Below are 56600 nucleotides of genomic sequence, written 5' to 3'. Positions count from 1 at the left end.
TGGTTCGCCGCCGAGCACACGGCGTACGGCATCCCGTTCCCGGCCGAGAAGTTTCCGCGCCTTGAGGAGCAGCTGGCCATCGTGACGGGCCTGTTCGGCACGCCGGAGGGCGAGACGTTCTCCTACGACGGCACCTACTACCAGCTGGCGGACTCGCCCGCGCTGCCGAAGCCGGCGCAGGAGAAGCTGCCGATCCTGGTGGGCGGCATGGGCAAGCAGCGCACCCCGGCGTTGGCCGCCCGTTACGCGGACGAGTTCAACATCCCGTTCGCCTCGGTCGAGGACAGCGCAGCGCAGTTCGAGCGGGTGCGGCGGGCCGCCGAGGAGGCCGGGCGCAAGCCGGACGACCTCGTCTACTCGAACGCCCTGGTGGCGTGCGTGGGCAAGGACGACGTCGAGGTAGCGCGCCGTGCCGCCGCGATCGGCCGGGAGGTGGACGAGCTCAAGCGCAACGGTCTGGCCGGCACCCCGGCCGAGGTGGTGGACAAGATCGGCCGCTACGCCGAGACGGGCGCCAGCCGGTTCTACTTCCAGATCCTCGACCTGTCCGACCTGGACCACCTGGACGTGATCGCCTCGCAGGTCGCGCCCCAGCTGGGCTGACGTGTCCGCGCCGCCGCTCACCGGTCGTCCCCTGGTGCTGGACGGCGGGCTCTCCAACGAGCTCGTCGCCCAGGGCCACGCCGTGGCCGGTGAGCTGTGGACGGCCCGCCTGCTGGTGGAGGACCAGGCGGCGGTCCGCGCGGCGCACGCGGCGTATGTCCACGCCGGCGCCGAGGTGTTGATCTCGGCCAGTTACCAGGCCTCGTTCGAGGGCTTCGCCCGGCACGGCGTCGACCGGGCCGCCGCCGAGCGGCTGTTCGGGGACAGCGTGCGGCTGGCCAGGGCGGCGGCCGGCGGGCGGCGCGTGTGGGTCGCCGGTTCGGTGGGGCCCTACGGAGCCGTGTCGGCGGACGGCGGCGAGTACCGCGGCCATTACGGGTTGAGCGTCGGCGAGCTCGTCCGGTTCCACCGGCCGCGGATCGCGGCGCTGGCCGCCGCGGGCCCGGACGTGCTGGCGCTGGAGACGGTGCCGGACGTCGTGGAGGCGGAGGCGCTGCTGCGGGCGGCCGAGGGGTGCGGGGTGCCGGTGTGGCTGTCGTACACCGTCGAGGGTGGGCGGACCCGCGCCGGGCAGTCGCTGGAGGAGGCCTTCGCGCTGGCCGCCGGCGACGACCGGGTGGTGGCGGTCGGCGTCAACTGCTGTGCGCCGGAGGAGGTCCTGCCCGCGGTCGAGGTGGCGGCGGCGACCACGGGCAAGCCGGTGGTCGCCTACCCCAACAGTGGCGAGGAGTGGGACGTGGCGGGGCGTCGCTGGCGGGGGAGGGGGCGGTCGCCGGCCGCGTACGCGGCCGCCTGGCGGGACGCGGGGGCCAGGCTGATCGGTGGCTGCTGCCGGGTCGGTCCGGCGGGGATCGCGGAGTTGGCGGCCCGGCTGGCGCCGTTCCGGTGAGGTTGGCGCGACCTCGCGAATTCCGGCCGTGTTGGGGGTGGCTTCAGGCGCCCCGGAGGTGACGCCGGTCGGTGGGCGTGCGCGGTGCCTGGGCGGTGCCTGGGCGTTTCCGAGGGGCCGATCCCCTGCTGACCGCTGGTAGTGGACATGCCACTCCTCGCGACCGAATCCCGCCGCTGCCCCATGGCGTTTCCCGGCGATTCCGGCACACTCGCCAGCAGTGGGCGAGACCTCAGCGGTGCAGGGCAGAGGTCTCGCCCCCGCCTGGGTCAGGCCTGGGTTAGGCTGATCACATGATGTGACGCCTGCCCGTCCTGCCGCGGGCACCCCCGACTCCTTCCGACGCCAGACGCACGCAGTAAGCCAGCACCGTCAGCGAAGGAAGGACCACCGCACCGTGACCACTCTGACCGTCGCCCTGCTCCAACTCGACCGTCCCGAGCCTGATCTGACCGTCACCCGGGAGGCGGGCGAGGCCGCCTGCCGGCGGGCCGCGGCGCTGGGTGCCGACATCGCGCTCTTCCCCGAGATGTGGAGCAACGGCTACCACTGGGCGGAGCCGATCGGGACCGTCTACCGGCACCCGGAGCTCTGGGCCGGCCGCACGCCCGTCGCCAGGGCCGAGGGCGAGCCCGCCTGGCGCGGCGAGCCGATCACCGCCGACTCCGACTACGTGGCGCACTTCCGCGCGCTGGCGGCCGAGTTGGGGATCGCCATCGCCCTCACCTGCCTGGAGCGGTGGGAGGGCGCGCCGCGCAACACCCTGTTCCTGATGGACCGGCACGGGCGTCTCGTGCTGACCCACGCCAAGGTCCACACCTGTGCGTTCGCCCTTCCGGAGGTCGAGCTCACCCCGGGCGGCTCCTTCGACGTGGCCACCCTGGACACCGCCGCCGGCGAGGTGCGGGTGGGCGCGATGATCTGCTACGACCGGGAGTTCCCGGAGAGCGCCAGGTCGTTGATGCTGGCCGGCGCCGAGCTGGTGCTGACGCCCAACGCCTGCGACCTGGAGGTCAACAGGCTGTCCCAGTTCCGCGCCCGTTCCTTCGAGAACATGCTGGCGGTGGCGATGGCCAACTACGCGGGCCCCGGCGGGGGGCACTCGATCGCCTTCGACGGCATGGCGTTCGGTCCGACCGGGTCGCGGGACATGCTGGTGATCGAGGCGGGCGAGGCGGCCGGCGTCTACCCGGCGGTCTTCGACCTCGCGGCGCTGCGCGCCTACCGTCGCCGCGAGACCTGGGGCAACGCCTTCCGCAGGCCCGGGAGTTACGCCGCGCTGACGGCCGGCGAGGTGGCCGAGCCGTTCCTCAGGTCGACGCACGACGGCGTGCCGTTCCGGCGCTGAGCGGGCGCCACGTCAGGCGGGTGAACCCGGCTCGGCCTCGTCCTCGGGGCCGAGCGCCGGCGGCCGGCCGGCGCGGATGGCCTCGGCGTTGGCATTGGCGAGCCTGAGCTGCCCCATGGCCACCATCACCCGGGCGGCGGCCGTGCCGAGCGCCGTGATCAGCGCGGCGACGGCGCCGATGGCGGCGGCCGAGCCGAGGTGGTCAAGCGGCCCGCCGTCGAAGGACTGTTGGGCCGCCGGAGCGTCGGACTCGGGCGGCGACGTGGGCTCAGCGGTGGGCACGGGTGGCGGGGGCGCGCTGGCGTCCGCGGTGCCCGTGGGGTTGGGCGGCGGGGTGTAGGAGACGTCGTCGCCACCGAGGTGTGCGATCAGCAGCACGGCCGCCGTCACCACGGCGAACACCAGCGGCGTGAGCCAGGCCACCGTGCGCAGCGCCCGACGCAACGCAGCGGAGACCGGCCGTTGTTGCTCACGGTCGTCCCCCATGCTCCCACCGTACCGCCCGTCGACGACATGGCGCCGCCCCTCGGCGACGGGGGGGAAAGCCGAGGGGCGGCGGTCGGTGGGCGGCGGCTACGCCACCGGTGTGCGGTCGCGGCGCGGCAGCGCCTTCCGCAGCAGCGGCCAGAGCAGGATCACGCCGACCACGGCGTAGACCGTCACGGCGAACGGCGAGTTGACCAGACCGGTCAGGCTGCCGTCGCTGATCTGCAGGGCGCGGCGCAGCTGGAGCTCGGCGGAGGGGCCGAGGATCACGCCGAGGACGGCGGGCAGCACAGGCAGCCCGAACCGCCGCATCAACAGTCCGACCAGGCCGATGATCAGCAGGATCACCAGGTCGAGCGGCTGCGAGCTCACCGCGTACGCGCCGACGGCGGCGAAGAACAGGATGCCGGCGTAGAGGTACTGGCGGGGGATCCGCAGCAGCTTGGCCCACAGGGGCGCCAGCGGCAGGTTGAGCGCGAGCAGCATCACCAGCCCGACGAAGAGCGAGGCGATGAGCGCCCACACCAGGCTGGACTCGCGCTCGAACAGCAGCGGTCCCGGCTGGATGCCGTAGGTCTGGAAGGCGGCCAGCATCACGGCCGTGGTGGCGGTGGTCGGCAGGCCGAGCGTCAGCATGGCGCTGATGGTGCCCGAGGCGGAGGCGGAGGCCGTGGACTCGGGGCCGGCGACGCCCTCGATGGCGCCCTTGCCGAACTCGTCCTTGTGCTTGGAGAGCCGCTTCTCCGTCACATAGGAGAGGAAGGTGGGGATCTCCGCGCCGCCGGCCGGGACGGCGCCGAACGGGAAGCCGATCAGCGGGCCGCGCAGCCACGGCTTCCAGGTGCGGCGCAGGTCGTCCCTGCCCAGCCAGGGCCGGCCGACCGGGATGGGCTTCTGGGTGCCCTGCCGCAGGTGCAGCGCCACGTAGAGGGCCTCGCCGATGGCGAACAGGCCGACCGCGACGATCACCACGTCGATGCCGTCGGCGAGCTCCAGGGTGCCGAACGTCAGCCGCTGCTGGCCGGTGAGGCGGTCGAGGCCGACCAGGCCGATGGTGAGGCCGATCAGCAGGGAGGCGAAGCCGCGGATGCGGGAGCTGCCGAGCACCGAGGTGACGGCGATGAACGCCAGCACCATGATCGCGAAGTAGTCGGGCGCGCCGATGTCGACGGCCAGTTCGGCGACGAACGGGGCGAGCAGCACCAGCAGGACGGTGCCGATCAGGCCGCCGGTGAAGTGGCCGATGGCGGCGGCCGCCAGGGCCTGGGCACCGCGGCCCGAGCGGGCCATCGGGTGGCCCTCGATGGCGGCCACCACGGCCGCGGTCTCGCCCGGGGTGTTGAGCAGGATCGAGGTGGTCGAGCCGCCGAACATGCCGCCGTAGTAGATGCTGGCGAACATGATGAACGCGGCGGTGGGGTCGAGCGCGTAGGTGACGGGCAGCAGCAGCGCCAGGGCCATGGCCGGGCCGATGCCGGGCAGCACGCCGATGGCGGTGCCGAGCAGCACGCCGACCGCGGCCCACAGCAGGTGGGTGGGGGTGAGGGCGGTACCGAAGCCCTCGATGAGCGAGTTGAGTGAGTCCATGGGGCTACAGCACTTCCATCAGCGGGCCGCCGGGCAGCGGGGTGCCGAGCAGGGTGTCGAAGACGAAGAAGGTGACGACGGACAGGCCGGCCGCGATGAGCGGATCGCGGTGGTAGGCCCGGCTGCCGAGGGCGAAGGCCGAGCCCCAGAACAGCAGGGCCCCTGAGATGGGGAAGCCGAGCGGCTGGATCAGCACGGCGTTGCCGAGGAAGACACCGACCAGCAGCGCGACCGTCCGCCAGTCGCCGGGGCGGTCGAGGTCGACGTCCTCGCCGCCCTCGGCCTGGCCGCGGCCGCCGCGCAGCACGTCGATCGCGAGCAGCACGGCGACCACCAGCAGCGCCACGCCGACCACCGTGGGCACGGTCTTGGGGCCGACCGGGCCGCGCTGGGTGAAGTCGGTGTTCATGGTGATGACGTCGCCGAGCACCAGCAGGCCCAGCGCGAGCAGCAGGGCGCTGACGCCCAGTTCTGACCGGCCCCGCAGGCGCTCACGCAGCCCCGTCCCGGAAGCGGTCGATTCGGAGGTACTCACAGCCCAAGCTCCCTCAGGATTCCGTCCACGCGCTCGTCCTCGGCGACCAGGAAGTCGCCGAACTCGTCGCCGGTGATGAAGGCGTCGGTCCAGCCGTTGGTCTCCAGCGCTTCCTGCCACTCGGCCGAGTCGTGCAGCTCGGTGACGAGGTTGGTCAGCCGTTCGCGCTCCGCGTCGGTCAGGCCGGGCGGCGCGACGATGCCGCGCCAGTTGGTGAAGGTGACGTCGACGCCGGCCTCGGTGAGGGTCGGCGCGTCCAGGCCCTCGACACGTTCGCCGCTGGTCACGGCGAGCACGCGGAGCTCGCCGGCCTCGATCTGGTCCAGGTACTCGCCGACGCCGGAGACGCCGAAGGCGACCTGGCCGCCGAGCACGGAGGCCAGCAGCTCGCCGCCGCCGTCGTAGGAGATGTAGTTGACGCCGCGCGGGTCGATGCCGGCGGCCTCGGCCATCAGCATGGGCGCCAGGTGGTCGGGGCCGCCGGGCGACGAGCCGCCGCCCACGGGCAGCGAGCCGGGGTCGGCCTGCCAGTCGGCGAGCAGGTCCTCGAAGCTCTGGTACGGGGAGTCGGCGGGGACGACCACGATGTCCGGCTCCTGGGTGAGGCGGGCGATCGGGGTGGTGTCCGCCAGGGTGGAGCTCGTGTGGTTGGTGTGCACGGCGCCCACCACGCCGAGGCCCATCGACATCGCGAGCCGGCCGTTGCCGTGGTCGGCGACGAGGCTGCTCAGGCCGACGGTGCCGCCGGCGCCCGGCAGGTTGAAGACCTCTATGCCGCTGCTGAGCCCCGCGTCCTCGGCGGCCCTCGCCGCGGTGCGGGCGGTGATGTCGTAGCCGCCGCCCGGCGTGTTGGGCACCATGAAGCGCAGGCCCGGGATGTTGGTGCCGGTGCCGGCGGAGCTTTCGTCGCTGAGGAGCGGAGGCACCACCAGCACGATCAGCGTCGCCGACAGCAGCGACAGGAGTACACGCAGGCGCACGGGACGCCGCCTTTCGTCGAACATCTGGTCGGGAGTTGAGGGCGCCACATGTTGCCTACGTGTTAAGCGGCGTGTCCATGCCCTGCTCGGTTGCGGAACTAAGTCGCCTTTCGGTCATTGAGTTCATGACGAAAGTGAGGCGTGCGGGGACCGAGGTTCCGACTTTGGATGACTGTCGCGGAGGGTGACCGAGGACATAGCGTCGAGCCGTCTCCGCCCGGACCGTGCCCGGGCGGAGACGAGAGGACGAGGAGCGCGCGATGCCCACCGAGGCCAAGGAACCCACCACCCGGCTGTGGCTGCCCCTGGCGGACCGGCTGGTCCTGCTCATCGGCGCCCCCGCGCTGGGGGCCGGGCTCGGCCTCCTGCTGCCGCCCGTCTCGGACTGGGTGATGGGCGTGCCGTGGATGCCGATGCGCGGCCCCTTCGAGCTGGTGGCCTCGTTCGAGAGCCGCTGGGTGGGGGCCGTGCTCGCCGCGCTCGGGCTGCTGGCCGGGCTGGTCCTGGTGGTGATCGCCTTCGCCACCAGCCTCAAGGTCACGCTCAGCGACTCGCGGGTCCGCGTCGAGATCAACGACACCACCCGGGTCATCGAGCGGGCCGCCGTCGACGCGGTGTTCCTGGACGGGAAGAAGCTGGTGATCCTGGACCACGAGTCCCGGCAACTGCTGCGGGACACGAGCGAGGAGCGGCCGGCGGACGTCGCGCGGGCCTTCGCCGCCCACGGCTACCCGTGGGCCGAGGCCGACCCCTACGCCGACCTCTACCGGCGTTGGGTGCCCGACACCCCCGAGGTTCCTTCGGCGGTCAACGCGCTGCTGAAGGCGAGGGAGGTGGCGCTGCGGAAGAAGGCCGCCGAGGACATAGCGGAGCTGCGGCTCGAGGTGGAGAAGCTGGGGTACGCGGTGCGGGACGAGGCCGTCCGGCAGTACTGGCGCCCGCTGGTGCGGTCATGAGGTCGGCGGCGCGCTCCCGCCGGCGTGACCTGGTGGTCGACGTCACCTGCGTCACCCTGTCGCTGCTGCTCGTGCTGCTGCTCTTCGCCGACTCGTGGGGCGATCCCAGGTTCTCTGAGCCCTACCTGGGCACGGCCCTTGCCCTGGGGGTGGCGGGCTCGCTGCTGCTCGCCAGGCGCCGGCAGCGGCCGGTGCTGGTGTCCGTGCTGGTGCTGGGGGCGGGCCTGTTCACCGAACTGGTGGCCGGCGCCGTGCTGGTGTCGTTGTTCACGGTCGCGGTGCGCAGGTCGTGGCGGATCGCGGCGGCCCTCACCCTGGCGCACGCCGTGGGCAGCATCCCCTTCGCGGTGGTCCACCCGGACCCCGACCTGGTCGAGGCCGGCTACACCGACGTGGGGCTCGCGGTCTTCTCGGCCGTGCTGTCGCTCGTCGTCATCACGCCCTTCGTGGCCTGGGGCATGGTGGTGCGGGCCAGGCGCGAGCTGGTGGACTCGCTGCGCGAGCGCGCCGAGCGGGCGGAGGCGGAGGCCGCGCTGCGGGCGGACCAGATCCGCGGCCGGGAGCGCGAACACATCGCCCGCGAGATGCACGACGTGCTGGCGCACCGCATCACCCTGGTCAGCCTGCACGCCGGGGCCCTGGAGATCCGGCCCGACATGGGCTCCGCCGAGGTGGCCGAGGTCGCCGGCACCATCAGGTCCAGCGCCCACCAGGCGCTGGAGGACCTGCGGGAGATCCTGGGCGTGCTGCGCTCGGTCCCCGCCGCCGACGTGCCGTCGGCGGGCGCGACCCGGCCGCAGCCCGGAGTGGCCGACATAGCGGAGCTGGTGGGGGAGTCCCGGGCGGCGGGCGCCGTGGTCGCGCTGGACAACCGGCTGCCGGCGGCGACCGGTTCGCTGCCGGCCTCCGTCGGTCGCACCGCCTACCGGGTGGTGCAGGAGGGGCTGACCAACGCCCGCAAGCACGCCCCAGGACACCGCGCCAGGGTGCTGCTCGACCGCACCGGGCAGGGGGAGCTGCACGTCAGGATCGCCAACCCGCTGGCGGTCGCCTCGGCCGAGCCCGCCCTGCCCGGCGCGCGGTCCGGCCTGGTGGGGCTGAGCGAGCGGGTGTCCCTGGCGGGCGGGCGCATCGACTACGGTGCGCGGCGAGGGGAGGGCGGCATGATCGATTTCTGTCTGGAGGCGTGGCTGCCGTGGCCGACGTGATCCGGGTCCTGATCGCCGACGACGACGGCCTGGTGCGGGCCGGGATCGCGCTGATACTGGGCGCCGACCCCGGGATCGAGGTGGTCGGCGAGGCGGCGGACGGTGCCGAGGCCGTCGAGCTGGCGCGCCGGCTGCGGCCCGACGTGGTGCTGATGGACATCCGGATGCCCAGGACGGACGGGCTCGCCGCCACGGAGGAGCTCCGCTCCGGCGCGCTCGGCGAGGGCCCGGCGATCATCGTGCTGACCACCTTCAACACCGACGAGTACGTGCTGCGGGCGCTGCGCGCCGGGGCCAACGGCTTCCTGCTGAAGGACGTGCCCCCGACCGACTTCCTCCGGGCGGTACGGGGCGCGGCCGCGGGCGAGTCCATGCTCTCGCCGGCCGTCACCACCCGGCTGATCGACCATGTGGTGCGCCGCGACGCGGACGAGGAACGCCGCCACAAGGCCGCCCGTGCCCGGGCCTCGCTCGCCGCCCTCAGCGGGCGCGAACGCGAGGTGGCCCGCGCCATCGGCGAGGGCAAGTCCAACGCGGAGATCGGCGGCGAGCTGTTCATGAGCGTGGCCACGGTGAAGACGTACGTCTCGCGCATCCTGAACAAGCTGGAGTGCGGAAACCGGGTCCAGGTCGCGATCCTGGTCCACGAGTCGGAGGGGTGACGGGCCGTGTCCGTGGGGGGCACCGCGGCCTACGCGGGCGTCGAGGGCCTGCCCGAGCAGGTGGTGCGGGCGGTCCGGCTGGCCACCGGGCGCGGCTTCGCCCACTCGTGCCGGCCCGAGCAGGGCCGGCTGCTGGCGGCCCTGGCCGGCGGAGCGGCGGGGGTGATCGGGGAGACCGGCACGGGCTGTGGGGTGGGCCTCGCCTGGCTGGCCTCGGCCGCCCCGCCGGGCACGCGGCTGGTGAGCGTCGAGCGTGACCCGGACCTGGCCTCCGCGGTGGGCCGGCTCTTCGCCGCCGACGACCGCGTCACCGTGGTGTGCGGGGACTGGCGGGAGATCGCCGGCCACGCCCCGTTCGACCTGTTGGTGCTGGACGGCGGCGGCTCGGGCAAGGCGCCGGGCGACGAGCCCGCCGATCCGGAGGCGCTCCTCGCCCCGGGCGGCACGGTGGTGGTCGACGACTTCACGCCGGGCCGCCCGGGACCGGACCCGGCGCGTGAGAACTGGCTCGGCCATCCGGCGCTGCGCGCCGTGGAGCTTCGGCTGGCGGCCGATCTCAGCAGTGTCGTCGGCGTCAGGACGTCACGCGTCGGCCAGGGTGGCGACCAGTAGGGCCTTGATGGTGTGCATCCGGTTCTCGGCCTGGTCGAAGACCACCGAGTGGGGCGACTCGAAGACCTCGTCGGTGACCTCCAGGGAGTCCAGGCCATGGCGGGCGTGGACGTCGCGGGCGACCTCGGTGCCCAGGTCGTGGAAGGCGGGCAGGCAGTGCAGGAAGCGGACGGACCGGTTGCCGGTGGCCCTGAGCACGTCCATCGTCACCGCGTAGGGCCGCAGCAGCGCGATCCGCTCGTCCCAGGCCTCCTTCGGTTCGCCGAGCGACACCCACACGTCGGTGGCGACGAAGTCGGCTCCCCGGACGCCCTCCGGCACGTCCTCGGTGAGGGTGATCCGCGCGCCGGTCCGCTTCGCGAGGGCGGCCGCCTCGGCCCGCACCCGCTCGGTCGGCCACAGCCCGCGGGGGGCCACGACGCGCACGTCCATACCGAGCAGGGCGCCGGTCACCAGATAGGAGTTGCCCATGTTGTTCCGCGCGTCGCCGAGGTAGGCGAAGGCGAGCTCGGCCAGCGGCCGGCCGCCGGCGTGCTCGGTCATGGTCAGCGCGTCGGCGAGCATCTGGGTCGGGTGCCAGTCGTCGGTCAGCCCGTTGTAGACCGGGACGCCCGCGTGCTCGGCCAGCTCCTCCACGGTCCGCTGGGCGCTGCCCCGGTACTGGATCGCGTCGAACATCCGCCCGAGCACCCGGGCGGTGTCCTTGGCCGACTCCTTGTAGCCGATGTGCGAGCCGCTCGGGTCGAGGTAGGTGGTGTGCGCGCCCTGGTCGGTGGCGGCCACCTCGAAGGCGCAGCGGGTGCGGGTGGAGCTCTTCTCGAAGATCAGCGCGATCTGGCGCCCGGTGAGCCGCCGCCGCTCGGTACCCTCCCGCCTCGCGGCCTTGAGCTCCGCCGCGAGGTCGAGCAGGCCCCGGAACTCGGCCGGGGTGAGGTCCAGCTCGCGCAGCAGGTGGCGGCCCTTGAGGTCTGTCGCCATGGGATGACTCCATCGGTCGTCGGAATCGCGTTCGAGAAGTTGGAAGTATATACGCGTCTTTTCATGATTATGCGATACCTGCGGGGTGGTCACCCGAGGCGGCGGGCCAGCACCGCCGCCCGGGCCCGGGCGACGCTCAGGACACCGGGTCGCGCTCCACGGGACAGCTCATGCAGCGCGGTCCGCCCCGGCCACGGCCGAGTTCGCCGCCCGGGATCTCCAGCACCTCGAACCCCTGCCGGCGCAGGTGCGTGTTGGCGGTCACCGTCCGGTCGTAGGCCACCACCACGCCCGGCTCGACCGCCAGCACGTTGCAGCCGTCGTCCCACTGCTCGCGCTCCGCCGAGTGCACGTCCTGGGTCGGCGTCAGCACCCGGATCCCGCCCAGGCCAAGCGCGGCGGCGATCGCCCGGTGCATGTGCTCCGGCGGATGGTCCGTCACCTTCAGCTCCCGCTCCCCCGAGCCGGGTTCTATGGTGTACGAGCGCAGCATCCCCAGGCCCGCGTACTGGGTGAACGTCTCCCCGTCCACCATGGTCAGCACCGTGTCCAGGTGCATGAACGCCCGCCGCTTGGGCATGTCGAGCGCCACGATGGTGCGGGCCGAGCCGGCCGCGAACAGCCGCCGCGCCAGCAACTCGACGGCCTGCGGCGTGGTCCGCTCGCTCATCCCCACCAGCACCGCGCCGTTGCCGATCACCAGCACGTCCCCGCCCTCGATGGTCGAGGGGTGCGCGCCCTGCCCCTCCGACCACAGGTGGAAGCGCCCGGACCGCTCGCCGGCGAACAGCGGGTGGTAGCCGTAGATCGCCTCGAAGTGCACGCTCTCCCGCTGCCGCGCCGGCCAGCGCATGGCGTTGATCGCCACCCCGTCGTAGACCCAGGCCGAGGTGTCCCGGGTGAACAGGTGGTTGGGCAAGGGGTGCAGCAGGAAGTCGTCCGGGTCCATCACGTGGAAGCGGACCGAGGTCGGCTCCGGGTGCCGCTCCAGGAACTCGCGCTTGGTGATGCCGCCGATCAGCACCTCGGCGAGCTCGGGCCCCGGCAGCTCGTCGAACGCCGCGCGCAGCCGGTCGGTGGCCAGCGGACCGTACTCCCGCTCGTCGAACACCCGGTCAAGGATCAGGGCCCTGGCCGCCGGCACGGCCAGGCTCTCGGCCAGCAGGTCGCCGAACAGGTGCACGGCGACCCCGCGGTAGCGGAGCAGGCCGGCGAAGATGTCGTGCTCCTGCTGGGCGCGCCGCACCCACAGCACGTCGTCGAACAGCAGCTCGTCCTTGTTGGTGGGGGTCAGCCGCTTCAGCTCGAGCCCGGGGCGGTGCAGGATCACGCGCCGCAGTCGTCCGGTCTCCGAGTCGACATGGAAGGTCATGGCTCCATTCTGCGGGCACCCGCTTGCGCGAGCCCGGCCGCCGTGGCCCTCAGCCGTCGAGCAGCGCGTTCAGCCGCCCGAAGCTCCAGTCGCCGCTGTCGAGTCCGACGTAGGTGCCGGCGTCGAGCAGTTCCCTGGTGGCCCGGTCGACCGCCGCGTAGGCCGCCTGGGCCAGGCCCGAGCCGACGCTGATCCGGGCCGCGCCCGCGGCGGCGAGATCGGCCACCGAGGGGGCCCCGGGGCCGGTCAGCACGTTGAGCGGGGCGGCGAGCCCGTCGGCCAGCGCGGTCACCGTCTCCAGGTCGGTGACGCCCGGCACGAAGACGCCGTCGGCGCCCGCCGCCAGGTAGGCCCGACCCCGGTCCAGGGTCTCCCGCAGCAGCTCCTCGCGCGGTCGGCCGGCGTCGGCCCGCAGGAAGACGTCGACCCGGGCGTTGACGAAGACCGGCACGCCGGTCGCCTCACCCGCCGCGCGGGCGGCGGCCAGGCGGGCGGCCTGCTCGCCGACCGGGCGCAGCGGCGCCGGGCCACCGTGGTGGCTGTCCTCGATGTTGACCCCGGCCGCGCCCGCCTCGATCACCAGCCTGACCGTCTCCTCCACGCCGTCGGCGTCCGCGCCGAAGCCGGCCTCGATGTCGGCGGTGACCGGCGACGTGACGGCGCCGGCGACCCGGGCGACGAGTTCGACGGCGAGGCGCCGGTCGAGCCGGTCGCCGTCCGGGGCGCCGAGGGACCAGGCGACGCCCGAGCTGGTGGTGGCCACGGCCGCGGCGCCGGCCGCCGCGACCACCCGGGCACTGGCCACGTCCCAGGCGTTGGGCAGCACCAGCGGGGTGGTCCCGTGGTGCAGGGCGTGCAGGAGTCGGGCTCGGGCGACGAGTTCGTTCGTGCTGTTCATGGTCGGAGTCCATCACGCGCCCACGGCTCCGACTGGCGGCATTCGGACATCACCGTGGCGGGCGCGCGCGGCGGCCGAAAAGAATCGTTCGCGGGTTCGTATTGGCGGGCGATCCGTTGGGCATATTCCCCGTCGTGGCAAAGACGCAACCGGGGGCCGCGGCCCAACTACCGAAAGCACGTTGGCGGTTGATCGGCCCCGGCCTGGTGGTCGCGGCCACCGGGGTCGGCGCGGGCGACCTGGTCGCGACGGCCGTCGCCGGCAGCAGATACGGCTACACGCTGCTGTGGGCGGCGGTGCTCGGCTGCCTGATCAAGATCTCACTGGCCGAGGCGACCGGCCGCTGGCATCTGGCCACCGACACCACCATCTTCGACGGCTGGCGCTCGCTCGGCCGGTGGACCACGGTCTACTTCGGCGGCTACATCGTCATCTGGGGCTTCATCTACGGCGCCACCGCCATGTCGGCCAGCGGGCTGCCGTTGGTCGCGCTCTTCCCCGACGGACCCGACCTGCGCACCTGGGGCATCCTCTCCGGGCTGCTCGGCCTCGCCTGCGTCTGGTTCAACCGCTACGCGGTGGTCGAGAAGCTGATGATGGTCTTCGTCGGCGTGATGTTCGTGGTGGTCGTCGGCATCGCCATCCGCGTCGCGCCCGACACCGGCGCCATGGTCGCCGGCCTCTGGCCCACCCTGCCGGACGGCTCCGTGCTCTACACGCTCGGCCTGATCGGCGGCGTCGGCGGCACCATCACGCTGGCCGCCTACGGCTACTGGGTGACGGCCAAGGGCTGGCGGGGCCCGGCCTGGATGCCGATGATGCGGCTCGACAACCGGGTGGCCTACGCCACCACCGGCCTCTTCGTCGTCGCGATGCTCGTCATCGGCGCGGAACTGCTGCACGCCGCCGAGGTCTCGCTGACCCAGGGCGACCGGGGACTGCTCGACGTGGGCGCGGTCCTCGAGGACCGCTTCGGGAGCCTCACCGCCAACCTGTTCCTGATCGGCTTCTTCGCCGCGTCCTTCAGCTCGGTCATCGGCGTCTGGCACGGCGTGAGCCTGCTGTTCACCGACTTCGTCAGCCGCCTCCGCCCCGCCGCCGTCCCGGCCGGCGACCCCGAGCGCTCCTGGCCGTTCCGCGCCTACCTGGTGTGGCTCACCTTCCCGCCGATGGCCCTGCTCTGGCTCGACCAGCCGATCGGCCTGATCATCACCTACGGCGTGCTCGGCGCGTTCTTCATGCCGTTCCTCGCCCTGACCCTGCTCTGGCTGCTCAACACCGACCGCGTCCCCCGCGAATGGCGCAACGGCCCGATCAGCAACGTGATGCTCTTCGGCGCCGGCGTGATGTTCCTGATCCTCTGCGTCCAGCAGGTCCGCGACCTGCCGTGGTGACGGTCATCCCATCCGGCTGGTGTCCAACTCCAGGTCGAACGGCGCGGGCAGCGGCATCGGGACGCCGAACGGCAACGGCCCGTGTGCGTGCGCATACCCCGACCCGCCGGGCCGGCTGAAGAGGGTGCAGGCCCGTACCTCCAGGTCCACCAGGAGGTACAGCGGCGCACCGTACTCCGCGTAGCGCCGTCGTTTGACGGCGCGCGCGGCCTCGCCGCCGAACTTCGACGCGACTTCGGCGATCAGTGAGGTCTGGCTCGGAAGCAGTGTTCCCGCCGTCTCCGCGAGGTGTTGTGGCACGACCGCCATCCGAGGCACGAACAAGTTGAGCGAGCCGGGCAGGTCGAGATCGCCGGAGCCCGCCAGCCACCCGGTTCGTTCCAACACCGACAGCAGCTGCTTCTTGATCCGGCCGACGGCCAGCTCGCCCGCCCAACATCTGTGCACCGGCTCGATCAGCCCCCTCCACGAGTTCGACGGCATCGAACCGGACGTGCTTGAGGGCGTACTTCAGGGCCGCCTCCGGATCGGGGGCGACGTATCGCTCCCCCGGCGCTGTCTGATCGCTGATGGTTCCTCCCACATGAGCGGTCCGTCGCGTCGCGTGCTCGTCACCTGCTTACGCCGAGTCGCTCCCGTCTCGCCCCGCGCGCCGACATTTCTTACCCGAACGAGCACCCAGCCCCGCGCCTCGTTGACAGATAATCGGTACGCGTCCGGCACGGTCGCCGTCAGGATGGCCGCATGACCTGGACGCTCACCGAAGACCTCGACGCCTTTCTCGGCACGGCCGGCCCCTTCCTGCACGCCAGGCCCGCCGAGAACACCGTGTTCCTGACCGTCACCGACACCCTCCGGGCCGCCGGGCTCGACATGTACGGGGACCTGCCGCCCCGGTTCGGGTGGTGGCGGGACGGCGCGGGGGAGGTGGCGGCGGTGTGGTTGCGGACGCCGCCGTGGCCGGTCAACGTCAGCCGGGCGCCCGACGAGGCGGTCGAGGCGCTGGCCGCACTGCTGGCGGTGGAGGGCGACGCGGCGCCGACCGAGGTGTTCCTGCCGCGCCCGGAGGACGAGGCGTTCGCGCGGGCCTGGCAGTCGCACGCCGGTCGGCGGCCCACCGTCCGTCACGAGACCCGGCTGTACCGGCTGGCCGAGTTGAGCCCGCCGCAGGCGCCGCCGGCCGGCCGGAGCCGGACCGCAACCGCGGCCGACCGGGCGCTGCTGATCGACTGGACCCGCGGCTTCCTGCGCGACGTCGGCGACGACGTCCCCGGCGACCGGGCGGTCGTCGCGCTCGTCGACGACCGGCTCTCGCACCGGGGCATCGAGGTCTGGGAGGAGGCGGACGGCACGCCCGTCGCCATGGCGCAGCTCACCCGGCTGGTCGCCGGCCAGGCCAGGGTCGCCAACGTCTACACCCCGCCGGCGCACCGCGGCCGCGGCTACGCCTCGGTGCTGACCGCCGCGGTCAGCGGGCGCGCCCGGCAGGCCGGGGCCCGGGAGGTGGTGCTCTTCACCGACCTCGCCAACCCCACCAGCAACGCCATCTACCAGCGCATCGGCTACCGCCCCGTGCTCGACCGGGTCACCCTGGCGCTGTAGCGCGACCCGGCGCCGTGGTTACCGCGGTCGGCGCCGGGCAACCCCTACAGTCGGGCCATGGCACGCACCCGGCTCTACCGCGGTGGCTCCCTGGTGCGGGAGGACTTCCCGGTAGGTGACATCCCCGAGTACCTGGCCGAGGCCGGCTCGGTGGTCTGGCTGGACCTCTACCGGCCGGAGCCGGAGGTGCTCGACCGGGTCGGGCGCGAGTTCGGCATCCACGAGCTGGCCCTGGAGGACGCCGGCAAGGAGGGGCAGCGGCCGAAGATCGACCGGTACCGGGCGCACGAGTTCCTGAGCGCCTACGGCGTCACCATGGACCAGCGGAGCGGCGAGCTGGTGATGAGCGAGCTGGCCGTCTTCGTCACCCCCCAGGCCCTCATCACCGTCCGCAAGGACGACGGCATCCACATCGACGACGTGCTGTCCCGCTGGGACGACGCCCCGGAACTCACGGCGCAGGGCGTCGGATTCCTGCTCCACGGCCTGCTCGACCATCTGGTCGACGGCTACTTCGTCGCCGTCCAGCGGCTCGACGACAGCATCGAGGACCTGGAGGACCAGCTCTTCGCCGAGGGGGCCACGGTGGTGCGGCAGGTCCAGCGGCGCGCCTACGAGCTACGGAAGTCGCTCGTCGAGTTCCGCCGCGTGGTGCTGCCCATGCGCGAGGTGGTGAACACGCTGATGCGCCCCACCCTGCACGTCGTCTCGGAACCGTTGGTCCCCTACTACCAGGACGTCTACGACCACGTGCTGCGGGCCACCGAGTGGACCGAGTCGCTCAGGGACCTGGTCGGCTCCGTGATGGAGACCAACCTGTCCATCCAGGCCAACCGGATGAACGAGATCATGAAGCAGGTGACGAGCTGGGCGGCGATCATCGCCGTGCCCACCGCCATCACCGGCTTCTACGGCCAGAACCTGCCGTTCCCCGGCTTCGGCGACCACGTCGGACTGCTGTCCTCCTCCGCCCTCATCGTGGTCGCCACCGTCCTGTTGTTCTTCGCCTTCAGACGGCAGGACTGGCTGTGATCCGGGCGATACCGGCGGGTCAGGAGACGAAGGGCGCGGCGGCCAGGTAGGGCAGGCTGCCGGCCAGCACGCCGGCGAAGACGACGGTGGCCGTCATCGTGCCGGTGCCGTCCCTGAGGCGGGCGACAAGGCCGGTGGCCACCAGGCCGAGCGCGCCGATGAACAGCTCGTAGATGGCGAAGAGGGGCGAGGCGAGCACGGCGAGCACCAGTGTGGTGGTGAAGAGCACCAGCGTCCGCCGCGAGGTCCTGCTGTCCAGCCTGTTGTCCAGCGCCTGGTCCATGACGGAACTCCTCTGCACAGCCGGGGTGTTGACCGGTTCTGCGATCACTGTCCCCCGGATTGGGCCGTCTCATGCCGTCTGTCGAAGATGAGCGAACTGGCAAGAGAAGGTGATCGCCTCGTGTCCTTCCCTGGCAACTTCCTGTCATGCGTGGGAAGGGAGACGAATATTCGCCCACTGGCGTGTCCATGTCATATCAGCGAGGATGGTCTCGCTCGATCGCTCAATGTCATGTACGAGTCATCAGTCAGTGTTCCCCGAAGGGAGTCCACCCATGGCCTGTTCGAGCACCGCTCTCTGGGCCGGAGAGACCACCTGGTTCTGTTGCGGCGCCTCCTGGGGCCCCTGCGGTTCCGCCGGCGGCGGCGCCTGCGGCAACTGTCAGTCCAGCGGCAACCAGGGCGCCTGGCCCAACGCCTCCCAGGCGTGCTGGGACATCACCCGACCCGACCTGTGCGGCGAGAGCGGCATCGCGCGCCGCGGCTGCGGCTCCGTGATGAACGTCAGACACCAGTGCACCGGCGCCACCGTCTGCATCACCATCACCGACTGCGGCCCTCGCACCCGCAGCTTCTGCGGCGAGCAGGTGTGCTGCGGCGGCACCTGCCGGATCAACCGGGTCCTCGACCTCACCCCGGCCGCGTTCTCGGCCATCGGCAGCCTCAGCTCGGGCGTGCTGCCCGTCGTCATCACCGAGTAGGGAGAAGGGACGCCCGATGTCATCGTCACCACGCGGCACGTCATCGCACGGCACCCCCTCGCCCCGCCGACTCGGCCGGCGCGGCTTCCTCGGCTCCGCGGCGATCGGCGGCGCCACCATCGTGGGCGCCTCGGCGCTCGGCGCGCTCGACGCCGACGCGGCCTTCGCCGCGCCGGGCCCCTCGCTCGATCCGGCGGTCACCGGCGTCTTCGCCGAGGGCCGGATCGGCGCCATCCGCGGTGGCATGCTGCACGTCGCGGGATCGCTCGGCGAGACGCACCGGATCCAGCTCACCAACGCCACCAGCGTCTGGAAGGTGCGCCCCACTGTCGTGGACGCCATCGAGGTCGGCGACGGTCTCTACGCGCGTGGCGTGCGCATGCCCGACGGCTCGATCGCCGCCGACGCCGTCTGGGTCAACATCGTCAACCTCTACACCGAGATTCGTGGCCTGACGAAAGACCGGATCCACCTCAGCCACCACGACCACGAACTCGTCGGCCGGGTCGTCCCCGAGACCGCCGCCTCCTACGCGGGCGGCGCGCTCACCGCCGACCTGACGAGGCTGCGCATCGGGCAGCCGGCCCAGGTGCTCGGCGCCTGGCGGCCGAGCGACGGCTCGGTCGACGTGGTCCGCGTCACCGTCGGCCACTGAGGGAAGGAACGGGTCATGCCCCTGAGTTCCCTCGCGGCCGCGCTGTGCGCGCCGCTGCTCGGCGCCCTGCTCGCCTGGACCGGCGCGGCCAAGCTGTCCAGCCGCCGGCTGCCGGCCCAGGCGGCCGGAACCGCCCTGCCCCGACTGGTCCGTGGCCCGCGCCGGGCGACCGCCGTGCTGCGGGCCACCGGCGCCGCCGAGGTCGCGCTCGCGGCCGGGCTGCTCCTCGCGCCCACGCACCCGCTGCCGGGCGTCGGCACCGCCCTGCTGGGCGCTGGCTTCGTCGGTTACCTGGCGCTGGCGAAGCGGGTGGCGCCGGAGTCGTCCTGCGGCTGCGCGGCCACCGACCAGGCGCCATCTCCTGGCACTCCTTCGCCAGGGCCGGCGCCGTGGCGCTGGGCGGCGTCGGCGCCGCCTCGGCGGACACCCGGTGGTGGACGGCGGTCGCCGAACGCCCGTGGGCCGCCGCGGTGTTCCTCGCGTTCGGGGCCGTCGCCCTCGGCTGGCTCTCGACCGGTCCCGGGCGCGGCTGGCGGCCGGTGCTCGCCCGGCTGCGGCTGCGGATGTTCGGCAACCCGCTCGCGGCGACCGCGACCGCGGGCGGTGACGGAGGCCCGGTGCCGGTGGCGGCCTCCGTCGAGCTGCTTGAGCGCTCGCGGGCCTGGGAGACGGCCGTACCGCTGATCAGGTCAGGACTGCTCGAACACTGGGAGGAAGACGGCTGGCGGATCCTGCACTACGCCGGCGCCCGCCACGACGCCGGCTGTGACTGCGAGCGCCCGGTCTCGGTCGTCTTCGCCCTGGACGCCACGGCCGACCTCGACCGGCCGCTCGGCCAGGCGATCCGGGTCAGCGTGGTGGACCAGGAGACGGAACGGGTACTCACCGCCGAACTCCTCGGCCGGTGACGGGGCGGTCGGGCCCGACCGGGCCCGACCGCGTCGGTCCCTGCCGGCTCAGATGTCGCGGAAGAGACCACGCGGTCTTCTGACCTGCGACGTGAGCGTCGATGGGCCGTTGGCGTGTGCGTATGCCCTTCAGGTCTGATGCGGCCGAAAGCCCCAGAGAACTCCCACGGCCCGGCCGCCCTCTTGAGCTGTGATCGCTCGGCCTCGCGTCCCGGGAGGAGGTGACTCCCCGTGTATCCCAGGCGTTGCTCCTCGATCGGCTTGGGGGATGCCGAGCGTGGCCTCGACGGCAGGGGCAAAGCGCCGGTGTCCGCTGCACCGCAACAGCCTCGATCATGAGCGCCGACAGCCCGGAAAACACCCTCCCACGAGGGAGTTGACCTCTTGCGTGCGATGTCAACGATCCCGCCCTGTCGACGGTCGGTGGCAAGCACCGCGATCGCCTGAGAGGGCTTGTGGAGAGCCGGATGCCCGGACAACTGGCACGTCAGGTGTGCGCTGTGAGGCACTTCGTGGTATTTCCGACTCAGTCGGGAGGAACTTGGAGGACCTATGGCGACAGGCATTGTGCGAAAGCTGTTTTGCGAGAGGCCATGAGAACGAGATCAGGGGTAAACCGGACATGTCCGGCGGGGGGCTCCGGTCTCTCAGAACTACTCATGTGTGAGAGTCGCGGACCTCGTACATCAGCGTCCGTCCTCGAAGCGCTCGACCAGGTCTGGCGACATCTGTGTCGGGGGCGCGGGGTTGATGGCCGATCACGTCGTACTGGTGCGACTCGTACCTACTTGTGGTCTCCATTTTGTTCTTGTTCGGGCCGCCGCCTTTCCTCCCGGCGAGCCGGTCATCGTCTCGACCGGCCCTGGCTCGGTGCGTCGGTCGGGGCTGCGGCCGCCACAGGCTGCCAACGCTTGACCGCGGAGGGCAGCCCCAGCCGTGTGCGCGGATCGCGGAAGAGGACGGTCCAGTCATCGCCTCAGTGTCCGTCGCGGACTACCGCTACCCCGCCGACCCAGTTCGTGATGCCCGCCGGCCCGCGTCGGGCCGAAGCGAGAACGCTGGCCGGTCGACCGAGGGTGTCGCCCTGCTCCACCTCGATCGCGACCGTCTGTGCCCCTGTCGTGTCGAGCAGGTGGGCGGCCAGGCAGGTTGTGCTGTTGGCGTTGGCGATGTCCTCGGGGACGCCGATCGACGGGGCGAACATCCGAGCGGCTGCCGGGCCGTGCCGGTCCGGGATCGAGTAGGCGTAGCAGCCCAACATGCCGTAGTGGTCGCAGGCGGCACGTAGCAGGGCGAAGTCTGGGGAGAGGTCGGCCAACGCGGCGCGCGATCGGACTGGCAGGAGAAGCCTCGGCCGCCCATTCGAGGCCACGCGGGCGTTGCCGACGACGGCTTCGTCAGCCAGGCCGAGGCCGGCTGTGACCGCCCTTAGCTCGGGTGCCTGGGCGACGCGCAGGTTCACCGGGCCCGGGTCGAACGACGCTGTCACGCTGTCGCGGTTTCGGATGGCCCAGCCTTCGAAGCTGCGGCTCGTCGTACACAGCACGGCGCGGTGGTCGCTGCCGCCTTCGCGTACGGCGAGCAGCGCCAGGGCCGCGACGGTGCCGTGGCCGCAGGCAGGCAGTTCGCCTTCGGCGGTGAAGAACCGGAGCGAATACGAGGGACGGCCGCGCTCAACTCCGGTGGCACGGATGAAGACGGCGTGCGAAGTGCCCAGTTCCCCGGGAACGCGGCATCGCTCCTCGTCGGTGAACGATGCTTCGTCGAGAACAGCGGTCGGGCTGCCGCCCCGGCCCTGCCGCTGACACGCGTCAATGACCACTACCTCGGGCAAGGCACCGGGGCGGTCGTCAGCAGCATCGTCAGGTCCAGCGCGGGCGCGCTGTGCGTCAACGCGCCGACAGAGATGAGGTCGACTCCCGTCTCGGCGATGGCGCGGACGCTTTCCAGACGGACGGTGCCCGAGGCCTCCAGCAGGATCCGGGAGGTGTCGGCACGCTCGGCCCGGATTTTCACGACCCTTTCGATGTCGGCCACCGGCATGTTGTCGAGCATGATCCAGCGGGCCCCGGCATCGAGGGCCTCAACGGCCTGCGCCACGGTCTGCACCTCGACATCGGTCTCCACCTTCTGCCCGGTGCGCGCCATCCCGCGCCGGACCGCGTCGATCGCGGTGGTCACGCCGCCTGCCGCGGCGATGTGGTTCTCCTTGAGCAGGACCATCGCCGCGAGGTTGAGCCGGTGGTTGCGGCCGCCACCGTCGGTCACCGCGTACTTGTCCAGGGCGCGCAGGCCCGGCGCCGTCTTGCGGGTGTCCAGGATGCGCGCCTCGGTCCCGGCCACGGCCTGGACGTAGCGGTCGGTGAGCGTCGCGATGCCGCACATGCGCTGCAGGAAGTTCAGCGCCGTACGCTCCCCGGTGATCAGGCTGCGTGCCGAGCCGGACAGGCGCACCAGGACATCGTCGCCGGTCAGCCGGGCGCCGTCGGGGACGAGTGCTTCCACTGTGACCTCGGGGTCGACCTGGGCGAAGACCTCGGCGACCACGGGGAGACCGCTGGCGATGCCGCATTGCCGGGCGTGGATCTCGGCCACGGCCGCCAGGCCTTCGGGAACGCTCCACGCAGTGGTGATGTCCTGGCCCGACTCATCCTCGGCCAGGGCAGCGGCGACGGCGGTTCACGCCGCCTGTGAGGGGAACTCTGTCATGGTCCGTGGTCTCCAGTCCTGTGGTTACGGGCCGGAAATCTGAGGTGTCCCGCGCGGGGACCGCTGTCAGAACCGGTTGCGCTGGCACCCTCGGCGGCAGTGGGCGGGGCGTCGGCAAGCTCGGCAGCCCACCGCTGCGACCACTCGGTGACCGAACGCAGGGCGTCGCGGGCGTCGTGGCCGAGCGGGGTGAGGGTGTGGCTGCCGTTGCACAGCACCTCGGCGAGTCGAGCCTCTTGGAGCTCTGTGAGCCTTCACCGAAGATCCGACTGGACCTCGGTCAGTCGATGCCTTCGATGATGCGGAAGTCGCGCTCGAAGCCGTCGGGGAGGGCCAGCAGCGCTTTCTGGTATGCCTCGCTCTCGTATGCCGCGACGGCCTGTTCAAAGCTGTCGAACTCGATCAGAACGACGCGTTGCGTGATTCCGGCCTCGTGGGCGACGACTCGACCGCCACGGGACGGGATCCGGGACAGGACGCGCCCGCCCCCAGCCTGGACAGCCGGACCGGCCAGCTTGTCGTAGGCAGTCAGCTCCTCATTGTCGGAAATGGCGGGGTAGACACTTACCCAGTAGCCCTTAGCCATGGAAACCTCCTGTGTTGGGCCGGACACGTCCGACTTCGAATTGACACTCAGATCGATCGACCCCGACGACGGGTACTGCGGTCAGCGGAATCGTCATATGCGCAGGTTAGGGCTCGATGCGCGGTCGAGGGAAAGACCGGTACGGGCTAGACTCAGAATGGATCGTTATCAATCGGCAGGGGGGCACGTGGCGCCGGATACGGCGAGCCTGCGGTACTTTCTGGTGCTGGCGCAGGAGTTGAACTTCACCCGCGCGGCCGCACGGATCGGTATCGCACAGCCCGCGCTCAGCGCCCGGATGCGCCGACTGGAGGCGGAACTCGGTACGGCCCTACTGGTCCGCAACACGCGTAGCGTCGTATTGACCACGGCAGGTGCGGCTTTGGCGGAGTCCGCGCCGCCCGCGCTGGCGGCGCTGGACCGGGCATGGGACACCGCCCGGAGCGCGGCAGCCGGTGAACTGGGCACGCTGCGCATCGGCTACAGCCTCAGCGCCGGGGCCGAGACGGCACCGGCCCTCGTGGACAGACTGATTCGCGGCAACAGCGGACTCGAGGTCGGCGCGGTCCCGATGGCGACACCGGAGATCTCCCCCGCGGTCGCCGACGGCCGCATCGATGCCGGGATCACCCGCGGTGAACAGCCGGGCCGTGGCGTGCGCCGGTTCCTGCTGCGGCGTATGCGCGTCGGGGTCCAACTAGCGCGGCACCATCCGCTGGCCGAACACCCGGAGATCGAGATCGCCGACGCGGCCGCGTATCCGCTGCGACTCCCGGACCGTGCGGCCAACCCCGTGATCCACGATCAGCTGTCCGCGCTGTTCCGAGACACCCGATCACACCCCCGATTCCACACGCCCGCAGTCTCTTTCGACATGTCCCAGCGCGACCTGCGCGACGGGCTCACCCTCGCCCCGGCCGGAGAAGCCGCGGCCACGGCACAACCGGCCGGTCTCACCTGGCGACCACTGCGGGGCGCGCCTAGCCTGACGATCCACCTGGTCCTTCCACGCGAGCAGTCGCCGCTACACCGCCGCATCCGTGCCGTCGCCAAAACCCTGGCGCACGAGCTGCACTGGCTGCCGGACTGACGCCCAAGAGGTCAAGCGAGACGGACGCCTGCGGTGGCGAGGCCGAAGACCTTGCGCCCGGCGGACTTCGCGGTGATGACGACGACGGTCTTGCTGAATGTCCAACACGACCTCGCCATGCCGGCGGATCAGCATCCGATGAGGGCCCCGGGTCCGGTCCGAGTTGTACATCGCGGCGACGTCCTCGCCCAGCCCGAGATATCGGCGGATACCGCGCTTCGATCCGAGAAGGGACTGGCCGGGCTGGATGAGCACCGGGTCCGCCGCTACCCCTCGTGGGCCCGCTGGGTCACCCTCGCGATGCTGGCCCACGCCTTCCTCGCCGTCGTGCAACGAGACCTGCCGCCTGTTCATCGCGCTCGTCGTCCGGCCCGTCCGCGACGCCGCCCACCGGCTTGGCTGGTTCGACTGGCGCCGCCGCCAGGCACCATCACGCACCAGTCACTGCCGACGGCAAGCCGCATCCCAGTGCTCAGCCCGGAGGACATCGACGTTCGGCGCCAGGTCGAAGTGGTGCGGGCGAAGCTGTGCTTTGCCCCGCCGAAGGGGGCGCAAGGTCCGCGATGTGCCTCTGCCGCCGAGCGTGGCCGATGCCCTCCGGCGGCACATGGAGGCATTCGTGCCGGTACGCGTCACACTGCCTCGGGAGGACCCCAGTCCTCCCAAGACGGCGGTGGAGGCCAAGCGCCGGCGGCCCAGGTCGTACGCACTCCTGGTGACCGGCCGGGAGCGACGGGCGATCAACCGGAACTACTTCAACCCGCACGTCTGGAAGCCCGCCCTGGCCGAGTCCGGTGTGATCGCGCCCCTGAAGCAGGACGTCCGGGGCGGTCCTCGCGTCTGGGAACCGTCCTCCGAGCACGGATTTCACGCCCTGCGACACTTCTACGCGTCCGAGCAACTGGAAGCCGGCGAGTCGATCGTGTCTCTGGCCCAGTGGCTCGGCCACGCCGACCCGGGGTTTACGCTCCGTGTGTATGCGCACTTCCTGCCTCGCGCGGGGGCACGGGGAGCGGCCGCCATCGATGCGGTCTTCGGCCGTGACCTGAACGGCCCGGGTGCGGCGGAAACTCCCAGAGCACTCCCACAGGCAGCGACGCACCCCCACCGGTCCCGCGTTTCCGCAGGCCGGCGTGGGTGCGTCGAAGGGGCTCTGTCAGATGTCGCGGAAGGTCTCGATCTGCGCGCCCACCGAGTTCAGCCGCTCGGCCAGGTCCTCGTAACCACGGTTGATCACGTAGACGTTGCGCAGCACCGAGGTGCCCTCGGCGGCCATCATCGCCAGCAGCACCACCACGGCGGGCCGCAGTGCCGGCGGGCACATCATCTCGGCCGCCCGCCACCGCGTCGGACCCTCCACCAGCACCCGGTGCGGGTCGAGCAACTGGAGCCGGCCGCCGAGCCGGTTGAGGTCGGTGAGGTAGATGGCACGGTTGTCGTAGACCCAGTCGTGGATCAGCGTCGAGCCGTGCGCCGTGGCCGCGATCGCGGCGAAGAACGGCGCGTTGTCGATGTTGAGGCCGGGGAACGGCATCGGGTGGATCTTGTCGATCGGCGCCTCCAGCTTGGAGGGCCGCACGGTCAGGTCGGCCAGCCGGGTGCGGCCGTTGTCCGCCCGGTACTCGGCGCCCAGGTCGTGGTCAAGACCCATGCCCTCGAGCACCGCGAGCTCGATCTCCAGGAACTCCAGCGGCACCCGACGGATCGTCAGCTCGGACTCGGTGACGACGGCCGCCGCGATCAGGCTCATCGCCTCGACCGGGTCCTCGGAGGGCGAGTAGTCCACGTCCCGGTCGATCTCCGGAACGCCGTGCACGGTGAGCGTGGTGGTGCCCACGCCCTCGATCCGCACCCCCAGCTGCTCCAGGAAGAAGCACAGGTCCTGGACCATGTAGTTGGACGAGGCGTTGCGGATGACGGTGACCCCGTCGTGCCGGGCGGCGGCCAGCAGCGCGTTCTCCGTGACGGTGTCGCCGCGCTCGGTCAGCACGATCGGCCGCTCGGGTGAGACGCCCTGGGTGACGGTGGCGTGGTACATGCCCTCGGTGGCGGTGACCTCGAGGCCGAACCGGCGCAGCGCCATCATGTGCGGCTCGACGGTGCGGGTGCCCAGGTCGCAGCCGCCCGCGTAGGGGATCCTGAAGCGGTCCATGCGGTGCAGCAGCGGGCCGAGGAACATGATGATGCTGCGGGTGCGGAGCGCGGCCTCCTTGTCGATGGCGTCGAGGTCGAGCTCGGCCGGCGGCACGATCTCCAGGTCGGCGCCCTCGTTGATCCAACGGGTGCGCACCCCGATCGAGTTGAGCACCTCCAGGATCCGGAAGACCTCCTCGATCCTGGCCACCCGGCGCAGCACGGTGCGGCCCGAGTTGAGCAGGCTGGCGCAGAGCAGGGCGACGCACGCGTTCTTGCTCGTCTTGACGTCGATGGCGCCGCTCAACCGGCGCCCGCCGACCACCCGGAGATGCATCGGGCCCGCATAACCGAGCGAGACGATCTCACTGTCCAGGGCCTCACCGATGCGGGCGATCATCTCAAGGCTGATGTTCTGGTTCCCGCGCTCGATGCGGTTGACCGCGCTCTGACTGGTACCGAGCGCCTCCGCGAGCTGGAGTTGTGTCCAGCCGCGATGCTGACGTGCGTCCCGGATGAGCTGTCCGATCCGGGCGAGGTAGTCGTCGATCATACGCACGAGCGTATCTCACATATGAGATGTCGCTCGCCAGGGTGGGCCGTTCGAGTGAGTCGCCGTTCGAACGGGTAAGCTCCACTTGTTCGCATGGAATGCGAACAACTCCGAGGCTACGGGGAGGGGACCCTCATGACCACCGCACGTCGAGTCGCCCTGGTCGCGGTGCCGTTCGGCACGGCGACCGCGGGATACGTCGGCATCTTCCTGGCGCGGTACGACCGGCTGCCCGAGCGGATCGCCACCCACTTCGGCGGGGGCGGCGAGGCCGACGACTTCATGGGCCGGGCGACCGCGCTCTGGTTCGGCGGCGGCCTGCTGCTCGGGCTCGGGCTGCTGTTCACGCTGTCGCTGCTCCGCCCCGGCGGGGCGGCGGGGCGGCGCCTGACCACGGCGCTCGGCGCCGGCCTCGCCGTCACCCTGGGGTATCCGCTGATCGCGACCGTGCTGGTCAACTCGGACCTCGGTGACCCCGCCGAGGCGCGGCTGCCGATGTGGCACCTGGCGGTGCTGCTGCCAGCGGCGGCGGTGGTCGGGTGGCTCGCCTGGTGGGCGGCCGGGGCCGACCCGGGGCGGGCCACCGAGCGGCCGGTCGCCGCCCTGTCGCTGGCCGACGGCGAGGCCGCGGCCTGGAGCCGGACGGCCGCCTCCGGCGCGCTGCTCGCGGCGGCGGGCCTCGGGCTCGGCGTCGGGGTGCTCGTCGCGCTCTTCGCTTCCCTTCCGGCAGGGCTCGTGGCGCTCGCCGTCGCCCTGCTGTGCGCCGCGTTCGCCGGTGTGCGGGTCACGGTCGACCGCCGGGGGATCGCCGTCCGTTCCGTGCTGCTGCCGCGGCCCAGGATCGTCGTCCCGCTGCGGGCCGTCGCGGGCGCCGCCAGCGTGCGGGTCGACGCCGTGGGAGACTTCGGCGGTTGGGGCTATCGCATACGCCCGGGGAGGCGCGGGGTCGTGCTGCGTTCGGGAGAGGCGCTGTCGGCGCGGCTGAGCGGCGGGCGCGAGTTCGTCGTCACCGTCGACGACTCGGTCACCGCCGCCGCCCTCCTCAATGGGCTCGTCGAGCGTCGGTCACGGGAGCGCGACTGAGATGTTGTTCCGGGTGGTTCCGGGATCGCCCGTGCCGCTGGGCGAGCAGATAGCCGCCTGCGTGCGCGGCGCCATCGCCGAGGGTGCGGCGAGTCCGGGGGAGCGGCTGCCGCCGGCCCGCGAGGTCGCCGCCTCGCTCGGCGTCAACGTGCACACGGTGCTGCGCGGTTACCAAAGGCTGCGCGACGAGGGTCTGATCGAGCTGCGGCGCGGCCGGGGCGCGGTGGTCACCGCCGCGCCGGGCGCCGCCCGGCTCTCCGAGCGGATCCAGGCGGCGGTCGCCCAGGCCCGCGAGCTGGGCCTGACGGACGAGGAGTTCCTGGCCCTTGTCCGGGCGGGTCTGGCCGCCGCGACGGCGCCCGCTGCGCCCTTCGCGCGGTGATGTACTAGAGTTATCTCGACATCGAGATATCTGGTCACGGCGCAGTACGTGTCGACCGCCCGCTCGGCGGCTTACTTAGGGTCACCTTACCAAGCCTCGTCGGGACGCGAACGGCAGCATTGCGGCAGAACGCGCGAATACCTGTGTTGAAGGAGACAGTCGTGTCGGCGAACAGCTTCGACGCCCGCGGTACGTTGCGGGTGGGCGACGAGTCGTACGAGATCTTCCGGCTGGACAAGGTGGCGGGCTCGGCCCGGCTGCCGTACAGCCTCAAGGTGCTGCTCGAGAACCTGCTCCGCACCGAGGACGGGGCCAACATCACCGCGGACCACATCCGCGCCCTCGGCGAGTGGGACGCCTCCGCGCAGCCCAGCCAGGAGATCCAGTTCACCCCCGCCCGGGTGATCATGCAGGACTTCACCGGCGTGCCCTGCGTGGTCGACCTCGCCACCATGCGCGAGGCCGTGCGGGACCTGGGCGGCGACCCGGCGCGCATCAACCCGCTCGCCCCGGCCGAGTTGGTCATCGACCACTCCGTCATCGCCGACAAGTTCGGCACGCCCAACGCCTTCCAGCAGAACGTCGAGCTCGAGTACGGCCGCAACCGCGAGCGCTACCAGTTCCTGCGCTGGGGCCAGACCGCCTTCGACGAGTTCAAGGTCGTCCCGCCCGGCACCGGCATCGTCCACCAGGTCAACATCGAGCACCTGGCCCGCACCGTCATGGTCCGAGGTGGCCAGGCGTACCCCGACACCCTGGTCGGCACCGACTCCCACACCACCATGGTCAACGGCCTCGGCGTGCTCGGCTGGGGCGTCGGCGGTATCGAGGCCGAGGCCGCCATGCTCGGCCAGCCGGTCTCCATGCTGATCCCGCGGGTCGTCGGCTTCAAGCTCACCGGCGAGCTGCCCACCGGCACCACCGCCACCGACCTGGTGCTCACCATCACCGAGATGCTGCGCAAGCACGGCGTGGTCGGCAAGTTCGTCGAGTTCTACGGCGAGGGCGTGTCCTCGATCCCGCTGGCCAACCGCGCCACCATCGGCAACATGTCGCCGGAGTTCGGCTCCACCGCCGCCATCTTCCCGATCGACGCCGAGACCATCAGCTACCTCAGGCTGACCGGCCGCGACGCCCAGCAGCTCGCGCTCGTCGAGGCGTATGCCAAGGAGCAGGGCCTCTGGCTCGACCCGGCGGCCGAGCCCGACTTCTCCGAGTACCTGGAGCTCGACCTCGCCACCGTCGTGCCGTCCATCGCCGGCCCGAAGCGCCCCCAGGACCGGATCGCGCTCGCCGACGCCAAGGCGAAGTTCAGCGACGACGTGCGCGCCTACGTGCCCGCGACCGACATCGACGAGGCCGGCAAGGAGTCCTTCCCCGCCTCCGACGCGCCGGCCGTCAGCAACAGCGCGCCCAGCAGGCCGGTCACCGTCACCGCCGCCGACGGCACCACCTTCGAGCTCGACCACGGCGCCGTCACCGTCGCCGCCATCACCTCCTGCACCAACACCTCCAACCCCTCCGTCATGGTGGGCGCGGCGCTGCTGGCCAAGAAGGCGGTGGAGCGCGGCCTGACCCGCAAGCCCTGGGTCAAGACCACCCTGGCGCCCGGCTCCAAGGTCGTCATGGACTACTACGACCGTGCCGGCCTCACCCCCTACCTGGACAAGCTCGGCTTCAACCTCGTCGGCTACGGCTGCACCACCTGCATCGGTAACTCGGGCCCGCTGCCCGAGGAGATCTCCCAGGCCGTCAACGACAACGACCTGGCCGTGGTCTCCGTGCTCTCCGGCAACCGCAACTTCGAGGGCCGGATCAACCCCGACGTCAAGATGAACTACCTGGCGTCCCCGCCGCTGGTCGTCGCCTACGCCATCGCCGGCTCGATGAAGATCGACATCACCACCGAGCCGCTGGGCCTCGACCCCGACGGCAAGCCGGTCTACCTCCGCGACGTCTGGCCCTCCGAGCAGGAGATCGAGCAGGTCGTCGCCTCGGCCATCGGCCAGGAGATGTTCGGCCAGAGCTACTCCGACGTCTTCGCCGGCGACGCCCAGTGGAACGCGCTGTCGATCCCGACCGGCTCGACCTTCGAGTGGGACCCCGAGTCCACCTACGTCCGCAAGCCCCCGTACTTCGAGGGCATGACCATGGACCCGGAGCCGGTCGCCGACATCAGCGGCGCCCGGGTGCTCGCGAAGCTGGGCGACTCGGTCACCACCGACCACATCTCGCCCGCCGGCGCCATCAAGGCCGACACCCCGGCCGGCCAGTACCTCACCGAGCACGGCGTCGCCCGGCGCGACTTCAACTCCTACGGCTCGCGGCGCGGCAACCACGAGGTCATGATCCGCGGCACCTTCGCCAACATCCGGCTGCGCAACCAGATCGCGCCCGGCACCGAGGGCGGCTACACCCGCGACTTCACCCAGGAGGGCGGGCCGGTCTCCTTCATCTACGACGCCTCCCGCAACTACGAGGCCGCGGGCGTGCCGCTGGTGGTGCTCGCCGGCAAGGAGTACGGCTCAGGATCCTCCCGCGACTGGGCGGCCAAGGGCACCGCGCTGCTCGGCGTGCGCGCCGTGATCGCCGAGTCCTACGAGCGCATCCACCGCTCCAACCTGATCGGCATGGGCGTGCTGCCGCTGCAGTTCCCCGCCGGCCAGAGCGCCGACTCGCTCGGCCTGACCGGCGAGGAGACCTTCGCCTTCCGAGGCGTCACCGCGCTCAACGACGGCGGGATCCCGGAGACCGTCAGGGTCAGCACCGACACCGGCGTGGAATTCGACGCCGTGGTGCGGATCGACACCCCCGGCGAGGCGGACTACTACCGCAACGGCGGAATCATGCAGTACGTGCTGCGCTCCCTGATCCGCAAGTAAGATCACATAAGAGCCGGGCGAGAGATCGGCCGACATAGGCACATCGGTCGCCAGAAAGGCTCAGAAAGCGGTGCCAAACGCGCGGGCCGCCCTCCGTTTCCAGCGGAGGGCGGCCCGCGTCCGTGTGTGTCCGGGAGATCTCAACTCGGAAAAGCATCAACGCGATCGAGGTACGCGATCTTCCAAGCCCGAGGCAAGTGGACTATACCTGTCGGGATCCGGGCGGCCTCCACCGTCTGATCCGTCTCGAAGGCGAGGACGTGAACATGCATTCCGGTCCATTCCTCAACCGCCGTGCCCTGATCAGAGGCTCCGCCGCCGCGGGCCTGCTCGCCGTTCCCGCGATGGGCGTGCTCACCTCCTGCGCCAGCGGCGGCGGCAGCGGCGGCGACGACGGCGGTCCCGAACGCGGGGAGACCTCCGCCGACAACCCGTTCGGCGTCAGCGCCGACGCCGACCTCGAAGTCGTCATCTTCGACGGCGGCTTCGGCGACCAGTACGCCGTCGACGCGGAGGCGCTCTACCAGCAGCGGTTCGGCACCGTCGACCACACCAAGACCCAGGAGATCCAGTCCCTGCTCCAACCCCGCATGGTGCAGGGCGATCCGCCGGACGTGATCGACAACTCCGGCGCCCAGGCGATGGACATCGCCGCCCTGATCCGCAACGAGCAGGTGCACGACCTCACCGAACTGCTCGACGCGCCCTCCCTCGACGACCCGAACGTCACCGTCCGGGACACCCTGATGCCCGGCACCGTCGAGATGGGCCAGTTCGGCACCGAGGCGGTCTACCGCCTCAACTACGCGCTGCACGTCTACGGCCAGTGGTACTCGCGCACCGCCCTGGAGCGGCTCGGCGCCGAATACCCGCAGACCTGGGACGAGATGCTGACCCTCTGCGAGGCCGCCCGCCGCGAGGGCATCGCCGGCTGGACCTACCCGGGCGTCTATCCCTACTACTTCAACTTCACCCTCTACCCGTTCATCGGCAAGATCGGCGGCATAGAGGTCCTCCAGGCCCTCGACAACCTGGAGCCCAACGCCTGGCGGCACGACGCCGTCCGCACCGCCTTCGAGGCCTACTACGAACTGACGGCCCGCGGCTACGTGCTGCGCGGCAGCCCCGGCATGACCCACGAGGAGTCCCAGACCGAGTGGACCCAGGGCCGCGCGCTGTTCATCCCCAACGGCTCCTGGGTGGAGAACGAGGCCGCGGCGACCACGCCCGACGACTTCGACATGGCCGTCGGCCCGCCCACCGGCCTCGACTCCTCCGACGCCATGCCGTTCGGCACCCTCTGGGCCGCGCCGGGCGAGCCGTTCTTCGTGCCCGCCGCCGCCGACAACGTCGCCGGCGGCCTGGAGTTCCTGCGGATCATGCTCGGCCGTGAGTCGGCACGGAACTTCACCGAGCTGGTCTCCTCGCTCACCGTCGTGCGCGGCGCCACCGAGGGCATGTCGCTGCCGCCCGGCCTCACCAGCGCCTCCGAGATCCTGGACGCCGCCGGCGACAACCTCGTCAGCTCCCGGCTGCCCGACTGGTACCGGCAGCTCAACAACGAGGAGATCGGCGGCGCCGTCGCGGCCATGATGGCCGGCGAGATCGAGCCGGACGAGGCGATCGACCGCTGCCAGCGGGCGGCCGACGCGACGGCCCAGGACGACTCCATCCAGAAGTTCCAGCACACCTGACCCGGACCAGGGGGCGGTATGAAGGACACCCCGCGGGGCCAGGAGCGCCTGACCCCTCGCGACGCACTGCTGTTCACGGTGGCGTTCCTCGTGCCGCCCCGGTTCACCCCGGACCGGGTGCGGCGCGACCGCCGCTACCGGAAGCTCGACCAACGCCGGTTCATCGCCTGGTTCCTGGCCCTGCCACTGCTGGTCTACGCGGTGTTCGTGGTCTCGCCGTTCCTCCAGGCGTTCTTCTACTCCCTCACGGACTGGACCGGTTACAGTGCCACCTACACCTTCACCGGGCTTGAGAACTACCAACGCATGCTGGAGGACGACAAGTTCTGGGAATCGCTGGTCAACAGCCTGCTGCTGCTGGTCATCGCCCCGCTGGTCACCCTCTCCCTCGGCCTCTTCCTCGCCTACATGCTCAACGTCGGCGGCCGGCGCGGCGGCGCCACCGGCGGGGTCGCCGGCGCCCGTTTCTACAAGGTCGTCTACTTCTTCCCGCAGGTGCTCTCCATCGCGGTGATCGCCATCATCTGGGCCCGGATCTACAGCCCGACCGGTCTCCTCAACGAGGGCCTGGGCGCCGTCGGCCTCGGCTCCCTGGAACGGGAGGACTGGCTGGGCGGAGACGTCGCCGTCTTGTGCGTGCTCGCCGTGCTGTGCTGGGCCTTCGTCGGCTTCTACGTGGTGCTGTTCTCCGCGGCCATGAGCTCCGTCCCCGGCGAGATCTACGAGGCCGCGCTGCTCGACGGCGCCGGACGCTCGGTGACCTTCTTCCGGATCACCCTCCCGCTGACCTGGGACACCGTCCGGACCGGCTGGATCTACATGGGTATCCAGGCGCTCGACTCCTTCGCCCTGGTGGACGTCATGGTCCCCGAACACGGCATGGACGTGCTGCCCAGCTACCTGTTCGAGAAGGCGTTCCGCGACGCCCAGGCCGGCTACGCCACCGCGATCGGCGTCGCCCTGTTCCTCGTCACCCTGGTCTTCGCCCTGCTGATGATGCTGGTCGGCCGGCGCGAACGGATCGAGTTGTAGCGCCCGTCGAAAGGAGAACCCGAACCGTGAGCGTCACCAGCACCGACCCGCGCCAGGACGGCCGGGCCGCCCCCGAGGCCGGACCCCCGGCGGGCGCCGACCTGGCCCGCCCCGGGGGCGGCACCGGCGGGGTGCTCAACGTCTTCTCCCACTCGTTCCTGGTGCTCTGGGCCCTGATGGCCGCCGGGCCCGTGATCTGGGTGGTGATCTCCAGCCTCCGCCCGCACGCCGACGTCGTCGCCGACCCCTTCGGGCTGCCGACGGAACTCCGCTGGGAGAACTTCAGCAACGCCTGGACCAACGCCGACATCGGCCGCTACGCCGTCAACTCGCTCATCGTCCTGGCGGGTTCGCTCACCGGCACGATGCTGCTCGGCTCCATGGCCGCCTACGTGTTGGCCCGCTTCAGCTTCCGCGGCAACCGGCTGATCTACCTGCTCTTCACCGGTGGGCTGATGTTCCCGGTCTTCCTCGCCCTGGTGCCGCTGTTCTTCGTGCTCAACAACTTCGGCCTGTTGAACACCCGGCAGGGCCTGATCATCGTCTACGTCGCCTACTCGCTCCCGTTCACCACCTTCTTCCTGGTCTCCTTCTTCCGCAGCCTGCCCGGCGGCGTCCAGGAGGCCGCCGCCCTCGACGGCGCCTCGCACACCAGGACCTTCTTCCAGATCATGATGCCGATGGCCAGACCAGGGCTGATCAGCATCGGGATCTTCAACTTCCTCGGCCAGTGGAACCAGTTCGTGCTGCCCCGGGTGCTCAACGTCGGCGACCCGGACGACGCGGTGCTGCCCCAGGGCCTCGCCGCGCTGATGGTCCAGCAGGGCTACGAGGGCGACTGGGGGGCGCTCTACGCCGGCGTCACCATGTCGATGCTGCCGGTCCTGGTCGTCTACGTCACCTTCCAACGGCAGGTCCAGTCGGGGCTGACGGCGGGCGCCCTTCGCTAGCAGGGGACGTCGGGCCGGCAAGCGGTTTCCCCGCTGTTCCCCCAAGTCCGGCCCCGAGTTCATATAGTGGGCGCGGGCCGCGCTGCCGGAGCGGGCCGGCGGGCCCGCGGTCGTGCCCGCCCGGGAGACCGGAAGTGGAGTGAGCCGTGGAGACTCCGGGGTCGCAGTCCTCGCTGCACCGGGCCAATCTGGAACGCGTCGTCCGGGCCGTGCGCGCCGCCGGCTCGCTGACCCAGGCCGACATCGCGCGCACCACGGGCCTGTCCGCCGCCACCGTCTCCAACATCGTTCGGGAGTTGAAGGGCCTGGGCACCGTCGAGGTGCGCACCACCTCGGCCAGCGGCCGGCGGGCCCGCAGCGTCTCGCTCTCCACCGACGCCGGGATCGTCGTCGGCGTCGACTTCGGCCACTCGCACCTCCGCGTCGCCGTCGGCAACCTGGCCCACCAGGTGCTCGCCGAGGAGGCCGAGCCCTTCGACGTCGACTCCTCGGCCGACCAGGGCTTCGACCGTGCCGAGAAGCTGGTCGGCCGGCTGCTGACGATGGCCGGCGTCGACCGCGCCAAGATCATCGGCATCGGCCTCGGCGTGCCAGGACCCATCGACGTCGCCACCGGGGCCCTCGGCTCCACCGCGATCCTCCCCGGCTGGCGCGGCACCAACCCGCGCGAGGAGTTGGAGGCGCGCACCGGCGTCCGGGTCCACGTGGACAACGACGCCAACCTCGGCGCGCTCGGCGAGTACGTGTGGGGGAGTGGCCGCGGCGCCGGCGACCTCGCCTACATCAAGGTGGCCAGCGGCGTCGGCGCCGGCCTGGTCATCGGCGGCCAGATCTACCGCGGCCCGGGCGGCACCGCCGGCGAGATCGGCCACATCACGCTGGACGAGTCGGGCCCCGTCTGCCGCTGCGGCAACCGAGGCTGTCTGGAGACGTTCACCTCGGCCCGGCACGTGCTGCCGCTGCTGTACTCCAGCCACGGCACCGACCTCACCATGCACCGGGTCGTGCAGTTGGCCCGCGAGGGCGACCCCGGCTGCCGCCGCGTCGTCGCCGACGTCGGCCGGCACATCGGCACCGGCGTCGCCCAGCTGTGCAACCTGCTCAACCCGAGCCGCGTCGTCCTCGGCGGCGACCTGGCCGAGGCCGGCGAGATAGCCCTCGGCCCGATCCGCGACTCCGTCGGCCGCTACGCGATCCCCAGCGCCGCCCGCCATCTCACCCTGGTGCCCGGCGCGCTCGGCGGCCGCGCTGAGGTGCTCGGCGCGCTCGCGCTCGTGCTGCGCGAAATGGGCGACGGAATGCTGCTCGGCCCGGCTTCCTGAAAGCGGGCGGAAAACGGGCGGTGGTGAGCCGTGAATCGCCCGAACGGGCAGGACAAGATCGAATTCCCGCGTTGTTCCCTTGAATTGCGTCGCCAAACGGACGAGACGTGAGTAAGGAAAAGTCTCGGTTCGGTTGACGCATGCTTCAAGTATTGACGGCATCATTACCCCGGAGTTAGCTCTCTGCCGACCGAGGCCGCGCAGTTGCCGCCCTACCGGAAGGCGAAGCCAACCATGCGTCAATTACTTCGAAACGCCGCCGTCGGAGCCATGACCATCGCCCTGGCCGCCGCCCTGGCCGCCTGCGGCGAGGCCGGCGGGGGAGACGACGACGACACGAACGGCGGCGAACCCAACGAGGGCGGCGGCACTATCGGCCTCCTCCTCCCCGAGGACGCCACCACCCGCTACGAGTCCTTCGACCGGCCCTTCATCGAGGCCAAGATCGAGGAACTCTGCGGCGACTGCGAGGTCCAGTACGCCAACGCCGGTGAGGACACCAACACCCAGGGCCAGCAGTTCGAGGCGATGCTGACCGCCGGCGTCGACGTGATCATCCTCGACCCGGTGGACGCCTCCGCCACCTCCTCCTGGGTGGAGAACGCCGCCGCCGAGGGCGTCCCCGTGGTGGCCTACGACCGGCTCGCCGAAGGCCCGATCGACGCCTATGTCTCCTACGACAACGTGCGCGTCGGCGAACTCCAGGGCGAGACCCTGCTCTCCGCACTCGGCGACGAGGCCGAGGGCGCCCGGGTCGTCATGATCAACGGCTCGCCCACCGACCCCAACGCGGCGATGTTCAAGGACGGCGCGCACTCGGTGCTCCACGAGACCGCCGAGGTCGTCTTCGAGCAGGACATCACCGGCTGGGACTCGGCCATCGCCAACGAGGAGATGAACGCGGCCATCGAGTCGCTCGGCGACGACGGCTTCGACGGCGTCTACGTCGCCAACGACGGCATGGCGGCCGGCGTGATCACCGCCCTCAGCTCGGCCGGCATCACCGACGTGCCGGTCGGCGGCCAGGACGCCGAACTCGCCGCGCTCCAGCGGATCGTGGCCGGCCAGCAGACCTTCACCATCTACAAGGCGCTGCGCGAGGAGGCCGAGACCGCCGCCGAGATGGCCATCCGCCTGCTGCGCGGTGACGCGCTCAACGACCTGGCCCCCGAGACGGTCGACAGCGCCACCGACCAGGGCGTGCCGGCCCGCCTGCTCACCCCGGTCGCCGTCACCGTCGACAACATCGCCGACACGGTGATCGCGGATGAGTTCTACACGGTGGACGACATCTGCACCGACGACTACGCGGAGGCGTGCGCCGCCGCGGGGCTGACCTGAGGGTTTCCCCCACCCACCCGCCGGTCCCCTTGGCGGGGGCACGCCGGGCCGGGCTGCGCCCGGCCGCCTGCGGCGGCGCGGTCGTGCCGCGCGGTCGCCCGCCGGGCGCACACCGCGCGGGCCCGCGGCCGGTGCGGGTCGCCTGCGGCGGGCTGTGGCCCGGTGTCGGCGTGGGTCGCTTGCGGCGGGCTGTGGCCCGGGGGGTGGCGTGGGTCGCTTGCGGCGGGCTGTGGCCCGGTGTCGGCGTGGGCCGCTTGCGGCGGGCCGTCGCCCCAAGCCGGCGCCCACCCGCCCCTCGCCCTGGCGGGGTCCGCCGTCCCATCCGGCGGGGCGGCCTTCGGCCCGCACGCCCGTGGCGGCGTGGTCGCCCTGCGGGCGCCTCGCCGGGCCGGGCTGCGCCCGGCCGCCGGCCGAGGCCGCATGTGCCTCGCCCCGCCGGGGGCGAAGGGGCGGGTGGGTGGGGAGAGACCCTCGGCCGCACCACCGGACGTAGGCCTCGCCGGCTCGCCCGTTGGGGCGGGTGGTCGGGGAAAGAACCGTCGCCCAGAGGGAGTCGAACGCCATGACAGCCACCACCGCACCACCCCCGTCCCCCATCCTCGCCCTGCGGGGCGTGTCCAAGCGGTTCGGCGCGGTGCAGGCGCTCACCGACGTGGAGTTGGAGATCCGGGCCGGCGAGGTCACCGCCCTCGTCGGGGACAACGGGGCGGGGAAGTCCACCCTGGTCAAGACGATCGCCGGCGTGCACCCCGTCGACGCGGGCGTGATCTCCTGGAAGGGCGCGCCGGTCCGCATCGCCAAGCCCCACGACGCCCAGGAGCTCGGCATCGCCACCGTCTACCAGGACCTCGCGCTCTGCGACAACCTCGACGTCGTCGCCAACCTCTTCCTCGGCCGCGAGATACGCCGCCGCAGCGTCCTCGACCAGGTCACCATGGAGAGCCGCTCCCGGGAACTGCTGGACACCCTGTCGATCAGGATCCCCAGCGTCCGCATCCCGGTGGCCTCGCTCTCCGGCGGTCAGCGGCAGGTCGTGGCCATCGCCCGCGCGCTCGTCGGCTCCCCCGAGGTGGTCGTCCTCGACGAGCCCACCGCCGCGCTCGGCGTCGAGCAGACCGCCCAGGTGCTCGACCTGATCGAGCGGCTGCGGGAGCGCGGCCTCGCGGTGATCCTCATCAGCCACAACATGGCCGACGTGCGGGCCGTCGCGGACCGCGTCGTCGTGCTGCGCCTCGGCAGGAACAACGGGGACTTCCGCGTCGCCGAGACCTCGGGCGAGGAGATCATCGCCGCCATCACCGGCGCCGCCGACAACGCCGTCGCCCGCCGCGCGGGCCGCACCGGCGCCCCGCAGGAAGCACCCAAGGAGAGCCATGAGTGACGACCTGGCGCCCGATCCCCGGCTGCTGGTCCGCGAACGGGGCCTCGCCGGCTACGTGGAGGCGTTCCGGCGCCGGATACGCGGCGGCGAACTCGGCTCCATCCCCGTCATCGTCGGCATGATCGTCATCGCCGTCGTGTTCCAGAGCCAGACCGGGAACTTCCTCTCGCCGCGCAACCTCAGCAACATCACCGTCTACATCGCGGGCCCCGGCATCATGGCCGTCGGCATCGTCCTGGTGCTGCTGCTCGGCGAGATCGACCTCTCCGTCGGCTCCATGGCCGGCCTGTCCGCCGCGCTGTGGGCGGTGCTCTCGGTCAGCCACGGCGTCGACGACCTGCTGGCCATCGTCCTCGCCGTCGGCGCCGGCGCCGTCGTCGGCACCGTCCACGGCTTCTTCTTCGCCCGGGTCGGCGTACCGGCGTTCGTCGTCACCCTGGCCGGCTTCCTCGGCTGGAGCGGCCTGCAGATCTGGGTGATGGGCGACGAGGGCACCATCAACGTGCCGTCCGACAGCCTGGTCCGTGACTTCTACAACTTCTACTTCAGCGACATCTCCGCCGCCTACTCGCTGGCCACCGTCGTCACGGCCGGCTACGTGTTCGCGCTGTGGCGGCAGGAGCGCCGACGCCAGGCGGCCCAGCTGCCCACCAGGCAGCTCGGCGAGATCGTGCTGCGCGGCGCCCTGGTCGCCGTGGCCGCCTTCCTCACCGCCTACACACTCAACCAGCACCGGGGGCTGCCGCTCGCCCTCGTCGTCTTCCTGGTCATCCTGCTGCTCGCCGACTTCATGGTGCGCCGCACCACCTACGGCCGCCAGATCTACGCCGTCGGCGGCAACGCGGAGGCGGCCAGGCGGGCCGGCATCAACGTCGAGTTCGTGCGGCTCACCGTCTTCACCATCGGCAGCGCGCTCGCCGCCTTCGGCGGCCTCTTCGTGGCGGCCCAGGCCGGCGGTGCCTCCAAGAGCCTGGGCTCGGGCAACCTGCTGATGAACGTGATCGCCGCCGCCGTCATCGGCGGCACCAGCCTCTTCGGCGGCCGCGGCTGGATCTGGTCGGCGCTGCTCGGCACCCTCGTCATCCAGTCCATCACCACCGGGCTCCGCCTGATGAGCATGTCGAGCGAGATCCAGTACATGATCACCGGCGCGGTGCTGCTGATCGCCGTCGTCGTCGACTCCGTCTCCCGGCAGACCAGGCGAAGCGCGGGACGAACCTGAGGGCCGTCCGCGCGGGCCCACGGGATCCATCCTGCGGGCCCGCCGGGCGGCTCGTCACACTAAACTTCGTCGGACGGTCATGTGAGACAGCCCGACGCAAGGAGGAACGGTGCCGCTGCTGACCCGTATCACGGGACCGCGCGATCTCGACCGGCTGAGCCCAGAACAGCTGGACGAGCTGGCCGGCGAGATCCGCTCCTTCCTCATCAGCTCGGTCGCCAGAACCGGCGGCCACCTCGGCCCCAACCTCGGCGTCGTCGAACTCGCCATCGCGATCCACCGGGTCTTCGACTCGCCGCGCGACCGCGTCCTCTGGGACACCGGCCACCAGAGCTACGTCCACAAGCTGCTCACCGGCCGGCAGGACTTCTCCCGGCTCCGCGCCAAGGACGGCATCTCCGGCTACCCCTCCCGCGCCGAGTCCGAGCACGACGTGATCGAGAACAGCCACGCCTCCACCGTGCTCGGCTGGGCCGACGGCCTGGCCAAGGCCAACGAGCTGCGCGGCGACCCGCACCACGTGGTGGCCGTCACCGGTGACGGCGCCCTCACCGGCGGCATGGCCTGGGAGGCGCTGAACAACATCGCCGCCGCCAAGGACCGCCCGCTGGTCATCGTCGTCAACGACAACGAGCGCTCCTACGCGCCGACCATCGGCGGCCTCGCCAACCACCTGGCCACCCTGCGCACCACCGACGGCTACGAGCGCTGGCTGGCCCGCGGCAAGCAGATGCTCAACCGCACCCCGGTCGTCGGCCGCCCGCTCTACGGCACCCTGCACGGCGCCAAGAAGGGCCTGAAGGACGTCATCGCGCCGCAGGGCATGTTCGAGGACCTGGGCCTGAAGTACCTCGGCCCCATCGACGGCCACGACATCCAGGCCCTGGAGTCGGCGCTGCAGCGCGCCAAGCGGTTCGGCGGCCCGGTCATCGTGCACTGCATCACCGAGAAGGGCCGCGGCTACCAGCCCGCACGGGACGACGAGGCCGACCAGTTCCACGCGGTCCCCGTGATCCACCCCGACACCGGCCTGCCGGTCTCCCAGTCGAGCGCCGACTGGACCTCCGTCTTCGGCGAGGAGATCGTCAAGATCGGCCGGGAGCGCGAGGACATCGTGGCCATCACCGCCGCCATGCTCCGCCCGGTCGGCCTCGCCGACTTCGCCGACGAGTTCCCCGACCGGGTCTTCGACGTCGGCATCGCCGAGCAGCACGCCGCCGTCTCGGCCGCAGGACTGGCTACCGGCGGGCTGCACCCGGTCTTCGCGGTCTACGCCACCTTCCTCAACCGGGCCTTCGACCAGCTGCTGATGGACGTGGCCCTGCACCGCTGTGGCGTAACGTTCGTTCTCGACCGGGCCGGCGTCACCGGGCCCGACGGCGCCTCCCACCACGGCGTCTGGGACATGTCCATCCTGCAGTGCGTGCCCGGGCTGCGGCTCGCCGCCCCGCGGGACGCGGACCAGCTGCGCGCCCTGCTGCGCGAGGCCGTCGAGGTCGACGACGCGCCCACCGTCGTTCGCTACTCGCGCGGCAAGGTCGGCCCGGCCGTCGCGGCCGTCGGCACCGTCGGCGGCATGGACGTGCTGCTGCGGCCGGACTTCGGACCGGACGCGGCCACCGAGCGGCCCGACGTGCTGCTGGTCTCCGTCGGCGCGCTGGCCCCCGTCTGCCTGGAGGCCGCCGAGCTGCTGCGCAGGCAGGGCATCAGCACCACCGTCGTCGACCCCCGCTGGGTCAAGCCCGTCGACCCGGCCCTGCCGGGGCTCGCCGCCGAGCACCGCGTGGTGGTCACCGTGGAGGACAACAGCCGCGCGGGCGGCGTCGGTTCCGCGATCGCCCAGGCGCTGCGCGACGCCGACGTGGACGTGCCGCTGCGCGACTTCGGCATCCCCGACCGGTTCCTTGAGCACGGCACCCGCGAGGAGGTGCTGGCCGCGGCCGGCCTGACGGGCCCGGACATCGCCCGCCAGGTCACCGGCCTCGTCGCCCGCCTGGAGGGCCCGCTGGACGCCACCCGCGCCTGACGGCGCGGCCCGCCGGAAGGGGCCCGGGCCGTCAGAAGCTCATCGCCTCCCGCGGCCCGACCGTCTCGGCGCCGAGCGCCGCCACCCGCGCCCGCAGCTCCCGGTCGGCGGTGACCACCAGGCACCGCCGGCCCGCGCCCTCCGCGCGCACCAGCCGCACCACCAGGTCGTCGCCGCTGCCCGGCGCCGACTCGACCCGCACCCCCGGCACCGAGGCCACGCCGCGCGCCGCGCCCTCCACGACCAACACCACCTCGGCCGGCCCCGGATAGCCGACCAGCCGGTCCCGCAGCCGCTCCGCCGCCCCCCGCCGGTCCCGCCACCAGCCGTCCGGCACCGAGCCCACCACGTTGGCCCCGTCCACCACGACCAGCGGCACCCGGCCCGCCTGGGGCGAGCCGGGTGCCGCCGTCGACTTCCCGTCCGTCACCGGTCCTTCACTCCGGAACGCTCGCCACCCCGCGCGGCAGCAGCCGCCGCCCGAGGACCCGCTCCGAGATCCCGGCCCGGTCCAGGTACGGGGTGATCCCGCCCAGGTGGAACGGCCAGCCGGCGCCGGTGAGCAGACACAGGTCGACGTCCTGCGCCTCCGCCACCACGCCCTCGTCGAGCATCAGCCCGACCTCCTCGGCGATGGCGTCCAGCGCCCGCGCCCGCACCTGCTCCTCGGTCAGCACCCGGTCGCCCACCTCGAACAGCGCGAGCACCTCTGGGTCCAGCTCCGGCTTGCCCGAGTCGTGCGTGTACAGGCCGCGCTTGCCGGCCGCCACCACCCGGCCCAGGTTCTCCGAGACCCCGAACCGGTCGGGGAACGCCCCGTGCAGCGTGCCCGCCACATGGTGCGCCACCGCGGGCCCCACCAGTTCCAGCAGCGTGATCGGCGACATCGGCAGGCCGAGCGGCTCCAGCGCCCGGTCCGCGACCTCGACCGGGGTGCCCTCGTCGATCGCGCCCAGCACCTCGCCCATGAACCGGGTCAGGATCCGGTTCACGACGAACGCCGGCGCGTCCCTGACCAGCACCGCCGACTTCTTGAGCTTCCTGGCCACCGCGAAGGCCGTGGCCAGCGAGGCGTCGTCGGTCTGCTCCGCCCGCACGATCTCCAGCAAGGGCAGCACCGCCACCGGGTTGAAGAAGTGGAAGCCGACCACCCGCTCCGGATGCTTCAGCTCGGCCGCCATCTCGGTCACCGACAGCGAGGAGGTGTTGGTCGCCAGGATCGCCTCCGGCGACACCACGGCCTCCAACTCGGCGAACACCTGGCGCTTGACCGACATCTCCTCGAACACGGCCTCGATCACGAAGTCCGCGTCGGCGAAGGCCGCCGCCCGGTCCAGCGAACCGGTCACCGCAGCCTTGAGCCGGTTGGCCTTGTCCTGGCCGATCCGCCCCTTCAACAGCAGCATGTCGACCTGCTCGTGGACCCAGCCGACGCCCTTGTCCACCCGCTCCTGGTCGATGTCCGTCAGCACCACGGGCACCTCGAGACGCCGCGCGAACAGCAGCGCCAACTGGGAGGCCATCAGTCCCGCGCCCACCACGCCGACCTTGGTGACCGGCCTGGCCAGCGACTTGTCCGGCGCGCCCACCGGCCGCTTGGCCCGCCGCTGCACCAGGTTGAACGCGTAGAGCCCGCTGCGCAGCTCCTCACCCATGATGAGGTCGGCCAGCGCCTCGTCCTCGGCCGTGAAGCCGGCCCGCACGTCGCTGTCCCTCGCCTGGGAGACGATCTCCAGCGCCCGGTAGGCGGCCGGCGCCGCGCCGTGCACCTTGTCGTCCGCGATCGTCCGGCCCCTGGCCACCGCCTCGTCCCAGGCCGCGCCGCGGTCCGGCTCCTGCCGCACCACCTCGATCTCGCCGCGCAGCACGGCCGAGGTCCACACGAGCGACTGCTCGAGGAAGTCGGCGCCGTCGAAGAGGGCGTCGGCGATGCCGAGTTCGTAGACCTTCGTGCCGTTCAGCATGCGGTTCTGGCTGAGCGCGTTCTCGATGATCACGGTGACGGCGCGGTCGGCGCCGATCAGGTTCGGCAGCAGCGTGCAGCCGCCCCAGCCCGGCACCAGGCCAAGGAAGACCTCGGGCAGCGCGAACGCGCTGACCGCGCGGGAGACCGTGCGGTAGGCGCAGTGCAGCCCGACCTCGACGCCGCCGCCGAGCGCCGCGCCGTTGTAGTACGCGAACGTCGGCACCGCGAGCCCGGCGAGCCGCGCGAACACGTCGTGCCCGCCACGCCCGATGGCCAGCGCCTCGTCCCGCTCGCGCAGCACCTCGACGCCCTTGAGGTCGGCGCCGACCGCGAAGACGAACGGCTTGCCGGTGAGGCCGACGCCGACGATCTCGCCCGCGTCGGCCTCCGCCTGCACCTGGTCGATCGCCGCGTCAAGGTTGGCCAGCGACCGCGGCCCGAAGGTCGTCGGCTTGGTGTGGTCGAAGCCGTTGTCCAGGGTGATCAGCGCGAACCGGCCGCCGTTCCCCGGCAGGTCCAGGTGGCGCACGGACGCGCTGGTGACCACCTCGTCCGGAAACCGCTCGGCCGCCGCACGCAACGTCTCGGTCGTACCGCTCACTTGCCCTCCCACTGCGGGTTCTCCCAGATGACCGTGGCACCCATGCCGAAGCCCACGCACATCGTCGTGAGGCCGTACCTCACGTGCGGCTGGTCCTCGAACTGCCGGGCCAGCTGCGTCATCAGCCGCACCCCGGAGGAGGCCAGCGGGTGGCCGAACGCGATCGCGCCGCCGTACTGGTTGACACGGGGATCGTCGTCGGCGATGCCGAAGTGCTCGAGGAAGGCCAGCACCTGCACGGCGAACGCCTCGTTGATCTCGAACAGGCCGATGTCGCCGATCGTGAGCCCCGCCTTGGCCAGCGCCTTCTCGGTCGCCGGCACCGGACCGTACCCCATCACCTCGGGCTCGACCCCGGTGAACGCGAACGACACCAGGCGCAGCTTCACCGGCAGCCCGAGCTCCCGGGCCACCTCCTCGGCGGCGATCACGGAGGCCGTGGCGCCGTCGTTGAGGCCGGCCGAGTTGCCGGCGGTGACCCGGCCGTGCGGCCGGAACGGCGTCTTGAGCGAGGCCAGCCCCTCCAGCGTGGTGCCGGGCCGCATCGGCTCGTCGGCGGTGGCCAGCCCCCAGCCCTGCTCGCCGGCCTCCGCCGAGGTGCGGCGCACCGCGACCGGCACCAGGTCCGCCTGGATCTTGCCGTCCGCGTACGCCTTGGCGGCCTTCTCCTGGCTGCGCACCGCGTACTCGTCGGCACGGGCCTTGCTGAGGCTGGGGAACCGGTCGTGCAGGTTCTCCGCCGTCATCCCCATGAAGAGCGCGGACTCGTCGACCAACTTCTCCGAGACGAAACGCGGGTTGGGGTCCACGCCCTCGCCCATCGGGTGCCGGCCCATGTGCTCGACGCCGCCGGCGACGGCGATGTCGGCGGCGCCGAAGGCGATGGCCCCCGCGGTCGTCGTGACGGCGGTGAGCGCGCCGGCGCACATCCGGTCGATGGAGTAGCCGGGCACGGACTTCGGCAGACCGGCGAGGATGGCCGCGGTGCGGCCGATGGTCAGCCCCTGGTCGCCGATCTGCGTGGTGGCCGCGATGGCCACGTCGTCGACCCGCTCCGGCGGCAGCTGGGGGTTGCGGCGCAGCAGCTCGCGCACGCACTTGATGACGAGGTCGTCGGCGCGGGTCTCGTGGTAGATCCCCTTCGGACCCGCCTTGCCGAACGGAGTACGGACGCCGTCGACGAAGACGACGTCCCTGACGGTACGCGGCACGATGGTTCTCCTCCACGCCGAGAGATTCCTGTCCGCCTCCATGCTACTCACCGGTAACCCGACGCGCGACGGCCTGTCCGGTTTTCCCCCACGGGCCCGCTGTGCGCTTGGCGTTGGCCGCCGGCCGACAGGCCCGGGCCTGTCGGCCCTGCGGTGCCGCGCCCACCCACCCCCCTTGTCGGGTGGCCTCGCGCGGCCCGTGCCGCGCGGCCCGGCGGCGCAGCCGCCACGGGCCATCGGCCCTGCCGGGCCGTACACCGCGCGCAGCGCGCAAAAGGGCAGGCGGGTGGGGGAAACTCGGCGCGAAGCGCCTGGGCGCCCGGCCCTCCGGGCCATTAACCGCGCGCAGCGCGGTCAGGCCCGCCACCGCCCCCCCCGGCGCGAAGCGCGGAGAGGGCGGGTGGGCGGGGAAAACGGCGGCGAAGCCGGGGCGGCGCGGCCCGCCGCGGCTTCGCCGCGCGTAGCGCGCGAAAGGGCGGGTGGGTGGGGGAGAACCGGCGCCGGCGCGCCGCTCAGCGGCGCATGGCACGGTCAGTCGGTGAGGGCACGGGACAGCAGGTCGACCGTCTGCCCGATCTGCCACTCGCGCGCGCCGAGCGCGCGCAGCGCCGGTGCCAGCGCCGAAGGGGTGCGATCGGTCGGCGGTTCCCAGCACAGCCGCCGCACCACGTCCGGCGCCAGCAGGTTCTCCTGCGGCAGCCGCAGCGTCTCCGCGTGCGCCGTGACCGCCGCCCGCGCCGCCGCCAGGCGGGCCGCCGCGGCCGGGTCCTTCTCCGCCCAGGCCCGTGGCGGCGGCGGGCCGGCCGTCTGCTGGCCCGGCTGCGGAAGCTGCGACTCGGCCAGCTCCCTGGCCCGGTCGATCGCCGCCTGCCAGTGCTGGAGCTGGCGCCGCCCCATCCGAGTGCCGAAGCCCGGCAGCGCGGCGAGCAGCCGCGTGTCCTGCGGCATGGCCTGCGCCGCCGCCACGATCGCCGCGTCCGACAGCACCTTGCCCGGCGACAGGTCCCGCCGCTGCGCGACCTGGTCCCGCGCCGTCCACAGCTCCCGCACCACCGCCAACTGCCGGCGCCGGCGTACCTTGTGCACGCCGGAGGTGCGGCGCCACGGGTCCTTGCGAGGTGGCGGCGGGGGCGCGGCGGCGATCGCCGCGAACTCCTCGAGCGCCCACTCCAGCTTGCCCTGCCGCCGCAGCTCGTCCTCCAGCGCGTTCCGCAGGTCGACCAGCAGCTCGACGTCGAGCGCCGCGTACCGCAGCCACGGCTCGGGGAGCGGGCGGGTGGACCAGTCGACCGCCGAGTGGCCCTTCTCCAGGCTGTAGCCGAGGACCGTCTCGACCATCACGCCGAGACCCACGCGCGCGAAGCCGGCGAGGCGCCCGGCCAGTTCGGTGTCGAAGAGCCGGGAGGGCACCAGACCTATGTCCCGCAGGCACGGCAGGTCCTGGGTGGCCGCGTGCAGCACCCACTCCGTGTCGGCGAGGACGGAGCCCAGGGCGGAGAGGTCGGGGCAGGCGACGGGGTCGATGAGCGTGGTGCCGGCGCCCCTGCGCCGCAACTGCACGAGATACGCGCGTTGCCCGTAGCGATAGCCGGAGGCCCGTTCGGCGTCGACCGCGACCGGGCCGTCGGCCGCCGCGAAGGCGGCGACCACCTGAGCCAGGGCGTCGGCGTCCGCGATGACCGGCGGCACTCCCTCGCGGGGGGCCAGCAGCGGTACCGGGGTCGGCCCTGACGGCTCGGATGCGGTGAGATCAGGGCTCGCTTCGGCGGTCTGCTGGGCGTCGGTCACTAGTTAAGACTAACTCTGTGCGCACGGTGCACAACGTCCGTCCACACTCCCGGCACCGGGTGGACCCGGGCACGTCCGCCGGGGGCCGGGAGCGACGGCGTAGAAGGAACGGTTCAGTGGATGATGCCGGTGCGCAGCGCCACCGCCACCATGCCGGCCCGGTCGCCCGTGCCGAGCTTCCGCGCGATGCGCGCCAGGTGGCTCTTGACCGTCAGCGCGGAGAGGCCCATGGAGACGCCGATCGCCTTGTTCGACTGGCCCTCCGCCACCAGCCGCAGCACCTCGACCTCGCGGCCCGAGAGCTCGCGGTAGCCGCCCTGGTGCGCCGGGGCGCCCGGCTGGCGGCGGTGCAGGCCGCGGGCCGCGGCGGCGCCGATGTGCGAGGCGCCGTGCCGGGTGGGCGGGCCCAGGTTGTTGCGGGTGCCGGTGACGACGTAGCCCTTGACGCCGCCGGCGAGTGCGTTGCGCACCGCGCCGATGTCGTCCGCGGCCGAGAGGGCCAGGCCGTTGGGCCAGCCGGCGGCCCTCGTCTCGGAGAGCAGGGTGAGCCCGGAGCCGTCGGGGAGGTGCACCTCGGCGACGCAGATGTCACGGGGGTTGGCGACTCGGGGTCGGGCCTCCGCCACGGACGACGCCTCGATCACGTCCCGCACGCCGAGCGCCCACAGGTGGCGGGTGACGGTGGAACGGACACGGGGGTCGGCCACGACGACCATGGCGGTCGGCTTGTTCGGGCGGTAGGCGACCAGGCTTGTGGGGTGCTCAAGGAGAACAGACACCGGGCCTCCCGGGAGGGGTGGGATGGGGACGGATCCGAAACCGACTCCCGGGGAGGAGTCGGGGCGATCCGGGTGGAAGGGTCACTGACTCCTTCGGCACGATCCCACTGGGCCTTTAGAGAATGATCACGAACCGGTGATTCGTCATCCCAGCGTTCCCGCGTTCACATCGCCCGCGGACCGCGGCGGCGGGGCAGGGCGGTGACCGCCGGGCCGTTGGATTCCGGGGGCAGCCCGGCGCACTGCGCCAGCAGTCCACACCAGGCCAGCAGGTGGGCGCCGGCCTCGTCGGGGTCGGCCGGGGTCCAGGAGGCGCGCAGTTCAAGATCGGCCCGCGCCGGCCGGTCGGCCAGTCCGCCGAAGAAGTTCGAACCGGCCCTGGTGACCGTGCCGTTGGCCTCCCGCCGGTCGAGCCCTCGGCCGTCAAGCGCCTCCGTCAACCAGGACCACGCCACGTCCGGCAGCAGCGGGTCGGTGGCGAGCTCCGGCTCGAGGTCGGCCCTGGCCAACGTCACCACCCGGAAGTCGCCCTGCCAGGTCTCGTCGCCCGCCGGGTCGTGCAGCAGGACGAAGCGGCCGTCGGCCAGCTCCTCCTCGCCCGCCGTCACGGTCGCGCCCACCGCGTGTGCGAACGGCGCGAGCCTGCGGGGCGGCGGCAGCGGCGCGAGCCTGATCTCGGGGCGCGGCCGGGCCGCGGTCAACGCCGTGACCGCACGCCGGAAGGCCTCCGGGACCCGCGCACCGGGGTCGTTCATGATTCCGGACTCCTCCGCCGGCTGGGTTCGAGACGCTGCCATGGCCGGTAACCCTAGGGGGTACGGCCCGCCGGGGCCCGCCGTCCGTGTTCGGGGCGGCGGCCGGACCATGACGACCAGACCCTAGGCGCTCACCGCCCCGTGACGCCGGTAGGCACACCCGCGCGCGCCGTCCGATCGCGGTGGCGTGGGAGACTGCTGCCTGTGACTGTGACCGACTCCGCCTTCCTCAAGGCGTGCCGCCGCGAGCCCGTCCCGCACACCCCGGTGTGGTTCATGCGACAGGCCGGCCGCTCGCTGCCCGAGTACCGCAAGGTCCGTGAGGGCATCGCCATGTTGGACTCCTGCATGCGGCCCGACCTGGTCACGGAGATCACCCTCCAGCCCGTCCGCCGGCACGGCGTCGACGCGGCCATCCTCTTCAGCGACATCGTCGTCCCGCTCAAGGCCATCGGCGTCGACCTCGACATCAAGCCGGGCGTCGGCCCGGTGGTCGCCCGACCCATCCGCAGCCGCGCCGACCTCGACCAGCTGCGTCCGCTCGAGCCCGACGACGTGCGCTACGTCGCGGAGGCCGTCGGGCTGCTCACCGCCGAGCTGGGCGACACCCCGCTGATCGGCTTCGCCGGCGCTCCGTTCACCCTCGCCAGCTACCTGGTCGAGGGCGGCCCCTCGCGCAACCACGAGCACACCAAGGCACTGATGTACGGCGACCCCGAGCTGTGGGCCGAGCTGCTCGACCGGCTCGCCGGGATCGCCGGGGCCTTCCTCGGCGCGCAGATCGACGCCGGCGTCTCGGCGGTCCAGCTCTTCGACTCCTGGGTCGGCGCGCTGGCTCCCGCCGACTACCGGGCCTCGGTGCTGCCCGCCTCGGCCAAGGTCTTCGAGGCCGTCGCGGGGCGCGGCGTGCCCCGCATCCACTTCGGCGTCGGCACCGGCGAGCTGCTCGGCCTGCTCGGCGAGGCCGGCGCCGACGTGGTCGGCGTCGACTGGCGGGTCCCGCTGGCCGAGGCCGCCCGCCGCGTCGGCCCGGACAAGGCGCTCCAGGGCAACCTCGACCCCGCCGTGCTGTTCGCGCCGCCCGAGGTCGTCGCCGCCCAGGCCGACCGGGTGCTCGACTCCGCCGCCGGCCTGCCGGGACACGTCTTCAACCTGGGCCACGGCGTCCTGCCCACCACCGACCCGGACGCCCTGACCCGGCTCGTCGCCCACGTCCACGAGCGGACCGCCCGCTGACCCGCCCCGACGCCACGTGAAGCGACGCACCGAGGGGGAGCCATGCATGTGATCGTCGTCGGCGGCGGCATCTCGGGCCTCGCCGCCGCCCACCGGCTGCTGTCCGCCGGCGTCCGGGTCACCCTGATCGAGGGCTCGGACCGGTTCGGCGGCAAGCTCCACACCGGCTCGGTCGCCGGCGTCGGAGTCGACCTGGGCGCCGAGTCGATACTCGCCCGCCGCCCCGAGGCCACGGAGCTGGCCCGCGCGGTCGGCCTCGGCGACGCGCTGCGCCCGCCGGCCGTCGCCGGCGCGTCGATCTGGACCAGGGGCGCCCTGCGGCCCATGCCGCAGGACCACGTCATGGGCGTGCCCTCCTCCGTAGCTGCCCTCACCGGGGTGCTCTCCGACGCCGGGCTCGCCCAGATCGCCAGGGACGCCGAGCTCCCCCCGCTGGAGGTCGGCGAGGACGTGCCCGTGGGGCGGCTCGTCGCCGAGCGCATGGGCCGCGAGGTCGTCGACCGGCTCGTCGAGCCGCTGCTCGGCGGCGTCTACGCGGGTGACGCCTACCAGATCTCGCTGCGCTCCGCCGTGCCCAAGCTCTACGAGGCCGCCCGGGAGCACGACACGCTGCTGGCCGCGGTCCGTGCCGTGCGGCGCCAGTCGCCGCCGCGCGCCCCCGGCGAGCCGGTGTTCACCGGCATCGAGGGCGGCGTCGGCACCCTGGCCGGGGCCGTCGCCGACGCCTGCCGGGCCGAGGGCGCCGCCCTGGAGACCGGCGTCGCCGTCACCAACCTGCGCCGCACCGCGCGCGGTTGGGCCGCGGCCCTCGGCGACGGCCGCTCGCTCGCCGCCGACGGCGTGGTGCTGGCCGTGCCGGCCGCCGGCGCCGGCCGGCTGCTCGCCGCCGAGGCGCCGGCCGCGGCCGGCGAGCTGGCGGCCGTCGAGTACGCCTCGATGGCCATCGTCACCCTCGCCTTCCGCCGCGCCGACCTGGCCAGGCTGCCCCGCGGCAGCGGCTTCCTGGTGCCGGCGATCGACGGCCGCGTCATCAAGGCCGCCACCTTCACCACCGGCAAGTGGGACTGGGCGGCCGCCGCCGACCCCGGCCTCTTCCTGCTGCGCGCCTCCGTCGGCCGCTACGGCGACGAGTCACCGCTCGGCTGGGACGACGCCGACCTGGTGCGCGCCGCGCTCGACGACCTGGGCGAGGCCGCAGGGCTCACCGGCAAGCCGGTGGACAGCGTGGTGACCCGCTGGCAACAGGGCCTCCCGCAGTACACCGTGGGTCACGCCGAGCGGGTCGCCCGGGTGCGCGGCTACCTCGCCGGGTTGCCCGCGCTGCGGCTCGCCGGCGCCTCCTACGACGGCGTCGGCATCCCCGCGTGCGTCGCCTCCGCCCAGCGGGCCGTCGCCGAGTTGCTGCGTGCCCTGCCGACGGGGCCGCGCGAGGAGGCGGGGGAGTGAGGGGAGAGAATACGGCCATGACTACCGCACCAGACGCCTCGGAGAAGTCCGCGGGCAAGCGCGCCAAGGAGCTCAACGAGGTCATCCGTTACACCCTCTGGTCGGTGTTCCGGCTGCGCGAGCCGCTGCCCGAGGAGCGGGCCGGCCACGCGGCGGAGGTCACCGAGCTCTTCGAGCAGCTGGCCGCCAAGGACGTGGTGGTGCGCGGCACCTACGACGTCTCCGGGCTGCGCGCTGACGCCGACGTCATGATCTGGTGGCACGCCGAGACCGCGGACGCCCTGCAGGACGCCTACAACCGCTTCCGCCGCACCCGGCTCGGCCGGACCCTGGAGCCCGTCTGGTCCAACATGGCGCTGCACCGGCCGGCCGAGTTCAACAAGTCGCACATCCCGGCGTTCCTCGCCGACGAGACCCCTCGCGACTACGTGAGCGTCTACCCGTTCGTCCGCTCCTACGAGTGGTACCTGCTCCCCGACGAGGAGCGGCGCGGGCTGCTGGCCGAGCACGGCCGGATGGCGCGCGGCTACCCGGACGTGCGGGCCAACACGGTCGCCTCGTTCTCGCTCGGCGACTACGAGTGGATCCTGGCCTTCGAGGCGGACGAACTGCACCGGATCGTGGACCTGATGCGGCACCTGCGGGGCTCGGCCGCCCGGCGGCACGTCCGCGAGGAGATCCCGTTCTTCACCGGCCGCCGCAAGTCGGTGGCCGAGCTGGTCTCCGACCTCGCCTGACGGCGCCGGGGGCCGCCCGGCGCGGCGGCTATCCGCCGCCGCCGCAGCCCCCGCCGCAGCCGCCACCACCCCCGCACGAGCTGCCGCCGCCGCAGGACGAGCCACCGCCGTCGCCGCCCCCGCCACCGCCGCCCCCGCCACCACAGCCGCCGCCCGCGGTGGCGCCGGTGGCGCCGCAGCCGTAGGCATAACCGCTCGTGGCGGCGGCCGAGCCGCTGCCCATGAGCGGCAGCGCGGCGGCGTCGGCCAACTGCGCGCGCAGTTCGAGATCCGTCAGCGCGACGATCCCGCCCACCGCCACCAGCGGGGCCAGGGCCGTTCCCCCGGTCACGGCCACCCGGTACCGGGACACCGCCTCCATGCCCGCGGCCGGCAGCGGGTCCCGGCCGGGGCCGAACACCAGGCTCGCCATCAACGCGCCCGCGGCCAGGGCGATCATCACGGCCGCCCCGGTCGTTCCCGAGGAGTCGCCGGTCGCGAGCACGACCAGCAGCACCAGGGAGACCGCGATGACGACGAGCGACAGCGTCAGGGCGAGCCTGGCCGCCGACCGCCAGGCGAGGCGGCTGGCGGGCCGCAGCAGCAGGCCCCGGGTCACCAGGTCGTCGCCGACCGCGGCCACCGCCGCCGAGCCTGCGAGGCCGCGCCGGACGGTGCTCAGCGGCGCCTCCCAGCCGGCCCCGCACTGGGCGAGCACCTCACGCTCCAGGGCGTCGTCCGCGACCGGCTCGACGACGTGCAGCACGCCGTCGTCGACCAGGATCCGCTCCTTGTCGTAGAGGGCACACAGCACGGTGTCCGCGACCCTGCCGGGGCCACCGGAGAGGAACGCCGCCTCGTAGGGCGACTCCAGGGTCGCCTCTCCCACCTGCTTCGGCAGCGTGTTCAACGCCCGGCCCCTGGTGGTGAACAGCCGGACGAGCCCCAATCCCAACAGACCGCCGGCGAGTACGTAGAACGTCAACATGGCGGTCACCCCCTATCTTCCGAGTAGTCGGGCGAGCCTTCCCCTCGGCCGGCCCGTGCGCCGTCGCAGCCATGTCTCGACGGCGCGCCTGGTGTCCCGGTCGGTCAACCGGTCGCCGACCAGCAGGTGTTCGGCGAACGCGGTCGCGTCCCGGTGGTAGCCGCCGATCAGCGGCGTCGAACGGATGTAGTCGAGCACCAGCGGCCGATAGCCCTCGCCCAGGATCTCCGGCAACTCCGGCGCCACCCGGGCCAGCACCCCCGCCCGTTTGGCGGCCAGCGCGGACCGCTGGATCCTCAGCCGCGCCGGGTCGAAGCCCTCGGGGACCGGGCCGCCGGCCGTCAGCGCCGAGAGCAGCGCGTCCTGCCGAGCGGCCAACCGGCGCCGGGCGGCGTCGAGTTCCTCCGGCTCCCGGGGCTCAGCCATGACGCACCCCGGAGACCACCTCGCGGATCGCGGCCAGTTCGCCGGCGAACTCCGCCGGCGGCCCGAACGCCTCGTCCCGCTCCAGCAGCACCCCCGGCGGCTCCGTTCTGGCGCACAGTTCGCCGAGCACGTCGAGCACCGCGGGCGGAACCGGGTGCGCGTGACTGTCGTGCCAGACGCCGTCCCGCTCGACGCCACCGGCCACGTGCACGTAGGCCAGCGCGTCGAGCGGGACGGCGTCCAGCGCGGAGGCCGGGTCCTCCCCGCGGTTGACCTTGTTGGTGTACAGATTCGCGACGTCGATCAGCAGCCCGACCCCCGTACGGTCCACCAATTCCGTCAGGAACTGTCCCTCAGTCAACTCGTCACCCGGCCAGCTGAAGAGCGCCGCGATGTTCTCCAGCGCCAGTGGTACGGGCAACGCGTCCTGTGCGATCCGCACGTTCTCGCACAGCACGCGCAGCCCGTCTCGGGTCCGCGGCACGGGCAGCAGGTGCCCCGCCTCGACGGCCGGCGTGTCGGTCAGCACGCCGCCCGCCCGGACGAAGGCGATGTGCTCGGTGACCAGCGGAGCGTTGAGCGTCTCCGCCACCCACGCGAGCGACACCAGCCGGTGGGGCGAGGGCCGCTCGGCGCCCCCGAGCCCGAGCGACACCCCGTGCGGTACCACCGTCATGCCGCGCCCGATGAGCCTGAGCAGGCTCTCCGGCAGGTGGTCGGGGCAGATGTTCTCCGCGACCACCTCGACCCAGTCGATTCCGGGCAACTCCTCGACGACGGCCGCTATCTCGGGCCGCCAGCCGATTCCCATTCCCAGTCGTGGCACGTTCTCCCCCTCACGACCTCGGCCGCCGGAACCGTACTTCGTGGCAGAGTTGTCTCCGGCCCCGGGGTTCGGGAATCCCTTTGGACGATGTTCAGAGCTAGATCTGAGGTTTGGGCTCGGATTCGGGCCCGAATGTGAGACAAGGGGCGAGATGAGACTGACGGGTGTCTCGCGTCGCTACGGCCGGCGCGCGCCATGGGTGCTGCGCGGCGTGGACCTGGAACTGCGCCCCGGCGCACTCACCCGGATCGAGGGCGGCAACGGCTCGGGCAAGTCCACGCTGCTGCGCCTCGTCGCCGGCCTCGACGTGCCGAGCCGGGGCCGGATCACCGGCCGGCCGCGCCGGGTCGGGTACGTGCCTGAGCGGTTCCCCGCCGCGCTGCCGCTGACCGCGCGCGGCTACCTCACCCACCTCGGCCGGGTGCACGGCCTCCCCGGGCGGCGCGCGGCCGAGGAGGGCGAGCGCTGGCTCGCGCTGCTCGGCGCCGCTGAGCACGCCGACACGCCCATGAGCGAGCTCTCCAAGGGGAGTTGCCAGAAGGTGGCGGCCGCCCAGGCGCTGCTCGCGGAGCCCGGGCTGCTGGTGCTCGACGAGGCGTGGACCGGCCTCGACCAGCAGGCCCGTGGAACCCTGGACGCGGCCGTCGAGGACCGGCTCACGGCCGGCACCACGGTGGTATTCGTCGACCACGACCCGGCGCGGCTCGCCCACGTCGACGGCGTGGCCCTGCGGGTCGAGGCCGGCCGGCTCACGGCGGCCGGGCGGCCCGTGGCCACGGTGGTCGTCGAGGCGGAGGGGCCGCCCGACGCTCCGGCGCCGCCGGGCGCCGAGCGGCTTTCGGACGGCGCGATCAGGCTCACCGCCCCCGCCACGGACTCGGACGCGCTGCTGCGGGCCCTGCTCACCGCGGAGCCCGCCTGGCACATCAGGGCGGTGCGCACCCGCCCATGACCGTGCTGCTCGCTCTCGTCCGCTACCGCCTGGCGCTGGTGTTGCGCTCCCACCGCTGGCTGCCGCCGCTGTTGCTCCACGCCATGCTGCTGTTCGTCGGCGTGCGGGCCGACGAGCCCGTGCTCGACTCGCTCGGCCTCGCCGCCGCGGCCGCCCTGCCGACGGCGGCCTGGCTGGTGCGGGTCGCTACGGCCGCCGAGCCGCCGGCCGCCCGCGCCTGCGCGGTGGCCGCCGCGGGCCGGGCCCGGGTCCGGCTGGCCACGGTCCTGACGGCGCTCGTGCTGTCGTCGGTGATCGCCGCCGCCGGCACGGTCGTGGTGCTGCTGATCAGCGACGCCCACGGGGCCGACCGCCGTACCCCGATCCCGCTCGCCGCCGCCGCGGCGGCCGGCGCCGCGGCGATGTTGACCTGCGTGCTGCTCGGCACGGCACTCGGCGTTCTGTGCAACCGGCCGCTGCTGCGCAGCCCGGCCTGGTCGATCCCGGTCACCGCGTTCGCGGCCATCGCCCTGCTGGTGGGCGGCGCCTCGCCGGCCAACGCGGCGGTGAGCACGCTGATCGACGGCTCCCAACAGGGTGCGGCGGACTGGCCGTTGCTCCCGTTGATCGCTGCCGCACTCCTGACGGCGGCCGCGACGGCCCTCGCCTGCGCCACCCGCCGCCCGGACTGACCGCCCCCGCCCTCTCGTTACGCGCTCGGCGTCGGCCGCCGGGACCGGCGCGGCGCGGCCGCCGTGTCGGCCTGCGGCCGTGCCGCGCCCACCCACCCGCCCCTGGGGGCACCTCCCAGCGTTAGCTGGGGGAGGGCGGCCTCGCGCGGCGGGGGCCGTGTGGCC

Annotated in this window: 50 protein-coding genes and 3 pseudogenes (1 of these 53 running past the window's edge); 32 read left to right on the top strand and 21 right to left on the bottom strand. The window is 72.5% G+C overall.

Annotated elements, in window-relative coordinates:
* The 3 genes from ACFWI8_RS15460 to ACFWI8_RS15450 all read left to right on the top strand — a co-directional run.
* Nucleotides 1–603, top strand: the 3' portion of a protein-coding gene (locus ACFWI8_RS15460; RefSeq protein WP_387090781.1) for an LLM class F420-dependent oxidoreductase. The gene continues 321 nt to the left of window position 1, outside the view; the window shows 603 of its 924 coding nt (coding positions 322–924); its start codon lies beyond the left edge, outside the window; its stop codon occupies nucleotides 601–603.
* Nucleotide 604: 1 nt separating this feature from the next.
* Nucleotides 605–1492 carry a homocysteine S-methyltransferase gene (gene mmuM / locus ACFWI8_RS15455; RefSeq protein WP_387090778.1) on the top strand — a complete coding sequence of 296 codons (888 nt, stop codon included), beginning with the start codon at nucleotides 605–607 and terminating at the stop codon, nucleotides 1490–1492.
* Nucleotides 1493–1889: 397 nt separating this feature from the next.
* The gene (locus ACFWI8_RS15450; RefSeq protein ID WP_387090775.1) at nucleotides 1890–2840 is read left to right on the top strand and encodes a carbon-nitrogen hydrolase family protein; all 951 of its coding nucleotides are present in this window, start codon (nucleotides 1890–1892) and stop codon (nucleotides 2838–2840) included.
* 12 nt (nucleotides 2841–2852) lie between these two features.
* On the opposite strand, the gene ACFWI8_RS15445 is transcribed toward ACFWI8_RS15450, so the two are convergent.
* The 4 genes from ACFWI8_RS15445 to ACFWI8_RS15430 form a co-directional block, all read right to left on the bottom strand.
* Nucleotides 2853–3326: a hypothetical protein gene (locus ACFWI8_RS15445; RefSeq protein ID WP_387090772.1), complete on the bottom strand. Its 474-nt coding sequence runs from the start codon at nucleotides 3324–3326 to the stop codon at nucleotides 2853–2855.
* Nucleotides 3327–3413: 87 nt separating this feature from the next.
* Nucleotides 3414–4913, bottom strand: coding sequence for a tripartite tricarboxylate transporter permease (locus tag ACFWI8_RS15440; RefSeq protein WP_311603149.1), 1500 nt, complete (start codon nucleotides 4911–4913; stop codon nucleotides 3414–3416).
* Nucleotides 4914–4917: 4 nt separating this feature from the next.
* Nucleotides 4918–5448, bottom strand: a complete 531-nt coding sequence (locus tag ACFWI8_RS15435) for a tripartite tricarboxylate transporter TctB family protein (protein WP_387090770.1) — start codon at nucleotides 5446–5448, stop codon at nucleotides 4918–4920.
* Nucleotides 5445–6452, bottom strand: a complete 1008-nt coding sequence (locus tag ACFWI8_RS15430; RefSeq protein WP_387090767.1) for a Bug family tripartite tricarboxylate transporter substrate binding protein — start codon at nucleotides 6450–6452, stop codon at nucleotides 5445–5447. The genes ACFWI8_RS15435 and ACFWI8_RS15430 overlap by 4 nt, the downstream gene beginning before the upstream one ends.
* Nucleotides 6453–6688: 236 nt before the next feature.
* Here ACFWI8_RS15430 and ACFWI8_RS15425 point away from each other — a divergent pair, with 236 nt between their 5' ends.
* The 4 genes from ACFWI8_RS15425 to ACFWI8_RS15410 are packed head-to-tail and all read left to right on the top strand — an operon-like array spanning nucleotide 6689 to nucleotide 9866.
* Complete coding sequence (locus ACFWI8_RS15425) at nucleotides 6689–7384, top strand: hypothetical protein (RefSeq protein ID WP_387090765.1); 696 nt, start codon at nucleotides 6689–6691, stop codon at nucleotides 7382–7384.
* A complete protein-coding gene (locus ACFWI8_RS15420; RefSeq protein WP_387090762.1) occupies nucleotides 7381–8592 on the top strand; it encodes a sensor histidine kinase in 1212 nt (403 codons plus the stop codon). Before ACFWI8_RS15425 ends, ACFWI8_RS15420 begins: the two co-directional genes overlap by 4 nt.
* Complete coding sequence (locus ACFWI8_RS15415; RefSeq protein WP_387090759.1) at nucleotides 8580–9254, top strand: response regulator; 675 nt, start codon at nucleotides 8580–8582, stop codon at nucleotides 9252–9254. The genes ACFWI8_RS15420 and ACFWI8_RS15415 overlap by 13 nt, the downstream gene beginning before the upstream one ends.
* Before the next feature lie 6 nt (nucleotides 9255–9260).
* On the top strand, nucleotides 9261–9866 hold the full coding sequence (locus ACFWI8_RS15410) for an O-methyltransferase (RefSeq protein WP_387090756.1): 606 nt from the start codon (nucleotides 9261–9263) through the stop codon (nucleotides 9864–9866).
* Here ACFWI8_RS15410 and argF read toward each other — a convergent pair.
* The 3 genes from argF to ACFWI8_RS15395 form a co-directional block, all read right to left on the bottom strand.
* The gene (argF, locus tag ACFWI8_RS15405) at nucleotides 9837–10844 is read right to left on the bottom strand and encodes an ornithine carbamoyltransferase (protein WP_387090749.1); all 1008 of its coding nucleotides are present in this window, start codon (nucleotides 10842–10844) and stop codon (nucleotides 9837–9839) included. The two genes, ACFWI8_RS15410 and argF, sit on opposite strands and share 30 nt — an antisense overlap.
* A 136-nt stretch (nucleotides 10845–10980) precedes the next feature.
* The gene (locus ACFWI8_RS15400; RefSeq protein ID WP_387090746.1) at nucleotides 10981–12216 is read right to left on the bottom strand and encodes an arginine deiminase; all 1236 of its coding nucleotides are present in this window, start codon (nucleotides 12214–12216) and stop codon (nucleotides 10981–10983) included.
* A 49-nt stretch (nucleotides 12217–12265) separates the two neighbouring features.
* Nucleotides 12266–13114, bottom strand: a complete 849-nt coding sequence (locus tag ACFWI8_RS15395; RefSeq protein ID WP_387090744.1) for an isocitrate lyase/phosphoenolpyruvate mutase family protein — start codon at nucleotides 13112–13114, stop codon at nucleotides 12266–12268.
* Between the two features lie 134 nt (nucleotides 13115–13248).
* Between ACFWI8_RS15395 and ACFWI8_RS15390 the strand changes: the two genes are divergently transcribed.
* On the top strand, nucleotides 13249–14508 hold the full coding sequence (locus ACFWI8_RS15390) for an Nramp family divalent metal transporter (RefSeq protein WP_387090742.1): 1260 nt from the start codon (nucleotides 13249–13251) through the stop codon (nucleotides 14506–14508).
* A 3-nt stretch (nucleotides 14509–14511) separates the two neighbouring features.
* Here the strand turns inward: ACFWI8_RS15390 and ACFWI8_RS15385 are convergent, their stop codons facing one another.
* Nucleotides 14512–14991, bottom strand: coding sequence for a Uma2 family endonuclease (locus ACFWI8_RS15385; protein WP_387090740.1), 480 nt, complete (start codon nucleotides 14989–14991; stop codon nucleotides 14512–14514).
* Nucleotides 14992–15252: 261 nt separating this feature from the next.
* Between ACFWI8_RS15385 and ACFWI8_RS15380 the strand changes: the two genes are divergently transcribed.
* Nucleotides 15253–16110 carry a GNAT family N-acetyltransferase gene (locus ACFWI8_RS15380; protein WP_387090738.1) on the top strand — a complete coding sequence of 286 codons (858 nt, stop codon included), beginning with the start codon at nucleotides 15253–15255 and terminating at the stop codon, nucleotides 16108–16110.
* Nucleotides 16111–16167: 57 nt separating this feature from the next.
* Nucleotides 16168–17142 carry a magnesium transporter CorA family protein gene (locus ACFWI8_RS15375; protein WP_387090735.1) on the top strand — a complete coding sequence of 325 codons (975 nt, stop codon included), beginning with the start codon at nucleotides 16168–16170 and terminating at the stop codon, nucleotides 17140–17142.
* A 19-nt stretch (nucleotides 17143–17161) separates the two neighbouring features.
* On the opposite strand, the gene ACFWI8_RS15370 is transcribed toward ACFWI8_RS15375, so the two are convergent.
* A complete protein-coding gene (locus ACFWI8_RS15370; RefSeq protein ID WP_311603170.1) occupies nucleotides 17162–17425 on the bottom strand; it encodes a hypothetical protein in 264 nt (87 codons plus the stop codon).
* Nucleotides 17426–17699: 274 nt separating this feature from the next.
* Here ACFWI8_RS15370 and ACFWI8_RS15365 point away from each other — a divergent pair, with 274 nt between their 5' ends.
* The 4 genes and pseudogenes from ACFWI8_RS15365 to ACFWI8_RS15350 all read left to right on the top strand — a co-directional run bounded on the left by ACFWI8_RS15365 (nucleotide 17700) and on the right by ACFWI8_RS15350 (nucleotide 19688).
* A complete protein-coding gene (locus ACFWI8_RS15365; RefSeq protein WP_311603172.1) occupies nucleotides 17700–18125 on the top strand; it encodes a hypothetical protein in 426 nt (141 codons plus the stop codon).
* A gap of 16 nt (nucleotides 18126–18141) precedes the next feature.
* Nucleotides 18142–18780 carry a cell wall protein gene (locus ACFWI8_RS15360; protein WP_387090732.1) on the top strand — a complete coding sequence of 213 codons (639 nt, stop codon included), beginning with the start codon at nucleotides 18142–18144 and terminating at the stop codon, nucleotides 18778–18780.
* A 15-nt stretch (nucleotides 18781–18795) separates the two neighbouring features.
* A pseudogene (locus tag ACFWI8_RS15355) lies at nucleotides 18796–19062 on the top strand (MauE/DoxX family redox-associated membrane protein); the annotation flags it as partial.
* 107 nt (nucleotides 19063–19169) lie between these two features.
* Nucleotides 19170–19688 carry a hypothetical protein gene (locus ACFWI8_RS15350; protein WP_387090899.1) on the top strand — a complete coding sequence of 173 codons (519 nt, stop codon included), beginning with the start codon at nucleotides 19170–19172 and terminating at the stop codon, nucleotides 19686–19688.
* Between the two features lie 976 nt (nucleotides 19689–20664).
* Here ACFWI8_RS15350 and ACFWI8_RS15345 read toward each other — a convergent pair.
* From ACFWI8_RS15345 to ACFWI8_RS15335, 3 genes are all read right to left on the bottom strand, one after another.
* Nucleotides 20665–21510 carry a PhzF family phenazine biosynthesis protein gene (locus ACFWI8_RS15345; RefSeq protein ID WP_387090729.1) on the bottom strand — a complete coding sequence of 282 codons (846 nt, stop codon included), beginning with the start codon at nucleotides 21508–21510 and terminating at the stop codon, nucleotides 20665–20667.
* Nucleotides 21510–22349, bottom strand: coding sequence for a carboxylating nicotinate-nucleotide diphosphorylase (gene nadC, locus ACFWI8_RS15340; RefSeq protein ID WP_387090889.1), 840 nt, complete (start codon nucleotides 22347–22349; stop codon nucleotides 21510–21512). The genes ACFWI8_RS15345 and nadC overlap by 1 nt, the downstream gene beginning before the upstream one ends.
* Nucleotides 22350–22677: 328 nt before the next feature.
* Nucleotides 22678–22983 (bottom strand): DUF1330 domain-containing protein, encoded by a 306-nt coding sequence (locus ACFWI8_RS15335; RefSeq protein ID WP_387090726.1) that lies wholly within the window; start codon nucleotides 22981–22983, stop codon nucleotides 22678–22680.
* 157 nt (nucleotides 22984–23140) lie between these two features.
* On the opposite strand from ACFWI8_RS15335, the gene ACFWI8_RS15330 reads away from it, so the two are divergent.
* Nucleotides 23141–24073, top strand: a complete 933-nt coding sequence (locus ACFWI8_RS15330; protein WP_387090723.1) for a LysR family transcriptional regulator — start codon at nucleotides 23141–23143, stop codon at nucleotides 24071–24073.
* 219 nt (nucleotides 24074–24292) lie between these two features.
* Nucleotides 24293–24536, top strand: a pseudogene (locus ACFWI8_RS15325) (IS701 family transposase); the annotation flags it as partial.
* A gap of 693 nt (nucleotides 24537–25229) precedes the next feature.
* Here ACFWI8_RS15325 and ACFWI8_RS15320 read toward each other — a convergent pair.
* Nucleotides 25230–26759 (bottom strand): helix-turn-helix domain-containing protein, encoded by a 1530-nt coding sequence (locus ACFWI8_RS15320; RefSeq protein WP_387090720.1) that lies wholly within the window; start codon nucleotides 26757–26759, stop codon nucleotides 25230–25232.
* 135 nt (nucleotides 26760–26894) lie between these two features.
* Here ACFWI8_RS15320 and ACFWI8_RS15315 point away from each other — a divergent pair, with 135 nt between their 5' ends.
* From ACFWI8_RS15315 to dxs, 11 genes are all read left to right on the top strand, one after another.
* Entirely contained in the window at nucleotides 26895–27842 is a 948-nt protein-coding gene (locus tag ACFWI8_RS15315) for a DUF1648 domain-containing protein (protein ID WP_387090718.1), read from the top strand.
* 1 nt (nucleotide 27843) lies between these two features.
* Nucleotides 27844–28224, top strand: coding sequence for a GntR family transcriptional regulator (locus ACFWI8_RS15310; RefSeq protein WP_387090715.1), 381 nt, complete (start codon nucleotides 27844–27846; stop codon nucleotides 28222–28224).
* A 161-nt stretch (nucleotides 28225–28385) separates the two neighbouring features.
* A complete protein-coding gene (gene acnA / locus ACFWI8_RS15305; RefSeq protein WP_387090712.1) occupies nucleotides 28386–31106 on the top strand; it encodes an aconitate hydratase AcnA in 2721 nt (906 codons plus the stop codon).
* A 266-nt stretch (nucleotides 31107–31372) separates the two neighbouring features.
* The gene (ngcE, locus tag ACFWI8_RS15300) at nucleotides 31373–32800 is read left to right on the top strand and encodes an N-acetylglucosamine/diacetylchitobiose ABC transporter substrate-binding protein (RefSeq protein ID WP_387090710.1); all 1428 of its coding nucleotides are present in this window, start codon (nucleotides 31373–31375) and stop codon (nucleotides 32798–32800) included.
* A gap of 18 nt (nucleotides 32801–32818) precedes the next feature.
* Nucleotides 32819–33832, top strand: a complete 1014-nt coding sequence (locus ACFWI8_RS15295; RefSeq protein ID WP_387090707.1) for a carbohydrate ABC transporter permease — start codon at nucleotides 32819–32821, stop codon at nucleotides 33830–33832.
* Nucleotides 33833–33858: 26 nt separating this feature from the next.
* Nucleotides 33859–34782 (top strand): carbohydrate ABC transporter permease, encoded by a 924-nt coding sequence (locus ACFWI8_RS15290; protein ID WP_387090704.1) that lies wholly within the window; start codon nucleotides 33859–33861, stop codon nucleotides 34780–34782.
* 146 nt (nucleotides 34783–34928) lie between these two features.
* Nucleotides 34929–36104 carry an ROK family transcriptional regulator gene (locus tag ACFWI8_RS15285; RefSeq protein ID WP_387090701.1) on the top strand — a complete coding sequence of 392 codons (1176 nt, stop codon included), beginning with the start codon at nucleotides 34929–34931 and terminating at the stop codon, nucleotides 36102–36104.
* A 234-nt stretch (nucleotides 36105–36338) separates the two neighbouring features.
* Entirely contained in the window at nucleotides 36339–37445 is a 1107-nt protein-coding gene (locus tag ACFWI8_RS15280; protein ID WP_387090698.1) for a sugar ABC transporter substrate-binding protein, read from the top strand.
* 562 nt (nucleotides 37446–38007) lie between these two features.
* Nucleotides 38008–38826: an ATP-binding cassette domain-containing protein gene (locus ACFWI8_RS15275; RefSeq protein WP_387090696.1), complete on the top strand. Its 819-nt coding sequence runs from the start codon at nucleotides 38008–38010 to the stop codon at nucleotides 38824–38826.
* Entirely contained in the window at nucleotides 38819–40048 is a 1230-nt protein-coding gene (locus ACFWI8_RS15270) for a sugar ABC transporter permease (RefSeq protein ID WP_387090693.1), read from the top strand. Before ACFWI8_RS15275 ends, ACFWI8_RS15270 begins: the two co-directional genes overlap by 8 nt.
* Before the next feature lie 109 nt (nucleotides 40049–40157).
* On the top strand, nucleotides 40158–42074 hold the full coding sequence (gene dxs / locus ACFWI8_RS15265) for a 1-deoxy-D-xylulose-5-phosphate synthase (protein WP_387090691.1): 1917 nt from the start codon (nucleotides 40158–40160) through the stop codon (nucleotides 42072–42074).
* Nucleotides 42075–42105: 31 nt separating this feature from the next.
* On the opposite strand, the gene ACFWI8_RS15260 is transcribed toward dxs, so the two are convergent.
* The 6 genes from ACFWI8_RS15260 to ACFWI8_RS15235 all read right to left on the bottom strand — a co-directional run bounded on the left by ACFWI8_RS15260 (nucleotide 42106) and on the right by ACFWI8_RS15235 (nucleotide 49174).
* Nucleotides 42106–42504 (bottom strand): NTP pyrophosphohydrolase, encoded by a 399-nt coding sequence (locus ACFWI8_RS15260; RefSeq protein WP_387090688.1) that lies wholly within the window; start codon nucleotides 42502–42504, stop codon nucleotides 42106–42108.
* Between the two features lie 7 nt (nucleotides 42505–42511).
* Complete coding sequence (locus ACFWI8_RS15255) at nucleotides 42512–44641, bottom strand: 3-hydroxyacyl-CoA dehydrogenase NAD-binding domain-containing protein (protein ID WP_387090685.1); 2130 nt, start codon at nucleotides 44639–44641, stop codon at nucleotides 42512–42514.
* The gene (locus ACFWI8_RS15250) at nucleotides 44638–45852 is read right to left on the bottom strand and encodes a thiolase family protein (RefSeq protein WP_387090682.1); all 1215 of its coding nucleotides are present in this window, start codon (nucleotides 45850–45852) and stop codon (nucleotides 44638–44640) included. The genes ACFWI8_RS15255 and ACFWI8_RS15250 overlap by 4 nt, the downstream gene beginning before the upstream one ends.
* A 531-nt stretch (nucleotides 45853–46383) precedes the next feature.
* On the bottom strand, nucleotides 46384–47640 hold the full coding sequence (locus tag ACFWI8_RS15245) for an HRDC domain-containing protein (protein WP_387090679.1): 1257 nt from the start codon (nucleotides 47638–47640) through the stop codon (nucleotides 46384–46386).
* 113 nt (nucleotides 47641–47753) lie between these two features.
* Nucleotides 47754–48419, bottom strand: coding sequence for a response regulator transcription factor (locus tag ACFWI8_RS15240; RefSeq protein WP_311604177.1), 666 nt, complete (start codon nucleotides 48417–48419; stop codon nucleotides 47754–47756).
* A gap of 164 nt (nucleotides 48420–48583) precedes the next feature.
* Nucleotides 48584–49174 (bottom strand): DUF3000 domain-containing protein, encoded by a 591-nt coding sequence (locus ACFWI8_RS15235; protein ID WP_387090675.1) that lies wholly within the window; start codon nucleotides 49172–49174, stop codon nucleotides 48584–48586.
* 195 nt (nucleotides 49175–49369) lie between these two features.
* On the opposite strand from ACFWI8_RS15235, the gene hemE reads away from it, so the two are divergent.
* The 3 genes from hemE to hemQ are packed head-to-tail and all read left to right on the top strand — an operon-like array spanning nucleotide 49370 to nucleotide 52593.
* Entirely contained in the window at nucleotides 49370–50410 is a 1041-nt protein-coding gene (hemE, locus tag ACFWI8_RS15230; RefSeq protein WP_387090886.1) for a uroporphyrinogen decarboxylase, read from the top strand.
* Between the two features lie 42 nt (nucleotides 50411–50452).
* Nucleotides 50453–51856, top strand: coding sequence for a protoporphyrinogen oxidase (gene hemG / locus ACFWI8_RS15225; protein ID WP_387090673.1), 1404 nt, complete (start codon nucleotides 50453–50455; stop codon nucleotides 51854–51856).
* Between the two features lie 17 nt (nucleotides 51857–51873).
* On the top strand, nucleotides 51874–52593 hold the full coding sequence (gene hemQ, locus ACFWI8_RS15220) for a hydrogen peroxide-dependent heme synthase (RefSeq protein WP_387090670.1): 720 nt from the start codon (nucleotides 51874–51876) through the stop codon (nucleotides 52591–52593).
* Nucleotides 52594–52621: 28 nt separating this feature from the next.
* Here hemQ and ACFWI8_RS15215 read toward each other — a convergent pair whose 3' ends face one another.
* Nucleotides 52622–53560 (bottom strand): TIGR04222 domain-containing membrane protein, encoded by a 939-nt coding sequence (locus ACFWI8_RS15215; protein ID WP_387090667.1) that lies wholly within the window; start codon nucleotides 53558–53560, stop codon nucleotides 52622–52624.
* Nucleotides 53561–53572: 12 nt separating this feature from the next.
* Nucleotides 53573–54797 (bottom strand): annotated as a pseudogene (locus ACFWI8_RS15210) (DUF692 domain-containing protein).
* Nucleotides 54798–54963: 166 nt separating this feature from the next.
* Between ACFWI8_RS15210 and ACFWI8_RS15205 the strand changes: the two are divergent.
* Together ACFWI8_RS15205 and ACFWI8_RS15200 are read left to right on the top strand one after the other, a co-directional pair.
* Nucleotides 54964–55764: an ATP-binding cassette domain-containing protein gene (locus ACFWI8_RS15205; protein WP_387090664.1), complete on the top strand. Its 801-nt coding sequence runs from the start codon at nucleotides 54964–54966 to the stop codon at nucleotides 55762–55764.
* The gene (locus ACFWI8_RS15200; RefSeq protein ID WP_387090661.1) at nucleotides 55761–56435 is read left to right on the top strand and encodes an ABC transporter; all 675 of its coding nucleotides are present in this window, start codon (nucleotides 55761–55763) and stop codon (nucleotides 56433–56435) included. The genes ACFWI8_RS15205 and ACFWI8_RS15200 overlap by 4 nt, the downstream gene beginning before the upstream one ends.
* Nucleotides 56436–56600: the final 165 nt, after the last annotated feature.

Origin of the sequence: Streptomyces sp. NPDC127098 (assembly GCF_042722465.1) — a bacterium.
Taxonomy (GTDB): Bacteria; Actinomycetota; Actinomycetes; order Streptomycetales; family Streptomycetaceae; genus Streptomyces; species Streptomyces millisiae.
The sequence above is the reverse complement of the archived record's forward strand: the minus strand, read 5'-3'. Positions and strand labels throughout refer to the sequence as shown.

Bases quoted from the DNA above. Each gene is read 5' to 3' on its own strand.
- ACFWI8_RS15445 (WP_387090772.1), bottom strand. From the start codon at position 3,326: ATGGGGGACGACCGTGAGCAACAACGGCCGGTCTCCGCTGCGTTGCGT.
- ACFWI8_RS15440 (WP_311603149.1), bottom strand. From the start codon at position 4,913: ATGGACTCACTCAACTCGCTCATCGAGGGCTTCGGTACCGCCCTCACC.
- ACFWI8_RS15430 (WP_387090767.1), bottom strand. From the start codon at position 6,452: ATGTTCGACGAAAGGCGGCGTCCCGTGCGCCTGCGTGTACTCCTGTCG.
- ACFWI8_RS15425 (WP_387090765.1), top strand. From the start codon at position 6,689: ATGCCCACCGAGGCCAAGGAACCCACCACCCGGCTGTGGCTGCCCCTG.
- ACFWI8_RS15420 (WP_387090762.1), top strand. From the start codon at position 7,381: ATGAGGTCGGCGGCGCGCTCCCGCCGGCGTGACCTGGTGGTCGACGTC.
- argF (WP_387090749.1), bottom strand. From the start codon at position 10,844: ATGGCGACAGACCTCAAGGGCCGCCACCTGCTGCGCGAGCTGGACCTC.
- ACFWI8_RS15400 (WP_387090746.1), bottom strand. From the start codon at position 12,216: ATGACCTTCCATGTCGACTCGGAGACCGGACGACTGCGGCGCGTGATC.
- ACFWI8_RS15395 (WP_387090744.1), bottom strand. From the start codon at position 13,114: ATGAACAGCACGAACGAACTCGTCGCCCGAGCCCGACTCCTGCACGCC.
- ACFWI8_RS15385 (WP_387090740.1), bottom strand. From the start codon at position 14,991: ATGCCGTCGAACTCGTGGAGGGGGCTGATCGAGCCGGTGCACAGATGT.
- ACFWI8_RS15380 (WP_387090738.1), top strand. From the start codon at position 15,253: ATGACCTGGACGCTCACCGAAGACCTCGACGCCTTTCTCGGCACGGCC.
- ACFWI8_RS15375 (WP_387090735.1), top strand. From the start codon at position 16,168: ATGGCACGCACCCGGCTCTACCGCGGTGGCTCCCTGGTGCGGGAGGAC.
- ACFWI8_RS15370 (WP_311603170.1), bottom strand. From the start codon at position 17,425: ATGGACCAGGCGCTGGACAACAGGCTGGACAGCAGGACCTCGCGGCGG.
- ACFWI8_RS15365 (WP_311603172.1), top strand. From the start codon at position 17,700: ATGGCCTGTTCGAGCACCGCTCTCTGGGCCGGAGAGACCACCTGGTTC.
- ACFWI8_RS15360 (WP_387090732.1), top strand. From the start codon at position 18,142: ATGTCATCGTCACCACGCGGCACGTCATCGCACGGCACCCCCTCGCCC.
- ACFWI8_RS15335 (WP_387090726.1), bottom strand. From the start codon at position 22,983: ATGGCTAAGGGCTACTGGGTAAGTGTCTACCCCGCCATTTCCGACAAT.
- ACFWI8_RS15330 (WP_387090723.1), top strand. From the start codon at position 23,141: ATGGATCGTTATCAATCGGCAGGGGGGCACGTGGCGCCGGATACGGCG.
- ACFWI8_RS15320 (WP_387090720.1), bottom strand. From the start codon at position 26,759: ATGATCGACGACTACCTCGCCCGGATCGGACAGCTCATCCGGGACGCA.
- ACFWI8_RS15315 (WP_387090718.1), top strand. From the start codon at position 26,895: ATGACCACCGCACGTCGAGTCGCCCTGGTCGCGGTGCCGTTCGGCACG.
- ACFWI8_RS15310 (WP_387090715.1), top strand. From the start codon at position 27,844: ATGTTGTTCCGGGTGGTTCCGGGATCGCCCGTGCCGCTGGGCGAGCAG.
- ngcE (WP_387090710.1), top strand. From the start codon at position 31,373: ATGCATTCCGGTCCATTCCTCAACCGCCGTGCCCTGATCAGAGGCTCC.
- ACFWI8_RS15295 (WP_387090707.1), top strand. From the start codon at position 32,819: ATGAAGGACACCCCGCGGGGCCAGGAGCGCCTGACCCCTCGCGACGCA.
- ACFWI8_RS15280 (WP_387090698.1), top strand. From the start codon at position 36,339: ATGCGTCAATTACTTCGAAACGCCGCCGTCGGAGCCATGACCATCGCC.
- ACFWI8_RS15275 (WP_387090696.1), top strand. From the start codon at position 38,008: ATGACAGCCACCACCGCACCACCCCCGTCCCCCATCCTCGCCCTGCGG.
- ACFWI8_RS15270 (WP_387090693.1), top strand. From the start codon at position 38,819: ATGAGTGACGACCTGGCGCCCGATCCCCGGCTGCTGGTCCGCGAACGG.
- ACFWI8_RS15235 (WP_387090675.1), bottom strand. From the start codon at position 49,174: ATGAACGACCCCGGTGCGCGGGTCCCGGAGGCCTTCCGGCGTGCGGTC.
- hemG (WP_387090673.1), top strand. From the start codon at position 50,453: ATGCATGTGATCGTCGTCGGCGGCGGCATCTCGGGCCTCGCCGCCGCC.
- hemQ (WP_387090670.1), top strand. From the start codon at position 51,874: ATGACTACCGCACCAGACGCCTCGGAGAAGTCCGCGGGCAAGCGCGCC.
- ACFWI8_RS15215 (WP_387090667.1), bottom strand. From the start codon at position 53,560: ATGTTGACGTTCTACGTACTCGCCGGCGGTCTGTTGGGATTGGGGCTC.
- ACFWI8_RS15205 (WP_387090664.1), top strand. From the start codon at position 54,964: ATGAGACTGACGGGTGTCTCGCGTCGCTACGGCCGGCGCGCGCCATGG.
- ACFWI8_RS15200 (WP_387090661.1), top strand. From the start codon at position 55,761: ATGACCGTGCTGCTCGCTCTCGTCCGCTACCGCCTGGCGCTGGTGTTG.